The organism is Achromobacter sp. CSND-B12 (assembly GCF_052906545.1).
The window spans coordinates 4,617,762-4,675,432 of the sequence record NZ_JBREGJ010000001.1; the positions used below are offsets into that span (position 1 = coordinate 4,617,762).

Genomic DNA, 57,671 nt, shown 5'->3' on the forward strand with positions numbered 1-57,671 from the left:
GCGGCAAGACGCTGGACCAGGACTGGAACTACGCCACCCCGCGCCTGGGCATCGTCTGGCAACCGGCGCAGACGCAGCGCTGGTATGCCAACGTCAGCCGCAGCAACGAGGCGCCGACCTTCTGGGAAATCGTCAACGGCGAAGTGCCCGCGCCCATGAACCCGGCCACCGCCGTCACTTCCATGAGCAAGCTCGACCTGCAACGCGCGCTGACGGTCGAACTCGGCGGCGATGGCACCTTCGCCGTGGCCGGCCGTGACCTGCGCTGGACCGTGTCGCTCTATCGCAGCCGGGTGGAGGATGAACTCATGTCCGTCACCAACGCCAACGGCACGCCGGCCGGCACCTACAACTACCGCGGCCGTACCCGCCACCAGGGCATCGAAGCGGGCCTGTCCGGCAGCCTGCCGGCGCCGGGCGACGGCCTGCTGGACTACCGCGTCGCCTACACCTTCAGCGACTTCCGTTTCCGCGAGGGGGAATTCCAGGGCAACCGCATCGCCGGGGTGCCGCGCCACCTGCTGAGCGCCGAGTTGATGTACCGCAAAGGCGGTTGGCGCGCGGGGCCCAACCTGCGCTGGCTGATGAGCGACACTGAGACCAACCACGCCAACGCGCCGGGCACGCAGCAGAATGCCTATGCGCTGCTGGGTTTCAAGATCGCTTACGAGCATGATGCGCATTGGAGCGCCTACGTGCAGGCCGACAACCTCACCGACAAGACCTACGCCAGCAGCTACGCCATCCGCAACAGCGCGACGGCGGCCATGCCGATCTTCCTGCCAGGCAACGGCAGGGCGTTCAGCGCGGGCGTGGCCTACCGGTTCTGATGACCTATCCAGGCACCGCCATGAACACCTATCCCTTGCTGTTGACCCTGCACCTGCTGGCCGCCTTCGTCTTCGTCGGCACGGTGACCTTCGAGGTGCTGTTCCTGGAACCGGTGCACCGGCGCCTGCCGCCCGAGGTGCGCAAGGCGCTCGGCGCCCAGCTCGGCCCGCGCGTGCGCGGCACGGTGCCGTGGGCGGTGCTGGTGCTGTACCTGGCGGGCCTGGGCCTGGCATCGCAATACGGCAACGCGCTGGCGCATCCCGCCGGCTCGCCGCTGGGCATCCTGCTGTCGATCAAGATCGCGCTGGCCGCGAGCGTGGCGGTGCACGTCGTCACGGCCCTGGCGCTGGCCCGCAAGCGGCGGCTGACGCCGGCCGTGCAGCGGCGCATTCACATCAGCGTTTTCTGTCACATGGTCGGCATCGTGGTGCTGGCCAAGGCGATGTTCTATGTGACGTGGTGAGACACCGGGCGGCGTCGGCCGTAATGGGAAGGGCATTTGAACGCCTTCATCAATAATGATTACAATTCCCATTCCCGAAATTCACAAGGCGCTGACGCGACGGCCATGTCGTCCACGGAATCCCTGGAACACCGCGAGCTTGGCAGGCTGTACCGCGACCATCACGGCTGGCTGCGCGGCTGGCTGCTGCGGCGCCTGAACGTGCCGGCCGAGGCCGCCGACCTGGCCCAGGACACCTTCCTGCGCCTGCTGGCGTCGCCGGCATCGATGGCGCAATTGCAGGGCGTGCGGCAGCCGCGCAGCTTCCTGGCCACGGTGGCGCAGCGCACGCTGGTCGACCACATCCGCCGCCAGGTGCTGGAACGCGCCTGGCTCGAAACCCTGGCGCAGCAGCCCGAGGCCAGCGCCATATCGCCCGAGACGCAGGCCATCCTGCTCGAGACCATCCGCGAGATCGACGCCATGCTGCACGGCCTGGGCGACAAGGTGCGGCGCGCCTTCCTGATGTCCCAGCTGGAAGGGGCCAGCTACGCCGAGATCGCCGCCCGCCTGGGCGTGACGGTCAGTTCCATCAAGAAGTACATGGCGCGCGCCACCGAGCATTGCCTGGTGTACGCGCTGGCCCGGCAGTAGGCGGCCATGGCGGACAAGACCATCGCCGCGGCGGCGCAATGGTACGCGCGGCTCTGCGCGGACGACGTCAGCGCGGCCGACCTGGCGGCGCATGGGCGCTGGCTGGCGGCCGATCCCGAACATGCGCGCATCTGGGGGCAGGTGGAACGGTTGCGCGGCACGCTGGGAGCCGCGCCGGCGCGCCTGGCTGCCGACACGCTCAATCGTGCCGACCAGCATTTCTCACGCCGCCGCGCGGCGCTGCGCAACGGACTGGGCGCGGTGGCGCTGCTGGGCGCCGGTGGCCTGGCGGCCTGGCGCAACCTGCCGATGGAGCGGATGCTGGCCGACTACCGCACCGGAGCAGGCGAGCGCCGCGAACTGCGGCTGGCGGATGGCACCTTGCTCTGGCTGGACAGCGCCAGCGCGGTCGACGTGACCGTCGACGCCGGCCAGCGGCGCATCTTCGTGCATGCCGGCGAGATCCTGGTCGACACCGAAAACGTCCGTCCCGGCCTGCCGCCCTTGCGCGTGCTCACCGCGCACGGCGCGGTGCGTCCCCTGGGCACGCGTTTCATCGTCACGCGGCAGGACGACCTGACGCGGGTGGCGGTGCTGCGCCATGCGGTGGCGCTGGAACCCGCGACGGGCGGCGCGCCAGTGATCCTGAAGGCGGGCGAGCAGGGCACGCTGGCGCCTGCGGGGGCGCAGGCGGCCGGCGCCATCACCGGCGAGCCCGACGCCTGGACGCGGGGCCTGCTGGTGGTCGACAACTGGCGGTTGGACGACTTCATTGCCCGGCTCGACCGTTATCGGCCCGGGCTGCTGCGATGCGACGATGGCGTGGCGGCGCTGCGCCTGTCGGGGGCGTTTCCTGTTGACGACACCGACCAGGCGCTGGCCGCCGTGACGCGCGCGCTGCCCGTGAACATCGCGCGCTTTACCCGTTATTACGTCCGCATCGTCGCCCGCCGCTGATTTTTTTCGCTCGGCATTGTCCTTTTTCCGCGCTCGTCCGACTTAGCAGGGATTACGTCGGATCTGCCATACGGAAACCTGAGTCCATGCCTTCTGTACCCTTGCTTCGTCACTCCGCCAAACTCGCGCCCCTGGCGCGCGCCGTTGCCATCGCCTTGACCGCCCTGGGCGCCCTGGGCGCCACGCCGTCGGCGCAGGCACAGGCCGTTTCCAGCGCGCAGGCGTCGCGCCACTATGATGTGCCGCCCGGCCCGCTGGGCCTGGCCCTGAGCCGGTTCGCCGCCCAGGCCGGGGTGGTGCTGTCGTTCGATGCCACGCTCACCCAGGGCCGCCAGAGCGCCGGCCTGCAGGGCGACTATGGCGTGGCCGCGGGCCTGGCGGCGATGCTGTCGGGCACCGGGCTGGAGGCCGTCAATCAGGGCGGCAACCGCTATGGCCTGCGCGCCGCCAATGCGCAGACGCTGGCGCCGGTCGAAGTGCTGGGCGCGCGCGAACCCACCCCGAGCGAAGGCACCGATTCGTATACGGTCGGCGTATCGAACACCGCCACCCGGCTGCCGATGACGTTGCGCGAGACGCCGCAGTCGGTCTCGGTGATGACGCGCCAGCGGCTCACCGACCAGGGCCTGAACACGCTGGAAGACGCCATCGTCAACACCCCGGGGCTGACCTTCAAGAAGAAGGGCTCGGCCGACGACAACGAGAAGGGCCTGTATGCGCGCGGCATGGAGATCACCAACATGCAGGTCGACGGCGTGCCGACCCACAAGGACTTCAATGCCCTGGGGCTGGACACGGCGCTGTATGACCGCATCGAAGTGGTGCGCGGCTCCACCGGCCTGCTGAGCGGGGCAGGCAACCCGGCCGCCTCCATCAACCTGGTGCGCAAGCGGCCGACCCGCGAATTCGAGGCCGGCGTCGGCGCCAGCGTCGGATCGTGGGACTACCGGCGTACCGAGTTCGACCTGGGCAGCCCGCTGGATGCGTCGGGCAAGCTGCGCGGGCGGCTGGTGGGCGCCTGGCAGGAGGGCGGCTCGTTCATCGACCGCGTCAAGCAGGATTCGCAACTGCTGTATGGAGTGGTCGAGGCGGACCTGACCGAGCGCACCTTGCTGACCCTGGGGGCGGAATACCAGCGCAAGAAGTGCACGGCGTGCTCGTACTTCGGCTTTCCCGCGTACTACGCCGATGGCTCCAAGACCGACTTTCGGCAACGGTTCAATTCCGCCACCAACTGGAGCCGCCAGGAACGCACGCGCTACAACGTCTTCGCCACGCTCGATCACGAGTTCTCGTCATCATGGAAAGGGTCGCTGACGCTGTCGCGCACCGGCGACGACAACGACCGCACCTATGGCTGGTTCAGCAGCAACGGCTGGGCCAACCCGCAGACCGGGCAGGGCGCCTCGGTCTGGGTCGCCAAATGGCCGATCCCCAAGACCCAGAATGCGCTGGACGCCAGCCTGAGCGGCGCGTTCGACGCGCTGGGCCGCCGCCACGACCTGGTGCTGGGCGTGAGCCTGTCGCGCACCCGGGGCGACTACGACACCTATCCGCTGTGGACCGCGCCCGGCTATGACCCGGTCATCCCGGACGTGCGCGCCTGGGATGGCGACATGCCGCAACCCCAATGGCAGGCGACCGGCAAGCGCTACTACACCGAGAAGCAGAACGCGGTCTATGGCGCATTGCGCCTGCGGCCGACCGACGCGCTGTCGGTGATCCTGGGCTCGCGCGTCACCTGGTGGGACCAGCAGGCCTCATACACCTACAACGACGGCTCGGCCTATCCGGACAACATGCGCGAGCAAGGTGTGTACACCCCATATGCTGGCCTGGTCTACGACCTGACGCCGACGCTGTCCGCCTATGCCAGCTACACCAGCATCTTCCTGCCGCAGCAGGCGCAGACCGTGTCGGGCAGCGGCATTGCGCCGATCAAGGGCAACACCTACGAAATCGGCCTGAAGAGTGCCTGGCTGGACGGCCGCCTGAACGGCGCGCTGGCGCTGTTCCGCACCCGCCAGGACAACTACGCCATGGTCGACGGCGACAAGCTGGCGCCCAATGGCGACAGCGCCTACGTCGCCGCCAACGGCGCCGTGCTGCGCGGCGTCGAAGCCGAGCTCAGCGGCGAACTCGCGCCCGGTTGGCAGATGCAGCTGTCGTACGCCTACGTCGATCGCCGCTTGCCGACGGGCTTCTCGACCCAGGTCGGGCTGCCGCGCCACATCGCCAAGCTGTACACCACCTACCGCCTGCCGGGCGACTGGAGCGCCCTGACCGTGGGCGGCGGGGTGCGCTGGGAAAGCCAGAGCGGCTTCACCAGCCGCGGCCCGGGCGGCCAGCAATTGGACTCGTCGCAGAGCGGCTACGCCCTGCTGGACCTGATGGCGCGCTACCAGTTCAACCGCCAGTGGTCCGCCACGCTGAACCTGAACAACGTGCTGGACAAGAAGTACTACGCCAGCACCAACATCTACAGCAACTACTACGGCGCGCCGTTCAGCGCGATGCTGGGGGTGAACTACCGGTATTGATCCGCGCCGGTCGGCGCGGCCGGCAACTGGCGGTTTTGGGTGGGGCCCGTTTGTGCCATAGTGGTGTCCCCCGATTCACTATTCCTGTCAGCCCATGCCGACCTCTTTTGCCTCGCTTGCCGCCGCGCTCCGTTCCCCGGTCACGTCAGCCGACGACGTGGAGACCCTCGACGCGTTCTTCCAGCGTCCCGAGGTCCGCGCGTTCTACGAGCAAGCCCAGGATCCGGCACACACCAGCGCCGGCCTGCGGTTCTGCGCCGAACTGCTGCCGTCGCTGTACCCCAGCCGGGCGGCGGCGCTGGCGCTGATGTGCGGTTCGCTGGTGGAGGATGGCGCCGATCCCGTGCTGCTGTTCCCCGCGTTGCAGGCGTTGCTGGGCCCGTGGTTGCAGACCCTGAGGCCGTATTGCGCGCTGGAGGTCGAGGATGACGACGCCGAGGTCGAGGAAGCCGACCGCCTGGCCTGGAAAGAGGCGGTGGCGCGGCTTGAAGCCATTCCCGAGGACCGGCGCTGGGAACTCGATGCGCAGGTCGCCGCCATCGACACGCTGGTGCTACCGATGATGGCCATGCTGATGCGCGACCAGCGCAATCACCAGGCCTTCGTCGCCGACGCCGAACTGATGGACCTGCTGTACGCCATGACCACGCTCAACGACAACCTGCCGTTCGAGCAGCTGCATTTCCTGTGGCTGGCCTCGCGCATCAGCTACGAGGAAGAACTCGTGGTGGTGTTGCCCACTTCCGGCACGGGCTTCGTGGCGCGGGCGCACGGCATCAACAACAATTTCCACGCCTTCACGCTGTTGCAGAATCTGATGCGGGACCGCGTCCAGGCCCTGGGCGTGCGCCGCGAGATCGCCGCGCGCGAACCCGACGCCGAACGCGACAGCGCCGATTTCCAGTGGCTGCAGGCCGATGCCTATGCGCAGGGAAAGCTGGTCAACGACATGCGTTTTGCCTGGGGCGAAGCGGCGCTGCGCGACAATCTGGCCCGGCATGGCAAGCGGGTGCTGATCGCGTTGGAGACGGAAGAGGGCATGCAACGCAACTGGTCGGGTTTCAACGGCGCGATCCATGATGCGCAGCAGCCGTCGATGACGTTCGTGCGCTATCTGACGCCGGATGAGGTGGCGGTTTACCTGGCCTGACCGCTTCAGTCCGCCTGGCGCGGCGGCTGCGCCGCCGCGCGCCATACTTCGAGGAAATGCCGTTTCTTGAGCGGATCCAGGTACACCAGCAACCCCACGCCCAACGCCACCGGCCGCACGCCGGCCGCCGGCACGACCGAGGCGCTGACCGGCCGCATGCCGGATTGGCGCGCGATCATGTCCTGGCCGCGCGGCGACAGCAGGTAGTCGAGGAAGCGCGCGCCCAGGTCGGGGCGCGGGGCCTGGCGCGGGATGATGGCCGAGCGCGACAGCATCAGGGTGTAGTCCTGCGGGTAGATGATGGCCAGCGGCGCGCCCTGGTCGATGCGGTGGCGGGTATAGGATTCCAGCAGGTTGTAGGCCAGCGTGATTTCGCCGCGTTCGAGCTTGTCGAGCGCGTGTTCGGTCGACTCGTGCACGCCGACGCCGTTGCGGCCGAAGGCGGCCAGCAGCGCGCCGGCCAGGCTGTCCAGGCGCGCGTCCTGGGTGGCGGCCAGGTAGCCGATGCCGCTGCCTTCGACGTCGTAGGTCGAAATCCGGCCGGCCAGCGGCTGGTCGGGCGCCTGCAACAGCGCCAGCAACTCACGGCGCGTGCGCGGCACGCGCGCAGCGTCCAGGCGGCGGGTGTCGTAGACCATGACGATGGGGTCGGTGCCGATGCTGAAGACCTCGTCGCGCCAGTTGGCCCAGGCGGGCAGGGCGCGGGTATCCGGCGAAACGTGCGGCTGGGCATGGCCGTCGTTGACCAGCTTGGTCTGCAGGTCCATGGCGCTGCTGATGACCAGGTCGGGGCCGGCCTTCTCGCGCGGCGCCTGCGCGGCGCGGGTGGCGACTTCGGCATACAGGGCCTGGGTCGACAGCTCCGTGTATTCCAGGCGCACGTCGGGGTTGAGCTGGCTGAAGTCCTCCAGCACGCCGCGAAACACCTGCACGCTGTTGGAGGCGTGCAGCACCAGCACGTGTTTGCTGTCGGCCGGGCCCAGCGTCAGGCCGTCGGTGCTGGTCTCGGCGGCAAGGCTGGCCGCGGTCAGCAGCAGGGCGGCGCCAGCCGCGGCCAGGCGCGCGAGCAGGGGAAATCTAGGCGTCATGGGCGTTGGCGGGCAGGAGGACGACGGCTTCGAGGCCGCCGCCGGGGCGATTGCTGAGACTGAGCCGACCGTGGTGGATGTCGACCACGCGCTTGATGATGGACAGCCCCAGGCCCGCGCCGGGCGTGCGCGGGTTGGGGCCGCGCGAGAAACGCTCGAAGGCGCTTTGCGCCAGCGCGGCCGGGATGCCGGGCCCCTGGTCGGCCACGGTGATGCGCCAGCCGGCGTCGTCGCGTTCGAGCCGCACGTCGATGTGGCCATCCGCCGAGGCGCCATGGCGCAGGGCGTTGTCGATCAGGTTCTTGAAGGCCTCGCGCAGCATCAGGCTGTCGCCCGCGATGCGGGGCGGCGCGCCCTCTTGCGCGGCGGGCAGTTGCAGCCGCACATCGGGCTGCGGGTCGGCCTGCGGCACGGTGTCGTAGACGGCCTGCGAAAGCAGCTCGGCCAGGTCCACGGGACCGAACTTGCGCACGTTGCTGCGGTGGATGACGCTGGCGTCGCTGAGCAGCTGGTTCACCAGCCGCGACAGCTTCTCGGCATTGCGCAGCACCGCCAGCAGGCTGCGGCGCTGTTCGGCCGGGTCTTCTTCGTCCAGCGCCACTTCCATCTGCGCGTGCAGCGCCGCCAGCGGCGTGCGCAGCTGGTGCGCGGCCTCGGCGATGAACAGGCGCAGGGTGTCGAGGTTCTCGGACAGCCGCGCCATGAAGCCGTCGAGCGAATGCACCAGCGTGTCCAGCTCCTCGGGCACGGGCGCGGCGATCGGATGCAGGTCGGCGGCGCTGCGCGCGGCCAGTTCGCGCTCGATGCGCTGGATCGGCGACAGCGAGCGCTGCAGGCCCCAGTAGGCCAGCGCCAGCGCCGCGGCGGTGAAACCGATCAGCGTCAGTGTGCCCTGCCACAGGATGCTTGCGGCCAGCGCGTTGCGCGCTTCGCGCGTCTGCGCCACCTGGATCAGCGCCGTCTCGGTGGCGCGCGGGCCGGCGATCTTGCGCTCCATCCACGCCACCCGCACCGGCTGGTCCTGGTAGGTGGCGGTGAACAGTTGCGTGTCGGCGTTGGCGTCGGCGCCGTGAGCAGGCGGGGCAGGCAGGTCGGCGTAGCCGGAAATCAGCGCGCCATCGGCCGCCGCCACGCGGTAGAAAATGCGGTCGCGCGGCGCCTGTTCCAACAGCGCGAGGGCGGCGTACGGCATGTCCATCTGCCACTCGCCCTGCACCAGCTGCAGGCTGTCCGCCATCGACAGCACCGAGGCCCGCAGCAGTTGGTCGTAGGTGGTGTCGGCCGTCTGCTGCGCATAGCCGCGCACCAGCAGGTACAGCGCGCCCAGCCCCGCCACGAACAGCGCCAGCAGCATCGCCAGCAGGCGCCGGCGCACGGAAATGCGGCGGGACGGCACCGGCTCAGTCCCGCGGCGCCGCGTCGGCGTCGGCATCCTCGACCGCCTTCAGCAGGTAGCCGGTGCCGCGCTGCGTCTCGATGCGCAGCGGCGAGCCTTCCAGCTTCCTGCGCAAGCGCGCGATGTAGACCTCGATGGCATTGGGCGCGGCATCATCATCGAACGCGAACAGCTTGTTGGCGATCTCGGCCTTGCTCACCGCGCGGTTCATGCCGGCCAGCAGGATCTCGAGCAAGCTGTACTCGCGCTTGGGCAGATCGATGCGCTGCCCCGCCAGGCTGACTTGTCGCGCCGCGCTGTCGATCACCAGCTCGCCAAACCGCAACACCCCCGCCGCCTGCACGCTGGGCCGCCGCAGCAACGCCCGGCAACGCGCCTCCAGCTCGCGAAAGTCGAACGGCTTGGCCAGGTAATCATCGGCCCCCGTATCCAGCGCATGCACCCGATCCTCGATATCGATGCGCGCCGTCAACGCCAGCACCGGCGTCTTGCTGCCCCGATCCCGCAACCGATGCAGGATCTCGAACCCCGACATGCGTGGCAAGCCGATGTCCAGGATCACCAGATCGAAGGTCTCGTACTGCAACACCCCATCCGCGCTCAACCCATCCTTCTGGCAATCGACGGCATGCCCAAGACGACGCAGCCGGCGTACGAGCGCGTCGGCCAGGTCCTCATCATCTTCGATCACCAGAATCCGCATGCGCGGGATTGTCGCATAGCGTCCCCAACCACCCATGGCCCCCGCCGCCACATCCGTCCCCCTGTAACGCCCTGTCATAGCGCCCCGCTCCCCACCAGCGCGCAGCGCACACCGCCACGCAATCCCTGGCCGCGTATGCCGTTTGGGCCGCCCGCGCGGCCCAAAAAGGCGGGCCACCACCACTCCCCCATGCCGCCGAGGTCCAGCAACGCATCAAACCAAGAAACCGGTAGTCCGGGGCGGGGTGGGTGTCGCGGAGCGCGCCGTCAGATGCGCCCGACGGAAACCGAAGGCAGCCGCCGAAGGGCGGCCACGAGGTTGAGGCAGGGGCAGTCCGGAGCGAAGGCTCCGGACCGCAATCGCAGGCGCGCTCCGCGACACCCACCCCGCCCCGGACGGCCTACATCCCTTCTTTGCTCAACACCCCCCCACCCCGACCCCGGCCCCCCAAAAAACGACAGGTTCCAGACAGCTTTTCTTCCTAGTCTTCCGCCCCAGCGCCCCGAGCGCAAATAACAACGAGCCCGGAGATACCCCCTCATGCTATTGACCCTGCTTGGCTTCGGCATGGTGATCACGTTCATGACGCTGATCATGACCAAGCGCCTCTCGCCCCTGGTGGCGCTCATCCTTGTTCCGATCATCTTCGCCCTGCTCGGCGGCTTCGGCGCCGGCATCGACAAGATGATGCTCGACGGCATCCGCAAGATCGCGCCCACCGGCGTCATGCTGATGTTCGCCATCCTCTACTTCGGCGTCATGATCGATGCCGGCCTGTTCGACCCCATCGTCGGCCGCATCCTGCGCGCGGTGAAGGGCGACCCGCTCAAGATCGTGGTCGGCACCACCGTGCTGGCGCTGGTCATCTCGCTGGACGGCGACGGTTCCACCACCTACATGATCGTGGTGGCCTCGATGCTGCCGCTGTATCGCCGCCTGAAGATGAACGCGCTGTCCATGACCTGTCTGGCGATGCTGGCCAGTGGCGTCATGAACCTGACGCCGTGGGGCGGACCGACCGCGCGCGCCGCCAGCGCGCTGCATGTGGACGCCGGCGACATCTTCGTGCCGCTGGTGCCGGTGATGGGCGTGGCCATTGTCGCGATCCTGTTGCTGGCCTTTTTTCTGGGCCTGCGCGAACGCCGCCGCCTGGGCGTGCTGTCGCTGCCCGACGGCGCCGCGCTGCATGCCGGCTACGACGAGGACGGCCCCAAGAACCTGCCCGAGATCGAAGTCGACCACGACCTGCGCCGCCCCAAGCTGCTGTGGGTCAACGCCGGCCTGACGCTGGCGCTGATGGTGAGCCTGGTGATGGGCGTGCTGCCGCTGCCGGTGCTGTTCATGATCGCCTTCGCGGTCGCGCTGATCATCAACTACCCGAACCTGGCCGAGCAGCGCCGCCGCGTGGCGCAGCATGCCGGCAACGTGCTGTCGGTGGTGTCGCTGATCTTCGCGGCGGGCATCTTCACCGGCATCCTGTCGGGCACGGGCATGGTCGAAGCCATGTCGCGCAGCCTGCTGGCGGTGATCCCCGACGCGCTCGGGCCGTATCTGGCCGGCATCACCGCGCTGGTCAGCCTGCCGTTCACCTTCTTCATGTCCAACGACGCCTTTTACTTCGGCGTGCTGCCGATCCTGAGCGAAGCCGCGCAGGGCTACGGCATCTCGCCGGTGGAAATGGCGCGCGCCTCGCTGATCGGCCAGCCGGTGCACCTGCTCAGTCCGCTGGTGCCCTCGACCTACCTGCTGGTGGGCCTGGCGGGCGTGGAGTTCGGCGACCACCAGCGCTACTCGCTCAAGTGGGCCACCATGGTGTGCCTGGTGATGCTGGCGGCCGCGCTGGCGTTCGGTCTGTTCCCCCTGGTTGGCGCCGTCGCCTGACGGCGGCGCCTTCCCACGTTTCTGAAAGGAGAACGTTCATGGCTTTGCGCATTGCCTACGTCACCAGCGGGATGGGCCACACCGGCACCGCGATCTGCCAGGCGCTGCACCACGCGGGCCACCGCGTCATCGCCGGCTGCGGGCCGCGCTCGTCGCGCAAGGACCACTGGCTGAAGGAACAGAAGTCGCTGGGCTACGACTTCATCGCTTCGGAAGGCGACGCCACCGACTGGGCCTCGACCGAGGCGGCCTTCGCCAAGGTGCGGCGCGAGGTCGGCGAGATCGACGTGCTGGTCAACAACGCCGGCGCCATGCTCGACATGCGCTTTCGCCAGATGAGCCACGCCGACTGGTCGGCGGTGCTGCGCAGCAACCTGGACACGCTGTTCAACAGCACCAAGCAGGTGGTCGAGGGCATGGCCGAGCGCGGCTGGGGCCGCATCATCAACATCGGCTCGGTGGCGGCCGAGAAGGGCCAGATCGGCCAGATCAACTACGCCACCGCCAAGGGCGCCGTCATCGGCTTCACCCGCTCGCTGGCGCAGGAAGTGGCGGCGCGCGGCGTCACCGTCAACCTGGTGTCGCCGGGCTTCATCGCCGACGACACCGTCAAGGCGTTCCCGCCGGTGCTGCTGGACCGCATCATCGAAAGCGTGCCGGTGGGGCGCCTGGGCACCGCCGAGGACCTGGCCGGCCTGTGCGCCTGGCTGGCGTCGGACCAGGCGGCGTTCGTGACGGGCGCCAACTACGCGATCAACGGTGGCGTCTACATGAGCTGAACGGGCGCCATCACCCCCGATTGATCGACACCCCGCCATCCACCAGCAATGCCGTGCCGGTGGTGAAGCTGGACGCGTCCGACGCCAGGTACAGGGCGGAGCGGGCGATCTCGGCGGGGCTGGCCAGGCGCTTGAGCGCGTGCAGGCTCTCAATGTAGCGGCGCGCCTCGGGCGAGTCCATCGAGGCGCGGCCCATCGGCGTGTCGGTGCCGCCTGGCAGCAGGGCGTTGGCGCGGATGCCCTGGGCGCCATATTCGGCGGCGATCGCCTGGGTCAGGCCGATCAGGCCGGCCTTGCTGGCGGCATAGGCGCCCATGCCGGGAAAGCCCGCCGTGTGGCCGACGAAGGTGGACGTGAAAACCAGCGAGCCGCCGCCCCGCCGCAGCATCGCCGGGATCTGGTGGCGCGCGCCGAGGAAGGCGCTGCTCAGGTTGGTGTCCAGGATCTGGCGCCATGCGTCGGGCGGAACCTGGTGCAGGGGCAGGGCGTCGCCGGTCATGCCGGCGTTGTTGAAGGCGATGTCCAGTCCGCCGAAGCGGCGCTCGGCGAGGGTGACGGCGGCCTCGGCGACGGCCTCGTCGCGCACATCGCCGGCCAGCGGCACGGCGTGGCCGCCATCGGCTTCGATGGCCGCGACCAGGTGTTCCAGTTCGGCCTGGCGCCGCGCCACCACCACGAGGCTGGCGCCCTCGCGGGCGAACAGCTTTGCCGCTTCGTAGCCGATGCCCGAGCTGGCGCCGGTGATGATGGCGACTTTGCCGGTCAGTTGATGCATGGTGAATCCTTGTAGGTAAATGACTTGGCGACGATAGGCAAGCCGCGGCGAGCCGGCTATCCGGATCTTGCGATGGGGCCGGGCGCGCCAATTGCTGACATCGTCCCGACGTCCGCGCACGCCTGCGCGTGGCGCTGTGCAGAAGGACTGAACGCCATGGAATCGATCTGGGTGATCGGCGATGTGCATGGTTGCCGCGACTCCCTGGATGCCTTGCTGGCGCGTCCCGAGATCGCCGATGACCCGCGCTGCCGGTTCTGGTTCGTGGGCGACCTGGTCAACCGCGGGCCGGCGTCGGCCGCGACGTTGCGGCGGGTCAGGGCGCTGGGCGAGCGCGCCACCGTCGTGCTCGGCAATCACGACCTGCGGGCGCTGGCAGTCGCGGCGGGCTGCCTGCGGCCGGGCCGCCGCGATACGCTGGACGAGCTGCTGCGCGCGCGCGACGCCACGTCGCTGCTGGACTGGCTGCGCCGGCAGCCGTTGCTGCACGCCGAAGCCGGCCATCTGCTGGTGCACGCCGGCGTCTATCCGCGCTGGGATTGCGCCACGGCGATGGCGCGCGCGCGGGAGGTCGAGACGTTGCTGCGCCATCCGCGATGGCGCCAGCACCTGCGGCGGATCCGGGGGCCGTCGCCGCTGTCCTGGCGCGACACGATGTCGGGCGCGGCCAGGCTGAGGTTCATTGTCCGGGCGTTCACCCAGATGCGGCTCTGCCGCCCCGACGGCACATTGGCGCCGCACGCCAGGGCCGCGCCGGGGCGCTGGCCGCCCGGCGTGCTGCCCTGGTTCGACGTGCCGGGGCGGCAGGCGGGGCCGGCTCCCGTCCTCTTCGGGCATTGGGCAACGCTGGGATTGCTGGTGCGGTCGGACGTGGTGTGCCTGGACACTGGGTGCGTATCCGGCGGCGTATTGACAGCCCTGCGCCTGGCTGACCGCAAGTTGCTTCAGGTGGGGCGCGAAGCGTTGTGGCCCGTGCCTGCATGAGCGTGGCCCCCGCAGCGATTCAGATAGTCCAGCAGTTCGCCCGGATCGGCAGGTTTGGTGAAATAGCGGTCGAAGCCGGCGATGCGCCCGCGCTCGAGGTCTTGCGGGCTGCCGTAGCCGCTGAGCGCGACGATCACCAGGCCCGCGGCCCAGGGTTCGCGCCGCAGCCGTTGGCAGAGGGTGTAGCCGTCCAGTTCCGGCATGCTGATGTCGAGCAGGACGATATCCGGCCGGTGCGCCTGCGCCAGGGCGAGGGCCGTGCGCCCTTCGAACGCGGTATGGACCTGGTGGTGGTCAAGCCTGAGGATTTCAGCCAGGGTTTCGACGGCGTCCTGGTTGTCGTCTGCGAGCAGGATGGTCAAAGGCCGCGGGGGTGTCGGCGGGCCATCTTGTCCGGTCGCGTGCTGCGGGTTGTGCGATAGGGTGCCGGCCGTATCCTGTCTGGGCGTGCGGATAGTCACGGATGGAGTCCTCCTCAACCTGTTGCTGGCAGCTTAGTTGCTGTGGTCGGACGGATGCTTCACCTTTGTTTCACTAAATTTCATCCTATGCCGTCATCCCGTGGCCGGTGAGATGCCCGCAAACCAGTGCGTATGTACCGGCCTGCGGCAGAACGTAGCGTCACTCCCGGGTGTGTGGGCGCGCCGACGCCGGCAGGGTAATGAACTCTTACATTTTCGGCGCCGCCGGGAGATCGGGTGCTTCCGCCGCGACGCCGCTCGCAATTGGGCACGGCATTTGCTAATCGCTGCCACGGCTCCCGCTCCGGCGAGCCGCCCGACTGAGGTTCATACCATGCTTCCCATACGCAAAGCGGTTTTCCCTGTTGCTGGCCTCGGCACGCGCTTTCTGCCCGCGACCAAGGCCATGCCCAAAGAAATGCTGCCCATCGTCGACCGGCCGCTGATCCAATATGCCGTCGAGGAGGCGGTGGCCGCCGGCATTACGGAGCTGATCTTCGTGACCGGCCGCAACAAGCGCGCCATCGAAGACCATTTCGACCGCGTGCCGGAACTGGAGCGCGACCTTGAGCTGAAGAACAAGGCCGTGCTGCTCGACAGCGTGCGCAATGTCATTCCGGAAACCGTGAAGTGCGTCTATACCCGCCAGCCCGCCGCCCTGGGGCTGGGCCACGCCGTGCTGTGCGCCGCCTCGATCGTGGGCAATGAGCCGTTCGCCGTACTGCTGGCGGACGACATGATCGACGCCGAAACGCCCGTCATCGGCGAGATGATGAAGGTGGCGCGGGAGTTCGACGGCAGCGTGATCGCGGTGCAGAAGGTGCCGCCGGCCAACACCGATCAGTATGGGATCGTCTCCGGCACGCAGGCCTCGCACGGAGTGCTGCGCCTGACCGGCATCGTCGAGAAGCCGCGGCCAGAGGACGCGCCGACCGATCTGGGCGTGGTGGGACGCTACATCCTCGATCCCGCCATCTTCCCGGCGCTGCAGGCGACCCGGCCGGGTGTCGGCGGCGAGATCCAGCTGACCGACGCCATCGCGGCCCTGCTCGATGGGGGCCGCGTGTTTGGCTACCAGTACGACGGTCAACGCTACGACTGCGGCAGCAAGGAGGGCTTCTACCGCGCCACCATGGAGATGGGCCGGAAGTATCACGGCCTGGGATGAGCAGCCGGAGCGTGGGCTTGCGGCGGCGTCTGCCGCGCAAGGGGCATGTTTCTTGCTGGCGCGGCGGGATCGCATCAATTCGACTTTCGCGAGGCAGACATGGCCCCTCAAATTCCCTCCGACGAGCGCTACCGGCTGTTGGTGGACGCGGTGATGGACTATGCCATCTACCTCTTGGACGCCAACGGCCTGGTGAGCAGCTGGAATCCCGGGGCCGAGCGCTTCAAGGGCTACGCCGAGCACGAAATCCTGGGGCAGCACTTCTCCGTCTTCTACACCGAAGAGGATCGCGCCGCCGGCGCGCCCGAGCGCGCCCTGGAAACGGCATTGCGCGCTGGACGGTTCGAAACCGAAGGCTGGCGGGTGCGCAAGGATGGCAGCCGCTTCTGGTGCAGCGCGGTGATCGATCCGATCCACGACGGCCAGGGTCGGCTGGTGGGCTTTGCCAAGATCACCCGGGACATCACCGAACAAACGCTGCGCCGCGAGGAATCCCAGGCCGCGCGCGACGCCATGCACCAGGCCCAGCGAATGGAGGCCATCGGCCGCCTGACGGGCGGGGTGGCGCACGACTTCAATAATTTCCTGACCGCCATCCGGTTTTCCGCCGAGTTCATGAAGCGGTCCCCGGACCTGCCGGCCTCGGCCACGCGTTACCTGGGAATCATCATCGATACGACCGAGCGCGCCGCGCAGCTGACCCGCAAGCTGCTGGCGTATGCCAGGAAGCAGCCGCTGCAGCCGCATGTGTTCGATGTGCGCGAAACCCTGGCGTCGTTGCGCCAGTTGTTCGAAGCGTCGCTGGGGTCGAGCATCGCCCTGAGCTATGAACTCGACCCGGGCAGTTGCACGATTTCCGCGGACCCGGGCCAGCTGGAATCGGCCTTGCTCAATCTCGTGATCAATGCGCGCGATGCGATGCCCGCGGGCGGGCAGCTGACGATATCGGTGCGGCACGTCGATGGCAGGCCCGCCGCGAACGGCGCTCCCGGCCAACCCGGGCCGCAGGTGGCGCTATCGGTACAGGACACCGGGGTCGGCATTGCCGACGATGTGGTGGCGCATGTCTTCGAGCCGTTCTTTTCCACCAAGAGCAAGCACCAGAATTCGGGCTTGGGGCTGAGCCAGGTCCAGGGCTTCGTGCGGCAATCGGGCGGCGATGTCGCGGTCCGCAGTAAAGTCGGGCAGGGCACGACGTTCACGCTGTACCTGCCCGCCGCGACGCCGGCCAGCGCGGTGGCCGGCCCTGTCGATGCGGACGTCGCCGCTCGGGTCACGACGCGCAAGGCCGTCCTGCTGGTCGAGGACAACCGCATGGTCGGCGAGGTTGTGTCGACCTTGCTGACCGATCTGGGCCAGGACCTGACCTGGGCCACCGATGCCGAGAGCGCGTTGGGCATGTTGCAAGAGAGGCAGGGGCGTTTCGATATCGCCATCCTCGACATCGTGTTGCCTGGCATGGATGGGGTGCAGTTGGCTGAAATGATCAAGGCGCAATGGCCGGCGATACGGGTGGTGCTGGCAACCGGTTACAGTGAAGCGTTGGCGGGGCGCGATGCCGGGGCGCTGGAGGTCATGCAGAAGCCTTATTCGATCGAAGCCCTGACGCGGCTGTTGGTCGCGCACTAGTGCGTCCGGCGCGCACGCTTCATCCATGGAGACCGATATGGACCTGGCGGATTTCATCGAAGCCAATCTGGAAGCCCTGATCGACGACTGGGCGGAATATGCCATGGTGCTGAACCAGGGCAAGCACCGGCTTACGGCCGTCGAGCTGCGCAATTCAGGCGCCGAGCTGTTGACCAGGGTGGCCGCCAACATGCGCCAGGCGCAGACTCCCCTGCAGCAGCGGCAAAAATCGCATGGCGCCAAGCGCGAGCAGGACAGCGCCTTTGACACCGTTTCCATGTTGCACGCCGACGACCGCCTGTCACAGGGGTTCGGCATCAATGAAGTGCTGGCGGAATACCGGGCGCTGCGCGCCAGCGTGTTGCGCCGGTGGGAACACAGCGCGCCCGCCGGCCCGCAGGCCTTTCAGGAAATGATCCGCTTCAATGAGGCGATCGACCAGGGCTTGACCGAGTCGGTCCGCCAGTTTTCCGACCGCACCGAGCGCATCCGCGACCTGTTCGCCGGCGTGCTGGCGCATGACCTGCGATCGCCGCTGGGCGTGTTGCTCAATTCCGCGGAGATCCTGTCGCGCGACCGCAATCTCTCGCCGGCCAGTATCCGTGCCACTTCGTACGTGCAGCGCAGCGCGGTGCGCATGAAGTGGATGATCGATGACCTGCTGGTGTTCGCGCGGACGCGGCTGGGCAGCGGGCTGCCGGTGGCGCTTTCCGAGCAGGACCTGGCGCGGATATGCCGCCAGGCGGCTGAGGAGATCGGCGCGCTCTACCCGGAGGCCGTGATCCGCGTCGAGTGCCCGGAGAACCTGATTGTCCGCTGCGATCCCGGACGTATCGGCCAACTGTTGTTCAATCTGCTGTCCAATGCCGCTCGCTATGGCGCGGGCGAGATCGAGTTGATGGCAATGGCCGAGCCGGCCGGTTGGGTGTGGCTGGAAGTGGCGAACGACGGCCCGCCGATTCCGCGACGCGCCCTGCCCACGCTGTTCGACCCGCTGACGCGGGCCAGCAGCGCGACGGGCAGGACTGGCATGGCGGCGGGAATCGGCCTGGGCCTGTATATATGCCGATGCATCGCCACGGCCCATCAAGGCGTCATCGACGTCAGGTCGGGCGAGGATCGCACTGTCTTCACGCTGCGGATGCCTGTCGCGCCCCAGGCCTCCTGACGCGCCGGCCCGGCCCGGCCCGCGCATGCGGCCATGCCGCGCCGTGCCAAAATCGGCGTTTCCCATTCCCTCCCGATCCGAGGAATACCATGCCGATCCGCTCCTGCCGCGCCCTGGGCGCCGGTGCCATGGCCTTGGCCCTGCTGGCCGGCTGCAACAAAAAGACGGAGTATCCGCCCGAGGTGCAACGCACCACCTACAACTCCTGCATGCAGGGTTTCAAGGCCAAGGCGCCGGCCGCCGCGCGCGACGTCGACGCCAAGGCCAAGGACTATTGCCAATGCGTGCTGGACGGACTGCAGGCGAAAGTGCCATTGGAGGATTTCCTGCGTTATGACCAGTTGCTGGCTTCGGGGGCGGCCCATGCCGAGGCCGAGTTGCGCGGCGGACCGGTGATGACGGTGGTGAACGCCTGCCTGGAGCGCATGCCGCGCTCTTAGCTGGCGCCGGGCGGGGCGGCGCCATGGCCTGATGCAGGCTCAGTCCTTCAGGCCGAGACGGCGCGCCAGCTTGTGCAGGTTGCTGGAATCGATGTCGAGCGCCCGCGCGGCGCCGGCCCAACTGCCCTGGTGCGCTTGCAGCGCGCGCCGGATCGCCTGGCGCTGACAGGCGTCGACCGCGACTCGCAGGGGCTGGGCGGCACCGGCCGGCAAGGCGGGTGCTTCGGGCGGGGGCACGGGCATGGCGACATCGTCCAGGTCCAGCAGGCCGGGGCCCAGCGTGACGATTTCGTTGCGATGGGCGCCGTGGCTCACGGCCTTGATGGCGGCGCGGCTGATGACATGTTCCAGTTCGCGCACGTTGCCGGGCCAGCGATAGCGGCTGAGCATATCTTCGGCCTCGGGCGACAGGCGCAGGCTGCGCAGCCCCAGCCGCGCGCGGTTCAGTTCCAGGTAGCGGCCGGCCAGCAGCAGCACGTCGCGGCCGCGCTTGCGCAGCGGCGGAATGGGCACCGGATAGACCGAGAGCCGGTGATACAGGTCGGCGCGGAAATCGCCCTGGCGCACGCGATCGCGCAGGTCGCGGTTGGTGGCCGCGACGATGCGCACGTCGACCGTGCGCGGGCGGTCGTCGCCCAGCCGCTGGATTTCGCCGTTCTGCAGGGTGCGCAGCAGCTTGGCCTGCACCGCCAGCGGCAATTCGCCGACCTCGTCCAGGAACAGCGTGCCGCCGTTGGCGGCTTCGAAACGGCCCGGCCGCTCGGTCAGCGCTCCCGAGAATGCGCCCTTGGCATGGCCGAACAGTTCGCTTTCGGCCAGCGATTCGGGCAGGGCGGCACAGTTCACGTGCACCAGCGGCTTGCCGCGGCGGCGCGATTGGCGATGCACGCGATGCGCGAACAACTCCTTGCCGACGCCGGTTTCGCCCAGCAGCAGGATGGGCAGTTCGGAGTCCGCCACCACCTCGATCTCGTGCAGCAGGCGGGCGATGGCCTCGCTCTGCCCGAGGATCTCGCTGTCATCGGCCAGCGCGCTGTCGGCCGGCAGCGCGCCGCGGGCCACGCGCAGCGCGCGGGTTTCGGCCTCCAGGCGCGTCACGCGCAGGGCGGCCTCGACCAGCACGATCATGTCGCGCAGATCCGATTGCGCCTCGGCGTCGAAGGTGCCGACCTCCAGCGCGTCCAGCGTCAGTACGCCCCAGGGCTGGCCTTCGATATGCAGGCTGGTGCCCATGCAGTCGTGCACCGGCAGCGGTTCGCCGGCCATGCCGTTGATCAGCCCGTCGTAGGGATCGGGCAGGGTGCTGTCGTGATGGAAACAGGTGACGCCGCGGCGCGCCAGGATGGCGGCCAGCCGCGGGTGCTGCTGGACCGCGAAGCGGCGGCCCAGCGCATCCTGGGTCAGGCCATCGACGGCGACCGGCCGCAGGTGGTCGGCCTCCAGTTGCAACAGGGCGACCGCGCCACAGCGGAAATGGGCGCGCAGGCCGGCCGCCAGCCGTTGCAGGCGGACGGCGGCGGGCAGGTCCACGACCAGGTCGGTAAGCAACAGGTTCTGCATGGGTCAATCGTACCCTTGGGGGTGATAAATACCGCAAGCGCGCCGGGTGGTTTTTACCCTTTAATTTTCAAATCATTGATTTGGCGCAAGTTTTTCCTGGCACGGATCTCGCTACTGATCAGGCACCCTCATGAAGCATGGAGAAACGCGATGAGCATGGTTGAACAGTCCCTGGGCCAGCTGGCCCGCAGCATTCCCGGCGCCACCCAGGTGTTTCACGAATATCAATTGGATTTTTGCTGTGGCGGCAAGAAAAGCCTGGCCGAGGCCGCGGCGCAACGGTCACTGGATGCGAGCCAGATCGAGGCGCGGCTGTTGGCGCTGGCCGGCGCGGCCTCGGACGAGCGCGACTGGAGCCAGGCAAGCCCGGCCGACCTGATCGATCACATCCTGGCGCGCTATCACGAGGTGCACCGGCAGCAGCTGCCCGAATTGATCCGGCTGGCGATGAAGGTGGAACAGGTGCATGCGGACAGTCCCGACTGCCCCACCGGACTGGCCGATCACCTGCGCGATATGCACCAGGAACTGGAAAGCCACATGCAGAAGGAGGAACAGGTGCTGTTCCCGATGCTGGCGCGCGGCCATGGCGCCATGGCGGTCATGCCCATCACCATGATGCGCATGGAGCATGATGACCACGGCGTGGCGCTGGAGCGCCTGATGGCCCTGACGCATGACCTGACGCTGCCACGCGCCGCCTGCAACACCTGGCGCGCGCTGTACCTGGGCATCGGCACGTTCAAGCAGGACCTGATGGCCCACATCCACCTGGAAAACAACATCCTGTTCGAGAACGCCGAGGCCGAGGCGGTCCGCCCGCGCGGCTAGTCGGCGCCGCCAGCACGGCCGGCGCGCGGACACATGCGCGCCGGCTCCCTGGCCCGCCGTGGCGGCGACGGATGCGCGGCGCGTGGGCCCGGCGGTTTCAGCGGTCCTGTGGCGGGATGCCGCGCAGCGCCTGCCGCAGCGCGGCGTGGGCGGCCAGGTCGGCCGGCCGGTGCTTGCGCTCGGCCGCCGCCGGATACCTGCCCAGGAAATTGCCATTGCGCCGGTCGGTGGCGGGGCGCACAGGCCGCGGCGCAAAGCCGCCGCCGCAATTCGGGCAGACGTTGCCGAGCACCTCGTCGGCGCAGCGCGCGCAGAAGGTGCATTCAAAGCTGCAGATGCGGGCCTCGGTCGAGGCCGGCGGCAGGTCGGCGTCACAATGTTCACAGCTGGGGCGCAATTCGAGCATGGCGGTCCTTTCCGAACGGTCGGTCCGCCAGCATACCCGCGCCCCGGCGGCGAGCCCATCGCGCGCACGGACAGGTAACGGGCGGAAACGGCCACGTCCGGCAGACCGCTCCCGGCGCGCGGACGCCTGTACACTCGGGCATCTCCACTTTGCGGAATCCGCCATGGCAGGCAGCAGCTTCTTCGCATTGTTCGACGACATCGCCACCATCCTGGACGACGTCTCCGTCATGACCAAGGTGGCGGCCAAGAAAACCGCCGGGGTGCTGGGCGACGACCTGGCGCTGAATGCGCAGCAGGTCTCGGGCGTGCCGGTCAATCGCGAACTGCCGGTGGTGTGGGCGGTGGCGAAGGGCTCGCTCATCAACAAGCTCATCCTGGTGCCGTCGGCGCTGGTGATCAGCGCCTTCGCGTCCTGGGCGGTGACGCCGCTGCTGATGGCCGGCGGCCTGTTCCTGTGCTTCGAAGGCGTCGAGAAGCTGGCCCACAAGTTCCTGCCGCACGGCGAGACCGCCGAGGGCAATCACGCCGCCCGCGCCGAGGCCCTGCAGAACGCCGCGGTGGACATGGTGGCGTTCGAGCGCGACAAGATCAAGGGCGCGGTGCGCACCGACTTCATCCTGTCGGCGGAGATCATCGCCATCACCCTGGGGGCGGTGGCCGGCGCCGATCTGCTGCGCCAGACGGTGGTGCTGGCCGGCATCGCCCTGGTCATGACGGTGGGGGTCTACGGCCTGGTGGCGGGCATCGTCAAGCTCGACGACCTGGGCCTGTACCTGAGCGCCCGCCGCGCCGCGCTGGCCGCCTGGTTCGGCAAGCGCATCGTGGCGGCCGCGCCCTACCTGATGAAGACCTTGTCGGTGGTGGGCACCGCCGCCATGTTCATGGTCGGCGGCGGCATCCTGACGCACGGCATCGCGCCGCTGGGCGCGGCCATCGAACACGTCGCGGCGGCCAGCGGCGGCGGCTTGCTGCCGCCCTTGGTGTCGACCTTGCTCAGCGCCCTGTTCGGCATCGTCGCGGGGGCGGTGACGCTGGGCGTGGTCGCTGGCGTCAAGCGCCTGTTGGGCAAATAGCGGCGCCGAGATCCCGCGATGAACGCGCGGGTTCAGCCCGCCGTGCCCGCTTGCGGCCAGGCGGCCACCGCATCCTGCATCCAGGCGCTGAACGCTTGCATCGCGGCCGTCGGACGGCGGCTGGCGATGCGGGTCAGCCAGTACTGGCCAGTTTCCACTTCCAGCGCGAACGGACGCACCAGCCGGCCCGAAAGGAACTCACGCTCGAACAGGCGCGTGGGCAGCAGGGCGACCCCCGCGCCCTGCGCGGCCGCGTCGGCCAATACCAGCGATGAGTCGAACATTGAACCCTGCACCAAGGGCGGCTCCAGGCCGGCGGTGGCAAACCAGGCGGGCCATTCGTCCGGCCGATAGGATCGCAGCAGGGACTCGTGCAGCACATCGCGGGGGGCGCGCAACCGGGGGGCCACGGCGGGCGCGCAGACCGGTGACAGGGGCGCCGACAACAGCGGCCACGCCTCAATGCCATGCCAGTTGCCATCCCCGAATCGTATCGCCAGGTCCAGGCCTTCGGCGGCCAGGTCGACGCGGTTGTTGTTCGAGAACACGCGCAAGTCCACATGCGGATGGCGCGTCTGAAAGTCGCGCATGCGGGGCAGCAGCCAGCCCACCGCAAACGTACCGACGACTCCCACCGACAGCACCTGGCGCCGCACCTTGCCGCCATAGCCCTGCAGCACGGCGGCGATGCGGTCGAAGGATTCGGACAACACCGGCATCAGCGCCAGGCCTTCGTCCGTAAGCACCAGGCCGCGAGGCACGCGGCGAAACAACGCCACGCCGAGCCGCGCCTCCAGGTTCTTGACGTGCTGGCTGACGGCCGCCTGCGTCAGGTTCAGTTCCTGCGCGGCGCGCGTGAAGCTCAGATGTCGCGCCGACACTTGAAAGGCTCTCAGGGCGTTGAGCGGCAGGTCCATGGCGACGCATTAGTTTTTCTATGGGACGGCCACAATTATTCCCGTTTGTTGGCCGCCCCGTCCAGCCTCTAGCATGCAAGCGTTTTTTCAAGGAGAACGCGTTGCTGACCCGAAGAACCTTCATTGCCTCGGCCGTGCTGGCCGGTTGGATTCCTGCCCTTGCACACGCCCGCACGGATAAGAAAACTCGATGGACGCGCGAAAGTCTCGCGGCGTTCCAACAAGGCCTTGCCCAAGTGGAGGCCGCCAGCCGCGGACGGCTGGGAGTGGCCCTGCTGGACGTGGGCAGTGGGCAAGCCGCCGGCTATCGCGCCGACGAACGCTTCCTGATGCTCAGCTCCTTCAAGACGCTGTCCGCGGCCTACGTGCTGGCGCGGGCCGACCGTGGCGAGGACCAGCTGTCGCGCCGCATCCCGATCACCGACGCCGATGTCCGGGAGTATTCGCCGGTCACGCGGCTGCATGTCGGGCCGCGGGGAATGACGCTGGCCGAACTCTGTGAAGCGACGATCACCACCAGCGACAACGCGGCGGTCAACCTCATGCACAAGAGCTATGGCGGCCCGCAAGCCCTGACCCGCTACCTGCGCAGCCTGGGCGATACCGTCACGCGCCACGATCGCTACGAACCCGAATTGAACCGCCCGCACCCGAGCGAACCGCAGGACACCACCACCCCGCAGGCCATGGCGCGCACGCTGGATACGCTACTGTTCGGCGACGCGCTCAAGCCGCAATCGCGGCAGCAACTGCAATCCTGGCTGCTGGCCAACACGACGGGCGGCAAGCGCCTGCGCGCCGGCATGCCGGCGGATTGGAAGATCGGCGAGAAGACAGGCACCTATTCGAAGGTGGGCTGCAACGACGCCGGCTTCGCGCAACCGCCCGGCGCGGCGCCGATCATCATCGCGGCCTATCTGGAAACCACCGCGGTGCCGATGGAGGAGCGCGACCGCTGCATCGCCGAGGTCGGCAGGCTGGTGGCGGCATTGGGCTAGCCGTCAGGTCGGGCGCCACGCCGTCGGCGTGGCGCCCGACCCGGGGGCGATGCCTCAGTACGCCAGCGAGGCTTGCAGGTACACCGTGCGCGGCATGCCCACGTACTTGCCCGCGTTGTTGTCGGTGGAGCGCGTGAAGTAGCGCTTGTCGAACAGGTTCTTCACGCCCAGCGCGATGTTCAGGTTGTGCATCTGCTTGCCGAAGTCGTAGGCGGCGCGCACGTGCACCGTGCCGTAGCCCGGGATGTCGCCGTAGGCGCCGTTGGCGCTTTCCTCGGTCTGGTAGCGGGCGCCAGGGTCGGGCGCGCCGGGCGACCGCTGCTTGGACTGCAGGAAGGTGTCGACATTGAAGGTCCACTGGTTGCGCGTGTAGCGCGCGCCCAGCGAGGCCACGTTGCGCGAATAGAAGGGCAGGTCGCGGCCCTCGAACACGCCGGCTTTGTAGGTGGCCTGGGTGTAGGTATAGGTGCCGTACAGCGACAGGCCCGACAGCGCCGCCGACAGTTCGCCCAGGTCGTACGACAGCCCGGTTTCCAGGCCACGGTGGCGGGTGGCGCCCAGGTTGGTCCAGGCGTCCGAACCGCCGTTGGTACCGCCGCGCAACTGCAGTTCGTCGTCGAAGTCGATGTTGAACAGCGTCAGCTCGCCCTTCCAGCCGCCGCCATTGAAGTGCGTGCCGACTTCATAGGTGGTGGCCTTTTCCGGATGCAGGCCGTTGGTGGTCGAGGCGATCTGAAAGTACTGCAGCGGGCCGAATGACTGGCCGGCGTTGGCGAACACGCTCCATTGTTCGCTGACGTGGTAGACCACCGACAGCGAGGGCAGGGGTTCTTCGGACTTGATGCTGGTATGGGTCCTGGCCGCGGGATTGGTCTTGTCGTTCAGGAACGAGTCGATGAATTCATAGCGCAGACCCGGCGTGATGGTCCAGTTGCCGACATTGATGGTGTCGTCGATGTAGACCGCATGCGCCGTGGTGCCGCCGGTGCGGTACTGGTACTGCGGATTCGGGGCATCGAGCGGATCGAAGCCGCCGTCCGGCACGTAGAACGCGGTGCGCGAGGCGCGCTCGTCGCTGGCTTCCTTCAGGTAGCGGTAGCCCACGCTGATCTCCTGCGTCACGTCGGCGCCGCGAAACAGGCGCGAATAGCGCGGCTCGATCGCGAAGGTGTGATAGTTGCGCGGGTTGAAGGTCAGGCGGCGCTTGCCGGCGTTGGCGCCGGTGCCCTCCGTTTCGATGCTGCTGCCGCGGAAGCTGTCGGTGTAGTACGTCAGCAGCTCGAACTTATTGATGCCGTCGTCGTGGTTGTAGCGGAACGAGGCGTCGGTGCGGCGGCCGGTGAAACTGTCATACGGCCGCGTCGACTGGAAGGGGTCCTCGGAATACTGCCTGGTGGTCAACCCGCCGGGCATGCCGGCGCGGCCTTCGTAGTGATGCAGCGCGGCCGACACGCTGTCGTCGGCGCCGATGCGATAGGTGCCCTTGAGCATCACGTCATCGATGTCCACGCGGTCGTTGCTTTCACGAAAGCCGTTGCCGTGCGTGCCTGAATACAGCAGGGCGCCGCCCAGGCCCCGCTCATTGGTGCCGCCGATGAACGCGCTGGGCGAGGTCTTCACACCGCCGTGGCTGTACATGTCGGTCTCGACCGTGGCGTCGGCGGTGAAGTCCCGCGGAATCGCGCGCGTCACGAAGTTGATGATGCCGCCCACGTTCTGCGGGCCATAGCGCACCGAGCCGGCGCCGCGCACCACGTCCACCGCCGACAGGTTGCCCAGCGACACGGGCGCCATCGACAACTGCGGCTGGCCATAGGGCGCCACCGCCAGCGGAATGCCGTCCATCAGAATGGTCGAGCGCGGCGACAGGCGCGAGGTCAGCCCGCGCACGCCCACGTTCAGCGACACATCGCTGCCGCCCGTGCCATTGCTTTCCTGCACCTGCACGCCCGGCACGCGGCGCAAGACGTCGCGCACATTGGTCGCGCCGGTATCCTGGAACGACGAACGCTCGATGATCGTGCGCGCGCCGCCGTGTTCAAGCACCTTTTCTTCATTGGGGTTGTCCAGCCAGTCGCCCACGACGCTGATCGCGCCCAGGGTGTTGTCGGCGGGCGCGGCGTCTGCCGCGGTCTGCGCCCGGCTGTGGGCGGCCAGCGTCAGCATGGCCAGCGCGAGCGCCAGGCGTCGCGGGGGAAAAGGAATCGGCATCGGAAGTCCAGGAAGCGGGGAAGGGCGCTCGTCATTAATACGAGCGTCAATCACATTGAGAATCTTTACGAGTCCGGCACGGACGTCAGCCAAGGTGGATGCATGAGCCGAGTAGGGCGCTGTCGGACCGGCCCGAAATATATCAAAAATTGGCGCCAATCCAAACGGGGTAAATTGGGGCCGTGGCAAAAACACGCCATGGCCCGCCAGGCCCGCGTGCCGGACAGCGCGCGCCAGCGCCGCATCGAATCCGTATAAGATGTGAAATTGGCGCCAATTTTCAGGCTGGAACAATCATGGACACACTCGATCAGCAATTGCTGGGTCTGTTGCGCGCCGACGCTCGCGCAACCGTCGCGACCCTGGCCAAGAAGCTCGACGTATCAAGGGGCACCGTCAACAACCGCATCGCCCGCATGGAAGACGAGGGCATCATCGTCGGCTACACCGTCCGGCTGCGCCCCGAATCCCAACCCGACCAGATCGGCGCCTGGATGAACATCGCCGTCGACGGCAACGAAACCCGCCGCGTCGTCAGCATCCTCCTGGGCGATCCCGCCGTCGTCGCCCTGCACGACACCAACGGCCGCTGGGACCTGCTGGCCGAACTGCGCGTCGCCAACATCGAGGAAATGTCCCGCGTCCTGGACCGCGTCCGCCTCATCAAGGCCATCTCCGCCACGGAAACCAGCATCCACCTGAAAAGCTACAAGCTCGATTGAGCCCTGCCGCCCATCCTTGCGACCGTCCCTCCCAGAGCGCAAAATCGCCGCTCTTGTCTGTGCCCCTCCTGTTGAAGACGCCTACGTCATCTCCGCAAACCCGGACGTCGACGCCGCACCACTGAACGCCCAAAAAGGCCGCCCGCGCGGCCGCCTTGGGCGACCCCGCAAGATCTTCCATCGAACAAACCAGCGTCGCCGCGAAGCCCAAGCACGCAAGACTCCCCAGCGGCGCTTCGCTTGACACTGACGCAGCGTGGTGGCCGGGCCGGGCGGAGGGCGGGGCGTGTAGATGCGCCCGAGGGAATCTGAAGGAGCAGCCGAAGGCTGCGACGAAGATGACGAAGGGGCAGTCCGGAGCGAAGGCTCCGGACCGCAATCGTAGCCCCGCCCTGCGCCCGGCCCGGCCACCACGCGTCAAAAGAACCACAGCCCGAGCCGCCCGACCCATCCCCCCGGGGCAACGTCACGAACCACCCGTTAGGGATTCCCCCCGCTTGCCCCCACCCACACCTGGTTCCTAAAATTGGCGCCAATTTAGTCAACCATCCCCGCCCGCAACACCCCCCCGGCACACCCCCGCCCGGGAATCGAGGAAACCATGCAGTCCACCGCAGCACCCGCCCTGGCCCCCGACGCCGCCCGCGCCCGCGCCATCTACGACCTCGGCCACAGCACCGTCTTCGCCTCGCGCACCGACCCGCGCTTCTCGTACTGCATGTACGTCCCCCCGCATATCGACCAGGCCAAGCACCCCATGGAGCTGGTCGTGATCATGCACGGCACCGGCCGCGCCTTCGTCGAATACCGCGACGCCTTCGCCGAATTCGCCCGCTGGAACGACTGCATCGTGCTGTGCCCGCTGTTTCCCGTCAGCCCGCTCGGCGACGGCAACCGCGACGGCTTCAAGCAACTGCGCGAAGGCGACATCCGCTACGACCACATCCTGCAAGGCATGGTCGCCGAAGTCGGCGAGAAATTCGGCCGCGACTTCACCCGCTTCGCCCTGTTCGGCTATTCGGGCGGCGGCCAGTTCGTCAACCGCTACGCCCTGCTGCATCCCGAAACCCTGTGGGCCGTGTCGATCGGCGCGCCCGGCTCGGTCACGCTGCTCGATCCCGCCCAGGACTGGTGGGTCGGCGTGCGCGACGCCGAGGCCCGCTTCGGCAAGGGCGTCGACATCGACGCCCTGCGCCAGGTCGCGGTGCACATGATCGTCGGCAAGGCCGACCTGGAGACCTGGGAGATCACCCACCGCGAAGGCGGCAAGTTCTTCATGCCCGGCGCCAACTCCGCTGGCGCCACCCGTCCCGAGCGCCTCGAATCGCTGCGCCGCTCGTTCGAGGCCGCCGGTGTGAAGGCCGTGCTGGACGTGGTCGACAACGTGCCGCACGACGGCCTGAAGTGCGTCGGCCAGGTGCAGGACTTCCTGGCCGCCGAACTGCGCAAGCTGCGCAATGAATAACGTCGACAACCAGACCGGCCGCCGGCGCGTCAGCGCCTGTCGGCCGCGATAGGAGAGGGCCATGCTGCGTTTCGCGCTATCCCGTATCGTCATGGCCATTCCGACACTGCTGATCGTGGCGGTGGCGGTGTTCGTCATGATCCGCCTGATTCCCGGCGACCCCGCGCAGCTGCTGCTGGGCGACCTGGCCACGCCGGCGGCCCTGGCCGACCTGCGCGCGCGGCTGGGCCTGGACCAGACCTGGCCGACCCAGTTCGGCATCTGGTTCGGCAACATGTTGCATGGCGACCTGGGTTCGTCCATCAACACCGGCCAACCCGTGCTGCCGCTGGTGTGGGACCGTTTCCTGATCAGCGGCCGCGTGGTGCTGGTTGCCGTGCTGTTCGCCGCCCTGGTGGCCGTGCCCGCCGGCATGATCGCCGCCTGGAAGCAGAACAAGGCGCCCGACCTGATTCTGGTCAGCGCCGCCACGCTGCTGGTGTCCATTCCCACCTTCTGGCTCGGCCTGCTGCTGCTGATCTTCTTCGGCTTGAAACTGCAATGGCTGCCGGTGGTGGGCTACGTGTCGATCGGCGAAGACTGGAAGGCCGGCCTGCTGTACCTGGCCATGCCGATCCTGACGCTGTTCCTGCACGAGATCGGCGTGCTGATGCGCATGGCGCGCGCCAGCACCCTGGAAGTGCTGCGGCTGGACTACATCACCCACGCCCGCGCCAAGGGCCTGTCGGAATCCGCGGTGCTGATGCGCCACGCCTTCCGCAACGCCTTCGGTCCCACCTGGACCCTGATCGGCCTGGTGCTGGGCAACCTGCTCGGCGGTATCGCCGTGGTCGAAACCGTATTCACCATTCCCGGCCTGGGCCGGCTGCTGGTGGATTCGATCTTCGCTCGCGACTATCCCGTGATCCAGGGCTGCCTGCTGTTCGTCGGCGTGATCTACGTGATCGTCAACCTGCTGATCGACCTCTGCTATCCCATCTTCGACCCGAGAGTGACCGCCGAATGAAAAAGCGAATTGCAGCTAACGCGCTGATAGGCGGCGTGATCGTGGCGGCGATGCTCGTCGCGGCCATCATGGGCGCCTTCTGGACGCCGCACGACCCGCTCAAGATCAACTTCGTGGCGCGGCTCAAGCCGCCCGGCGGCGACTTCCTGCTGGGCACCGACGAGTTCGGCCGCGATGAACTGTCGCGCCTGCTGGCCGGCGCCTCCAGCAGCGTCTGGATCAGCCTGCTGACGGTGGGCTTCGCCATCATCGCCGGCACCATTGTCGGCACCTTGACCGGCTTCGTGCGCGGCTGGACCGACCGCATCATCATGGCCTTCAACAACGCCCTGCTGGCCTTTCCCGGCCTGCTGCTGGCGCTGGGCCTGCTGGCCGTGGTCGGCGCCAACAAGTACGGCATCATCCTGGCGCTGGGCCTGGCCTATACGCCGTCGGTGACGCGCATCGTGCGCGGCACGGTGCTGTCGCTGCGCGAGAAGGAGTTCATCGAATCCTCGCGCGTGCTGGGCAACTCCGAGATCTACACCATGGTGCGCCACGTGCTGCCCAACTGCGTCGCGCCGTTGACGGTGCTGGCGACCTCGATGTTCGGCTGGGTGATCCTGGCGGAAAGCGCGCTGTCGTTCCTGGGCCTGGGCGTGCCGCCTCCGGCGCCCACCTGGGGCAACATGCTGGCCGCCGCCCGGCCGTTCATGGCGCAGGCGTCGTACCTTTCCATTCTTCCCGGCCTGGCCATCGCGCTCGCGCTGCTCGGGATCAACCTGCTGGGCGATGCGGTGCGTGACCGTCTCGATCCCCGCATGAGGGGCGTGCAATGAGCGCACTGGTAACCGTATCGAACCTGTCCCTGACCGTCGGCCGCGGCGGCCGCGAAATCGTCAGCGGCGTGTCCTTCGAGGTGGCGCCGGGCGAAATGGTCGGCATCGTCGGCGAGTCCGGCAGCGGCAAGACCCAGGCGGCGCGCGCCATCATGGGCCTGACGCCGCCGCCGCTGGTGGTGGCCGGCGGCTCGATCCGCTTCGAAGGCGTGGAAGTCACCCAGGCCCGCCCGGCCGCGCTGCGCAAGCTGCGCGGCGCGCGCATCGGCATGGTGTTCCAGGAACCCATGACCTCGCTCAACCCGTCCATGCCCATCGGGCGCCAGCTGGACGAGGGCCTCAAGCTGCATCGCCGCGACCTGTCGACCGTGCAGCGCCGTGAACGCATCCTGGAGATGCTGCGCCGCGTCGGCATCCGCGACCCGAAGGCCGCCGTCGAGGCCTGGCCGCACGAGTTCTCGGGCGGCATGCGCCAGCGCATGATGCTGGCCTCGGTGATGCTGCTGGAGCCGGCGCTGCTGATCGCCGACGAGCCCACCACCGCGCTCGACGCGGTGGTGCAGCGCGACGTGCTGGAACTGATGGTCGACCTGACGCGCGAGCACAACACAGCCGTGCTGATGATCAGCCACGACCTGCCGATGGTGGCGCGCTACACCGAGCGCATGGTGGTGATGCAGCACGGCAAGGTGCTGGAAACCGGCACCACCGCCGGCATCCTCGAACGGCCGCAACATCCCTACACCCGCAAGCTGCTGGACGCCATGCCGCGCCGCCTGCCGGCGCGCGCGCCGATCCAGGAAGCGCCCATTGTCGAGGTCCGGAACCTGGTGGTGGACTACGCCGGCCACCAGCGCCTGTTCTCGCGCACCGGCGCCAAGCGCGCGCTCAACGGCATCGACCTGCACGTCAAGCCGCGCGAAGTGGTGGCGGTGGTGGGCGGCTCGGGTTCCGGCAAGACCACGCTGGGCCGCGCCATCGCCGGCCTGCTGGCGCCGACATCAGGCCAGATCCTGTTCCGCGACCAGCCGGTCAGCCGCCGCTCGCCGGCCTGGCGCGACTACCGCCTGAACTGCCAGATGGTGTTCCAGGACCCATACTCGTCGCTCGACCCGCGCATGACCATCGGCCAACTGGTGGGCGAAGGCCTGCGTATGCTGGTCGACATGCCGGCGGCCGACAAGCGCCGTCGCGTCGACGAGGTGCTGGCCGAAGTCGGCCTGGGTTCGGAATACGCCAAGCGCTTTCCGCACGAACTGTCCGGCGGCCAGCGCCAGCGCGTGGCCATCGCCCGGGCGGTGGTGCGGCGGCCGTCCTTCGTGATTGCCGACGAGCCGGTGTCGGCGCTGGACGTGACGGTGCGGGCGCAGGTGCTGGACCTGTTCGCCGACCTGCAGGAACGCCACGGCTTTTCGTGCCTGTTCATCAGCCACGACCTGGGCGTGGTGGAGCAGGTGGCCGACCGGGTGGTGGTGATGCGCGACGGCGGCATCGTGGAACAAGGCTCGCGCGACACGGTGTTCGACCGGCCGCGCGAGGAATACACCCGCAGCCTGCTGTCGGCGATTCCGGCCCTGGAATCGACCGAAACCGGCGGCGTGCGCCTGCGCTGGCGCCTGGACCAGCCGGAGCCCTCGCGGGCCATGGCCTGACGGGACGGGGCCGCGCCGCGCGGGCTTACCGTTGCGGCGCGGACTTACGCATAAAATACGCGGTTTGGATTAGATTCACGGGAGTGGTCCATGCCGAAAGCGGCGGCGACACAGCCGGGCCTGGTTGACCGTATTGCCCTGGATATTCAATCGGGGGTATACGGCCCTGGCGCATGGCTGAAACAGATCGACCTGCAGGAACGCTACGGCGCCAAGCGCCTGGACGTGCGGCGGGCGCTCGACCAATTGACGGCCAAGCGGCTGATCGCGCACATCCCCAACCGGGGCTATCACGTCTATACGATGGACCCGGACCAGCACCTGCAGATCCGCGATATCCGGGTGCTGCTGGAAACCGGCGCGGCGGCGGACCTGATGCCGAATGTCACCGCCGCCAAGGTGCGCGCCCTGCGCGCGCTGGCCGAGCGCTTCGCCAAGCTGTTGCAGGACGGCACGCTGCTGGAACAGTACGAGGTCAACCTGGCCTTCCATGCCGGCATGTACGACATGTGTTCCAACCGTGAGCTGGCCGCCCTGATCCAGGAAACCCGGGCGCGCGGCCCGGCGGCGCCGGCCAAGGAATGGGTGACGCGGTCGCGCATCGAGATCTCGGCGCGCGAGCATTTCGACATGGTCGAGGCGCTGGAAGCGCGCGACGTCAAACGTCTGCAGAAAATCATCGCCCAGCACGTCGGCCAGGACATTTCCTGACCCGACAACGCCCGGCGCGCGCGGCGGCCTTCCTGCAAAGGAGGCCGCCGCGCTCGTTTCCGGGCCGCTTTCAGGGATACCCCGGATACCGCGACCGGCGCAAGCCTTCATAATGGGCAGCTATTTTTGGCGCCAATATAGTTATGAATCCGGCGTCGCATGCCCCCGGGGGAGTTCCTGCAATGCACCACCATCCTGTTTCCCGCGCGCTCGCGCTCAGCCTGGCCCTGGCCGCCGCGGGCGCGGCCCAGGCCGCTACCCTGACCATTGCCCAGCCGGCCGACATCCGCTCGACCAATCCGGGCGTGAACCGCGACAACACCACCGACGGCGTGGTGCTGAACATGGTGGAGGGCCTGGTTGGCTACCGGGAGAATGGCACGGTGGCGCCGCTGCTGGCCAAGTCGGTCGACCTGTCCGAAGACGGCCTGACCTACACCTTCAAGTTGCGCGACGGCGTCAAGTTCCACAACGGCGCGCCGCTGACGTCGGCCGACGTGCTGTGGAGCTGGCAGCGCTACATGGATCCGAAGACGGACTGGCGCTGCCGCAGCGACTTCGACGGCCGCAACGGCCTGAAGGTCACGGACGTGACTGCGCCGGACCCGCAAACGGTCGTCATCAAGATCGACCGCAAGTCGGCGGTGTTTCTCGATTCGCTGGCGCGCACCGACTGTGGCATGACGGCGATCCTGAGCAAGGATTCGGTCAACGCCGATGGCTCCTGGAAGCAGCCGGTCGGCACCGGCCCGTACCAGTTCAAGGAATGGAAGCGCGGCGAATACGTGCTGCTGACCGCGTTCAAGGACTACGTGTCGCCCGGCGCCGGCGACAAGCCGGACGGTTACGTCGGCGCCAAGCGTCCGCTGGCCGACGAGGTGCGCTTCCTGGTGGTGCCGGACCCATCGACGGCCAAGGCCGGCCTGGTGTCGGGCGCGATCGACGCCAGCCAGATCACCATTACCGACGTGGCCGAGCTGAAGAACAACGCGGCGGTGTCGGTGATGAGCCCGCACGACGCGACCAAGCACACGCTGCTGTTCCAGACGCAGGATCCGGTGCTCAAGAACGTCAAGCTGCGCCAGGCGATCGCGGCGGCGCTGGACATTCCGCAGGTGGTGGCGGCGGCTTCCGAGGGCCTGGGGCAGCTGAACAATTCGGCGGTGTATGCCGGCTCGGCCTATTACCAGGAAGCCGAGAAGCGCACCTACAAATACGATCCGGCGCGCGCGCAGCAATTGCTCAAGGAGGCGGGATACAAGGGCGAGCCGATCGTGATCTACGCCAACAAGCGCGCGCACGTGCCGAGCTACCAGGTGGCGGTGATCGCGCAGGCGATGATGCAGGCGGTGGGCATCAATGCCAAGATCGAGGTGCTGGAATGGGCCACGCAGCTGGACCGCTACAACACGGGCAAGTACCAGATCAGTTCGTTCACGTTCTCGTCGCGCATCGATCCGGCGCTGAGCTTCGAGCAGTTCGCGGGCGACAAGAGCAAGCAGCCGCGCAAGGTCTGGGATGATCCAGCGGCGCAGAAGCTGATCGACGAGAGCTTCCTGGAGTCGGATCCGGCGAAGCGGCAGAAGTTGTTTGACCAGCTGCATGCGTTGATGCTGGAGCAGACGCCTCTGTTGGTGCTTTATAACGGGGCGGATGCTTGGGCGACCAATAAGCGGGTGCAGGGGTTTTCGGTTTGGGAGGGGAAGCCGCGGGCCTGGGAGACTAAGATCGTTGGCAAGTAAGTCGCTTTTTTCGGGGGGCTTTTTTCTGGGGCCGTCCGGGGCGGCGTTGGCCTGGCGTGCGCGGGGCTACGATTGCGGTCCGGAGCGTTCGCTCCGGACTGCCCCGTTGTCATCTTCGTCATAGCCTTCGGCTGTTCCTTCAGATTCCCTCGGGCGCATCTACACGCCCCGCTCACGCCAGGCCAACGCCGCCCCGGACTCCACCGTTGAAGCTTGACGGTTGCCGGGGCGGTTTTTTTCTATCATGTGCTGCAATGCAAAGAGGCCGCTTTTCGCGGCCTCTTTGCTTGGCGTTGCGCGGGCTACTTCGCCACGCGTTCCACTTCCCAGGCGCGCGGCTTCTTGACGGCCCAGGGGGTGTAGCCCTTGATATCGCTGCGGAAGGCGCCGATGTCCAGGCCGTTGTAGAGCGGGATGCTGGGGACGTCGGCCAGGAACAGCTTGTGCAGCTGGTCGAAGGCGGCCTGGCGCTTGGCGTGGTCGGTGTCGACCGAGGCGGCGTCCAGGAGTTTCTGGGCGTCGGGGTTGTCCCAGACCTTGCGCGGCTGCCTGGCCTTGTCGCCGGTGACCATTTCGTAGTTCAGCGCCGCGTCCAGGCGGGCGGAGTACGGGAAGGTCATCATCTGGTAGGTGCCGGCGTTGTAGCGGTCGAGCTGGGTGGCCCATTCGGACACGGACAGCTTGGCGTTGATGCCGACGGCCTGCAGCATGGCCTGGATGATGACGGCGGAGTTGTACGACTGGGGATAGCGCTTGGTGGTGATGAGCTCGATCTCCTGGCCCTTGTAGCCGGCTTCCTTGAGCAGCTTCTGGGCCAGCGCCGGGTCGTATTTCCAGCCTTCCTTCTGCGTCGCATCGCTGTACGGCGAGACCAGCGGGACGATGGAGTTGTTGGGTTTGGCCAGGCCTTCGGTGACGGCGGCGGCCAACTGGTCGTAGTCGATGGCGTGGGCCAGGGCCTGGCGCAGCTTGGGATTGGACAGCAGCGGGTCCCGGGTCTGCAGCAGCAGCGCGGTCATGCTCATGACGGGCGCGTAGGCGACCTTGACGTTGGGGGTACCTTGCAGCACCGGCACGTCGTTGTTGGAGACGTCCTCGATGATGTCGATGTTGCCGCGTTGCAGGGCGGCCTTGGCGGTGGAGTCGTCGGGCACGATGACGAAGCGCACTTCATCGACCAGGGGGCGCTTGGAACCGGTGTAGCCGTCGCGCTTGCCGTCGCGGTTGGCGTAGTCGGCGAACCGGGTCAGGCGCACGTATTCGCCGCGCTTCCATTCGGCGAAGGCGAAGGGGCCGGTGCCGATGGGCTTGTCCCAGGAGCCGTCGGCCTTGACCGAGGCTTGCTGCAGGATGCCGGTGCCGCCGCAGTCGGCGCGCGCCAGCGAGGCCAGGAACAGGCTGCTGGGTTTTTCCAGGTGGTAGACCACGGTCTGGGCGTCGGGCGCCTCGACGCCGGTGACCTTGACGGTGCCGCGGCCATCGAATTCGCTGGCGCAGCGCCAGCCGGAGTTGGCGGCGGTGTAGTGCCGCCAGGTCCAGAGCACGTCGGCGGAGGTCAGCGGCGCGCCGTTGTGGAACTTGACGCCCTGGCGCAGCTTGAAGGTGTAGGTCTTGCCGTCGGGGCTGATGTCGATGGATTCGGCCAGCAGCGGGCGCACTTCGGCATCCTCGCCGTAGGCCACAAGGCCCTCGACGATGTGCAGCACCACCGCGTCGCTGTTGCTGTCGCGGTTCACGCCCGGCTCGGTCGAGCGGATGTCGGCGGTGAACGAGATGCGCAGCGGCGCCGGCGCCTGGGCGCAGGCGGTCCCGGCCAGCGCGCCCAGCGCCAGGGCAACCGCGGTATTCAGGAGTTTGGTTTTCATCGATGCGTTTCCACGGGTTGCATGGGCGGCCGGGCAGGCCGGCCGCCGCCAACGGTTCAAGGGGCCGGGAGCGTTCAGGCCGCGGCCAGCAGTTCCGGCTCGGCGTCCAGGCTGTAGCGGGTGAAGGTGCGATTCAGCGCCGGCAGCGGCGCCACTTCCATCAGGCCGGCGGCCGGCTCCATGACGACCATGGCCACCGTGGCCGACAGGTTGTCGTGGCTGCCGGGGCGCGGCGGGCGGCAGACCGAGTAGGGCGTGCCGAAGTCGTCGAACAGCGCGCGCTTGAGGTCCGCGCGCGTCAGCTTGTCCTTTTCGTTCAGCAGGCGGCGTACGCGCCAGTCGCGGTAGGCGCTTTCCGGAGTGCTGGCGCGGCCGGTGTCGCGCAGCTTGCCCAGGGCGACTTCGCTGACCCAATGGTTGGCGTGCACGATCAGGTCATCGGCGCCCGGGTAGATCGGGAAGGCTTCATCGGTGGTGCATTCGTAGTCCACGCCGAAGCCCGCGGCCATGCCGATCATGATGTTGTTGGAGCACGACTTCGGGGTGGTGCTGACGGCCTTGATGGCCAGCGCGAAGTGCTCCTGTTCCAGCACCTTGCGGCGGATCAGCGACAGCGGCACGCCCAACTGGCGGAAGTCGCGGTCGGATTCCAGGTAATTGGCGGTGATCGACACGCCGGCGCTGTTCAGGCCGCTGCGGGCCAGGCCGCCGGCTTCGACGAAGGTCAGGATGTCGGGACCGTTGTCGTTGCGCACGCGCAGCACGATGGCGGTTTCGGCGCATTCGGCGCGCCAGTCCCAGTTCTGGCCGTGGATCAGGCGGCCGTTGGCCGAGCGGGTCGGCAGGATCAGGGCGCCGGTGCAGCCGTCACCGGGTTCGAGTTCGGCGGCCTTCTTCTTTTCGGCGCGGGCCTTGGCGATGACTTCGGTGCGGGCGTTGACCATCACGATGTCTTCGAACGGCACGTCGGCGCCGGCGGCGATGCCGCGCATTTCCTCGAGGTAGTGCGGCGCGAAGTTCTCGATCTCGCGCGCGAAGCTCTCGATGAGGCGGGTGCGCGCCATGGCGTCGTAACCCAGGTCGACCAGCGTCTGGCCGTACATGGCGGCGCTCTTGCGCACGCGGTCGGCGGCCTGCTGGCCATAGGCGCGGCCGCGGGCCTCGGGAGTACCGGAGACCGATACGAACGGGAATTGGGTGATCTGGGTCATGGACGGATAGCGGCGCGAGGCGCCGTGAGGTCGGGGAAGGGGAGAATGTTGCAAAAATATTAGCTTATTTTGGCGCCAATATTACCGAGGGTTTGCCCGGAGATAGCGGTCTGGCAAAGGCTGGGCGCGACTCGTCGCGGCGCGGCGCATCGAATCCCTGGCGCTGGCGGCCAGCATCAAGGAACAGGCCCCCGCGCCGTCGGCGTCGGGGGCCTGTGGAGTCGCCTGGATTGGGTGGCGAGGGCTACTGATGTTGTTGCTGCAGTGTCTGCCGATTGGCCGCCGCATCTTCGGTGGCCCGTTGCGCCGACGCCTGTGGCGCGCGCACCGGCGAACCCATCGCCTGGAACAGCGCCGCCGTCTCGGTCAGGCGGGCATTGGCGTATTCCACTTCCCGCACCCGCGCCGCGACGTAATGCTGTTCGCTGGCGTACGCGGTGTAGGGCGCCAGGGCGCCCAGACGCACGCGGTTGGCGGTGTTGCGGTGCGACTGCTCCGCGGCCCGGCGCGAGGCCTCGGCCGAGGCCAGCGCCTGACCGTCCGCCTCCAGTTGCGCCAGCGTGTCGGCAACGTCGCGGAACGCGGTCAGCACGGTCTGCTTGTATTGCAGCACCGCCGCCTCATAGCGCTCCTTGGCGGCGCTGCGTTCGGCCAGCAGCGCGCCGCCGTGGAAGATCGGCTGCGTCAGCGACGCGCCCACCGCCCAGATCGAACCCGCGCCCGACAGCGCCGTCGGCCAGCTAAAGCCGCCCTTGCCCATCGATGCCGACAGCGACAGGCTGGGGAACAACTGCGCCGTGGCCACGCCAACGTCGGCCGCCGCCGCGCGCAGCACGGCCTCGGCGACGTGGATGTCGGGCCGCGCCGCCAGCAGTTCGGACGGCACCAGCACCGGCACCTCCTCGGGCACGGCGATCATGGCGAAGGCCAGGTCCGGCGGGGCCTGATCGGGGCTGCGGCCCATCAGCACCGCCAGCGCGTGGCGCGTGGCCTGCCATTGCGCGCGCAGGCCCGGCAGCGAGGCTTCCAACGTGGCGGCGTCCTGGTCGGCCTGCAGCGCGTCGTTCTGCGAGGCCGAGCCCAGTTCGTAGCGGCGCTGGGTGTCGCGCGCCACCTGGCGCGCCAGCACCACCTGCTTTTCGGTCAACGCCACCCGCTCGGCCAGCGAGGCCGAGGTGATGGCGCCGGTGACGATGTTGCCGGCCAGGGAACGGCGCGCCGATTCGAGCTGATAGGCCTGCTGTTCCACCTGGGCCGCGCGCGACACGTTCTCGAAGCGCGCCGCGCCGAACAGGTCGAGGTCGTACTTGGCCTGGACCTGGCCGGTGAAGACGTTGTAGAGCGCCGTGGGTTGCGGCAGGTTCGGCATGGTCAGCGCGCGCTTGCGCGAAACGTCGGCGCCGGCATCCACCGAGGGCAGCAGCGACGAATTGACCTGTCCGCGCAACTGTTCGCGCGCGCCGGCCAGATTGCGCTCGGCCGCGGCCAGGTCCGGGCTGTTGGCCAGGCCTTCCTCCACCATGGCATTGAGCGCGTCCGAGCCAAAGCGCTTCCACCATTCGGGCACCGGACGGGCGTCGCGCGCATAGCGTTGCGCCACGCCCTGGGCGGCGGCGGCGCTGGCTGGCAGCGGTTCGACGCCGTATTGCGCGGGTTGCGCCACGGCCGGCGGCCTGCTGTCGGGGGCGAAGGCGCAGGCGCCCAGCGCCAGCAGCAGCGGCAGGGCGGCCAGGCGCCAGGCCGGGGTCGGGAGACGGAGGGACATCGTCAGGCTCCTCGTTCTACGTTGTCGCCGGCGTGGGCGCCGGGCGGCACGCCTTCGGGCTCTTCGCGCTCGTCGTGGCGCACGCGGAACCAGGCCGCGTACAGCGCGGGCAGGAAGAACAGCGTCAGCACCGTGGCGCTGGTGATGCCGCCCATCAGCGCGGTGGCCATGGGGCCGAAGAAGTTGCTGCGCAGCAGCGGGATCAGCGCCAGCACCGCGGCCGCCGCCGTCAGGGTGATGGGGCGGAAGCGCCGCACCGTGGCGCCGACGATGGCGTCCACGCGCTTGTGCCCGGCGCTGATGTCCTGCTCGATCTGGTCGACCAGGATTACCGAGTTGCGCATGATGATGCCGAACATCGCGATCACGCCCAGCATGGCGACAAAGCCGAACGGCTTGCCGAACAGCAGCAGCGCGGCCACCACGCCGATCAGGCCGAGCGGCGCAGTCAACACCACCATCAGCACGCGGGCGAAGCTCTGCAACTGCACCATCAGCAGCGTCAGCACCGCCACGACCATGATGGGCATCTGCGCGTTGATGGACGACTGGCCCTTGGCGCTTTCCTCGACCGGGCCGCCGACCTCGATGCGATAGCCCACCGGCAGTTCGGCGCGCAGCGCGTCCAGCTTGCGGTCGATGGCATGGGTGACGTCGATGCCCTGGGCGCCGGCCGTGACGTCGGCCTGCACGGTGATGGTGGGCTGGCGGTCGCGCTCCCAGATCACGCCGTATTCCAGGCCGTAGCGCACCTGGCCCAGGCTGCCCAGCGGCACCGGGCCGTTGGGCGTGGGCATGGCGAGCGTGGCCAGGCGGCCCGGGTCGATGCGCTCGCTGTCGGGCGCGCGCAGGCTGACGTTGATCAGCTTGTCGCGCTCGCGGTATTGCGTCACGGTGTAGCCCGACAGTGTCATCGCCAGGAAGCTGGAGATGTCGTTGGAGCTTACGCCGACTTCGCGCGCCTTCTGCTGGTCGATGTCAAAGCGCACCGAGCGTTCGGACGGCTCGTCCCAGTCGAACTGCACGTTGACCGAGCGGCTGTCGGCGCGCACTTCGGCGGCCACCTTTTCGGCCACCTGGCGCACCTCGGGGATCTTGTCGCCGCTGACGCGGAACTGCACCTGGAAGCCCACCGGCGGGCCGTTCTCCAGCCGCGACAGGCGGCTGCGGATCGCCGGGAACTGCTCGCGCAGCACCGGCTCCAGCCAGTGCGCCAGCTTCTCGCGGTCTTCCACCGAATTGGCGGTGATGACGATCTGGGCGAAGTTGGGCGTGGCCAACTGCTGGTCCAGCGGCAGGTAGAAGCGCGGCGCGCCGGTGCCGACGAAGCTCACCGAATGGGCGATCTCGGGCCGGCCGTCCAGCACTTTTTCAAGCCGCTCGACCTGGCGCAGCGTGGCCGCGAACGAGGCGCCTTCCTGCAGCCGCACGTCGACCAGCAGCTCGGTGCGGTCCGAGCTGGGGAAGAACTGCTGCGGCACCAGGCCGAAGCCAGCCATCGACAGGATGAACACCAGCACCGTTGCCAGCAGCACGCGCCAGCGGCGGTCCACGCACCACGCCACCCAGCCGCGCAGGCGCTGGTAGAAGCGGGTGTTGTAGATGTCGTGCTCGTGGTCGTCGGGCAGGTGCGCCTCGCGCTTGCGCTCGGGCAGCATGCGGTAGCCCAGCAGCGGGATCAGCACCACCGCGGCGAACCAGGAGGTGATCAGGGCGATCGCCGACACCTGGAAGATCGAGCGGGTGTATTCGCCGGTGCTGGACTTGGCCAGCGCGATCGGCAGGAAGCCGGCCACCGTCACCAGCGTGCCGGTCAGCATCGGGAAGGCGGTGCTGGTGTAGGCGAAGGCGGCGGCGCGCGCGCGACTCCAGCCCTGTTCCAGCTTCACCGCCATCATCTCGACCGCGATGATGGCATCGTCCACCAGCAGGCCCAGCGCCAGCACCAGCGTGCCCAGCGAGACCTTGTGCAGGCCGATGCCGAACATGTCCATGAACAGCGCGGTCACCGCCAGCACCACCGGGATAGAGATCACCACCACCATGCCGGTGCGCAGCCCCAGCGACACCAGGCTCACGATCAGCACGATGGCCACGGCCTCGGCCACCGAGCGCAGGAATTCGTCCACCGAGAACGACACCGCCTTGGGCATGCTCGACACTTCGGTCAGCGTCAGGCCGGCGGGCAGGCGCGCCTTGAGCTTGCCGAACTTGGCCTCCAGGGCCTTGCCCAGGTGCACCACGTCCTGGCCCGGCTGCATGGTGATGCCGATGCCCAGCACCGGCTCGCCGCGCGTGCGCATCTGCTCGGCCGGGGGATCGTCGTAGCCGCGGTGGATGGTGGCGATGTCGCCCAGCCGGATCGACTTGCCGTTGACGCGGATCAGCGTCTCGGCCAGTGCCCGGGTGTCCTGGAACTGGCCGCTGGGACGCACGAACACGCGATCGTCGGCCGTGGTCAGGGTGCCGGCGCTGGCCACCGCGTTCTGGCTGTTGATGGCCTCGGCGATCTGCTGCGGCGACACGCCCAGCCGAGTCAGCTGCGTGTTGCTGATCTCGATATAGACGTGCTCGGGCTGTTCGCCGAAGTAGTCGACCTTGGCCACGCCCGGCACGCGCAGCAGCACCGTGCGCAGATTGTCGGCGTAGTCGCGCAGCTGTGCCGGCGAGAAGCCGTCGCCGGCCAGGGTGTAGATGTTGGTGTAGACGTCGCCGAACTCGTCATTGAAGAATGGCCCCTGCACGCCTTGCGGCAGGGTGGCGCCGATGTCGCCCACCTTCTTGCGCACCTGGTACCACTCGTTGGCCACCTCGCTGGCCGGGGCCGAGTCCTTCATGGTGAAGAAGATCAGCGATTCGCCGGGGCGCGAGTAGCTGCGCAGGAAGTCGGTGGACGGCGTTTCCTGCAGCTTCTTGGCGATGCGGTCGGTGACCTGTTCCTGTACCTGTTGCGAGGTGGCGCCGGGCCACAGGGTCTTGATGACCATCACGCGGAAGGTGAAGGGCGGGTCTTCCGACTGCGCCAGGCGCGAATACGACAGCACGCCGAACAGCGTCACCAGCGTGATCAGGAAGATCACCAGCGGCTGGTGGCGCAGGGCCCAGGCCGACAGGTTGAACTTGCCTTCCTCGTGGCGGTGCGCGGCGTTCTGATTCTCGGGAACCGGCGCGCTCATGATGCGAAGTCCTCGGGGTGCAGCGGCGGCACCGCGCGGACCTTTTCGCCGGCCGACACGGCGTGCACGCCTTGCCACACCACGCGCTCGCCGGCCTGCACGCCCTGCGACAGGGTGACGCTGCGCGCGTCGTAGCGCAGCACCTGCACGCGGCGCAGCTCCAGCGTGTCTTCCTGCGGCTTGACGATCCAGACGGCGGGCTCGGTGCCGTCATGGAACAGCGCGGTCGCCGGCACCGTGTAGGTGGTGGCGCCGTTGGCCTGGCGGTTGTCGAAGCTGATGTTGGCGGTCATGCCCAGCCGCACTTCGGGCGAGGGCGACTCCAGCGTCAGCTTGGCGCGGTAGGTGCGGCTCTGCGGATCGGCCGCCGGCGCGATCTCGCGCAGCACGGCGCTGAAGGTCTTGCCGGGCAGCGGCGCCAGGGTGACGGTGGCGCGCTGGCCGATGGCCAGGCCAGCCAACACGCTTTCGGGCACGTCGCAGAGCGCGTCGACGTCGCCCGACCAGGCCAGGTTATAGACCGCCTGGCCGGCCGCCACGTTCTGGCCGGTGTCGGCCTGTTCGGCGGTGATGACGCCGGCATGGTCGGCCACGAGGGTGGTGTAGTTGAGCTGGTCGGCCGACAGCGCGGCCTGTTGCGCCGCCTGGTCGCGTTGCGCCAGCGCCGAGGCGTAGGCGTTGCGGGTCTGTTCGAGCTGGTTGGCGGCGATCAGGTTTTCGCGGGCCTGGGCGCGGTCGCGGCCCAGTTGCTGCTTGGCATAGTCCAACTGGTGCTGGGCGGCCGACAACTGGGCGCGGGCGGCGGCGGCATTCTTGGTGGCGTCGGCGGGATCGAGCCGGGCGACCACCTGGCCGGGCTTGACCGTGTCGCCCAGGCGCACCTTGCGTTCAATGATCTTGCCGCCCACGCGGAACGACAGCGGCGTGCTGTAGCGCGCCTGCACCTCACCCGGCAGGGTCCAGGCCGGCAGCGCGGCGTCGGCCTTGGCCGGCATGGCCACCACCGGGCGCGGCGGCGGCGCCTCGGCTTCCTTGCTGCCGCAGCCGGCCAGCGCCAGCGTCAGCGTCAGCGCCAGGGCGAGCGCGGGCCAGGGGCGGCGGCGCAGGGGAGAGCGGGAACGCGCCGCGACACGGGCGGCGGGATTGCGCGCGACGACGGGCGCGCAAGAACCTGGAGAATTCACGAAACACCTCGCGACGCGGGCAGGAGGGGGAAACAGGACGCGGGGCGGCCGGCCGTTACAGGCCGGCGCGGCGCCTTGGCAATCCGATACGGGATGGATTCTAATGCGGCTATGTATTCAAATACAAGTGTGAATCTGAAATCGTTCCAGATGATAGAATCTGCGCATGTCAAAAGTCCGCCTTACCCGAGAGCAAAGCCGTGACCAGACGCGCCAGCGCCTGCTCGATGCCGCGCAATCGATCTTCCTGACCAAGGGTTTCGTCGCCGCCAGCGTCGAGGACATCGCCGAACTGGCCGGCTATACCCGCGGCGCTTTCTATTCCAATTTCGCCAGCAAGTCCGAACTGTTCCTGCAGCTGCTCAAGCGCGACCACGAAAACGTCATGAGCGACATGCGCGCCATCTTCGAGGCCGGGGAAACCCGCCAGCAGATGGAGGACAGCGTGCTGCACTACTACAGCAACCATTTCCGCGACAACGAGTGCTTCCTGTTGTGGATGGAAGCCAAGCTGCAGGCGGCGCGCGACCCGGAGTTCCGCATCGGCTTCATCGCCTGCATGGGCGAACTGCGCGACGCCACCACCGAGTACATCCGCCAGTTTTCCGAGCGCGTCGGCACGCCGCTGCCGCTGCCCGCGCGCGAACTGGCCATCGGCCTCTTGGCGCTGTCCGACGGCATGCAGTTCAGCTTCGCCTTCGATCCGCAGAACGTCAGCGCCGAGACGACCGAATCGGTGCTGGCGGGATTCTTCCGCCGCGTGGTGTTCGGCGAGCGCGACTGCGGCTAGCATTGTCGCCCGCGGCCATGGCCCCATTGCCGGGCAATCGGGCCGTGGCCGCGGCGATCGCCGCATCGCGGGCATTGTCAGGGTGCTCGTTCGCGTGATAGTAATTACAACGGCGCGCCGGCTGGACTGAGGGGGCCAGCGCCGCAGCCTCAGGCATCCCTCGGGCGAAAGGAGCGGCAGCATGTCTTCAGAAACCCGACCATCCACCATCAATCGTCCAGTGTTTTTCACGGCGGCGGTATTCACGCTGCTGCTGGTGGGCTTCGCGATTTCCGCGCCCAAGGCCGCGCAGGGCCTGTTCGAGGCGGTCCAGGCCTGGATCCTGGGCAACGCCAGCTGGTTCTACATCCTGGTCGTCGCCATCATCCTGTTGTCGGTGGTGTTCCTGGCCGTCAGCCGCTACGGCGATATCAAGCTGGGCCCCGATCACAGCGAACCGGACTACCGCAATTTCACCTGGTTCGCCATGCTGTTCTCGGCGGGCATGGGCATCGGCCTGATGTTCTTCGGCGTGGCCGAACCGGTCATGCATTTCATGGCGCCCCCGGTCGGCGAGGGCGGCAACGCCATCGCGGCGCGCGAAGCCATGAAGATCACCTTTTTCCACTGGGGCCTGCATGCCTGGGCGATCTACGCCATCGTGGCGCTGATACTGGCCTTCTTCAGTTATCGCCACGGCCTGCCGCTGACCCTGCGGTCCGCGCTGTATCCACTGATCGGCAACCGTATCTACGGGCCGGTGGGGCATGCGGTCGACATCTTCGCGATCCTCGGGACGGTGCTGGGCGTGGCCACGTCGCTGGGCCTGGGCGTGGCGCAGATCAACAGCGGCCTTAACCACCTGTTCGGCGTGCCGGTGGGGGTGCCGACGCAGATCATCCTGATCATCGTCACATGCGGCCTGGCGACGCTGTCCGTGGCCAGCGGGCTGGACAAGGGCATCCGCATCCTGTCCGAAACCAATCTGATCCTGGCCGCGGTGCTGCTGGTGTTCGTGCTGGTGGCGGGCCCCACGGTGTTCCTGCTGCAGACCTTCGTGCAGAACACCGGCGCCTATCTCTCGGACATCGTCAACAAGACCTTCAATCTCTATGCCTACGAGCCGACCGACTGGATCGGCGGCTGGACCTTGTTCTACTGGGGCTGGTGGATCGCGTGGTCGCCGTTCGTGGGGTTGTTCATCGCCCGCATTTCGCGCGGACGCACCATCCGCGAATTCGTCAGCGGCGTGCTGCTGGTGCCGGCGGGCTTCACGCTGTTCTGGATGACCGTGTTCGGCGACACCGCCATCCACCTGATCCTGGTCGATGGCGTCAAGGATTTTGCCCAGACGGTGCAGGCGGACAGTTCGCTGGCCCTGTTTGCCTTCTTTGAGCAATTGCCCTGGAGTGGGGTGGTCTCGCTGGTGGCGATCGCCATGGTGGCCGTGTTCTTCGTGACCTCGGCCGACTCCGGCGCATTGGTGGTTGACCTGCTGGCCTCGGGCGGCTCCGACCGCACGCCGGTGTGGCAACGCATCTTCTGGTCGTTGCTGATGGGCGCGGTGGCCATTGCATTGCTGCTGGCGGACGGCCTGACCGCCCTGCAGACGGCGACCATCGCCAGCGCCTTGCCGTTCTCGGTGATTCTGCTGCTTTCGCTGTGGGGGCTGTTCAAGGCGCTCAAGCTGGATGCGACCAAGCGCGGCATCCGCTTCCAGTCGTTGACCTTGTCGCGTCCGGCGCGCGGCGGCCAGTCGTGGGAACGGCGGCTGCGCAACATGGTCATGATGCCGCGTCGCGCCCACGTGCTCCGCTTCATCGCGGACGTGGTGACGCCGGCGCTGGAGGACGTGGCCGACGAACTGCGCAAGCAGGGCTACGCGGTCGCGGTCAAGGAAGGCGACGTCGAGGGCGGCGCGGTGCTGGAAGTGAACCACGGCGAGCACCTGGACTTCTTCTATTCGGTGCAGCCGCAGGCCTTCGTGCGGCCCAGCCTGACGCCCGAGGAGGCCGCCGACGAGGAGGAACGCAAGTACTTCCGCGCCGAGGTCCACCTGCGCGAGGGCGGGCAGGACTACGACATCATGGGCTGGAGCCGCGACGCCGTCATCGGCGACATCCTCGACCAGTACGAGCGCCATCGCCATTACCTGCACATGGTCCGTACCTAGAGGCTATCCGCGCCGGCCCGCGCCGGCGCCCGTCCTTTTCCCGCAGACCGCCGGCCGTTGCCGGCGGTTTTTTTTGCGCATTTTTCGCCGATAGGATTCTTCAATCCTCAACATTACTTTAGGTTTTTTGACTTCGTCTGATTTTTCAGGGATTATCCAAGCCATTCCTTTGATAAATAGCGAGAGAATCATGAAGGCGAAATCTGGCGCATGGGCGGCAGGGGTGCTGGTCCTGGCGGTGGCCGCGGGCGGCGGGCTGTATTGGAAATTCGGCGGGGCGCAGCACAAGGGCGGGTGGGCCATGGCGCCGGCCAAGGTCGCGGTGGCTCCCGTGCTGCAGGCGGATTTCCCGGTGGCGCTGTCGGGCATCGCCTCGCTCGAAGCGACGCGCCAGGTGCTGGTGCCGGCCGAAGTCGACGGCCGGGTGGCGCAGATCCTGTTCACCCCCGGTGAGCGGGTGCGCGCCGGCCAACTGCTGGTGCAATTGAACGACGCGCCCGAGCAGGGCGAACTGGCGCGCCTGCAGGCCCAGGCCAGGAATGCCCGGGCGTTGCTGGAGCGCACACGCCGCCTGGTGCCGCAGCAGGCCGCCACCCGCGAACAGCTGGACCAGGCCCAGGCCGACTACGACCAGGCCGCCGGCGAGATCAAGCGGATCCAGGCCCTGATCGAACAAAAGCGCGTCAAGGCCCCGTTCGACGGCGTGCTCGGCGTGCGCCGGGTCCACCTGGGCCAGTTCGCGCGCGCCGGCGATCCGCTGGTGTCGCTGACCGACGCGGCCAGCGTCTACGCCAACATCACCTTGCCGGAACAGGCGCTGGGCGCGCTGCGCATGGGCCAACCGGTCAGCATCACCGTGGATGCCCATGCCGGACGGGTATTCGAAGGCACCGTCACCACGATCGAGCCTCAGGTGGATCCCGCCTCGCGCACGGTCCGGGTGCAGGCCACGCTGGCCAATGCCGACGGCGCGCTGGCGGCCGGCATGTTCGCCCACGGGCAGGTGATGCTGCCGGCGCGGCCCGGCGTGCTCACCGTGCCGGAAACCGCCATCAGCTACAGCGCCTATGGCGACTCGGTCTATGTGGTGACGCCGCCCAAGGCGGGCGACACGTCGGCTCCGCCGACAGTGACCCAGGCCTACGTGCAGACCGCCGAGCGCGTGCGCGGGCGGGTGGTGGTGACCAAGGGCGTGAAACCCGGGGACCGGGTGGTGACCTCGGGCCAGTTGCGCCTGCACAACGGCGCGCCCGTCGAGATCAGCGCCCAGGACACCGTGGCGCTGGACGCCGCGCCGCAATCCGTGGCGCAAGCCCGTTGAGCCCGCGGAGCCGATCATGAAGTTCACCGATCTGTTCGTGCGCCGGCCGGTGCTGGCGCTGGTGGTCAGCACGCTGTTGCTGCTGATGGGGCTGCGCGCCCTGAGCGGCCTGCCGATCCGCCAGTACCCGCTGACCGAAAGCACCACCATCACCATCACCACGCAGTACCCGGGCGCCTCGCCCGACCTGATGCAGGGCTTCGTCACCCAGCCCATCGCGCAATCGGTCGCCACCGTCGAAGGCATCGACTACCTGTCGTCGTCCTCGACCCAGGGCCGCAGCGTGATCACGGTGCGCATGAAGCTCAACGCCGATTCCAACAAGGCCATGACCGAGGTCATGGCCAAGGTCAACGAAGTCAAATACCGCCTGCCGCAGGACGCCTACGACCCGGTGCTGGTCAAGTCCGCCGGCGAGGCGACGGCCGTGGCCTACGTGGGGTTTTCCAGCTCGACCATGTCGCTGCCGGCGCTGACCGACTACCTGTCGCGCGTGGTGCAGCCGCAACTGTCGTCGATCGACGGCGTGGCCAGCGTGGAACTGTACGGCGGCCAGAAGCTGGCGATGCGGGTCTGGCTCGATCCCGACCGGCTGGCCGCGCGCGGCATCTCGGCCGGCGAACTGGCCGAGGCCCTGCGCCAGAACAACGTGCAGGCAGCGCCCGGCCAGGCCAAGGGCCTGTACGTGGTGTCCAACATCAAGGTCAACACCGACCTGGTCAACGTGGCCGAATTCCGCGACATGGTGGTCAAGCGCGAGGGCGACGCCATCGTGCGCCTGGGCGACGTGGCGACCGTGGAGCTGGGCGCGGCCTCGACCGATTCCAGCGGCCTGATGGACGGCGAGCCGGCCGTGTACTTCGGCCTGAACGCCACGCCGGTCGGCAACCCGCTGGTGATCGTCAAGCGCCTGAACGAACTGCTGCCCAACATCAAGCAGAACCTGCCGCCGGGCACCAGCGTGCAGGTGCCGTTCGAGCTGGCGCGCTTCATCAGCGCCTCGATCGACGGCGTGGTGCACACGCTGATGGAAGCCATCGTCATCGTGGTGGCGGTGATCTTCCTGTGCCTGGGCTCGCTGCGCGCGGTGCTGATCCCGGTGGTCACCATCCCGCTGTCGATGCTGGGGGGCGCGGCCATCATGGCGCTGTTCGGCTTCAGCGTGAACCTGCTGACGCTGCTGGCCATGGTGCTGGCCATCGGCCTGGTGGTGGACGACGCCATCGTGGTGGTCGAGAACGTGCACCGCCATATCGAAGAAGGCAAGTCGCCAGTGCGCGCGGCGCTGATCGGCGCGCGCGAGGTGGCCGGCCCGGTCATCGCCATGACCATCACGCTGGCGGCGGTGTACGCGCCGATCGGCCTGATGGGCGGCCTGACCGGTTCGCTGTTCAAGGAATTCGCCTTCACGCTGGCGGGGGCTGTGGTGGTGTCGGGCGTGATCGCGCTGACGCTGTCGCCGGTGATGAGCTCGTTCCTGCTCAATAGCCACGTATCCGAGGGCTGGATGGCGCGCCGCGCCGAACACTTCTTCAATCGCCTGGGCCAGGCCTACGGCCGGCTGCTGGACGTGTCGCTGCACCACCGCTGGGTCACCGGCCTGGTGGCGGTGGCGGTGATGGCCAGCCTGCCGTTCCTGTACAACGCCGCCCAGCGCGAATTGGCGCCGGTCGAGGACCAGTCCACCGTGCTCACCGCGATCAAGTCGCCGCAGCACGCCAACATCGACTACGTCGAGAAGTTCGGCAAGAAGTGGGACGACGTGATGGCGACGCTGCCCGAGCAGAAGGGCCGCTGGCTCATCAATGGCTCGGACGGCGTGTCCAACAGCATCGGCGGCGTCGACTTCGTCGACTGGCAGCAGCGCAAGCGCTCGGCCGACCAGATCCAGGCCGACATGCAGTCGATGGTCAACCAGATCGAGGGCAGCAATATCTTCGCCTTCCAGTTGCCGCCGCTGCCGGGTTCGACCGGCGGCCTGCCGGTGCAGATGGTCATCATGAGCGCGGCCGACTATCCGGTGGTGTACGAGGCCATGGAAAACCTGAAGCAGGCGGCCCGCGCCAGCGGCCTGTTCATGGTGGTCGACAGCGACCTGGACTACAACAACCCGGTGGTGCAATTGAAGGTGGATCGCGCCAAGGCCAACAGCCTGGGCGTCACCATGAAGGCGGTGGGCGACACGCTGGCGGTGCTGGTGGGCGAGAACTACGTCAACCGTTTCGGCATGGACGGCCGCTCGTACGACGTGATCCCGCAAAGCCTGCGCGAGCAGCGCATCTCGCCCGAATCGCTGGCGCGGTACTACGTCAAGAGCTCCAGCGGCGCGCAGGTGCCGCTGTCGAACATCGTGTCGGTGTCGATGGGCGTGGAGCCCAACAAGCTGACCCAGTTCAACCAGCTCAACGCCGCCACCTTCCAGGCCATCCCGATGCCGGGCGTGACCATGGGCGACGCGGTGCAGTTCCTGACGCGCCAGGCGCAGGAACTGCCGGCCGGCTTCAGCTACGACTGGCAGTCGGATGCGCGCCAGTTCAGCCAGGAGGGCTCGGCGCTGATGATCACCTTCATCTTCGCCATCATCGTCATCTACCTGGTGCTGGCGGCGCAGTACGAAAGCCTGCGCGACCCGTTCATCATCCTGGTGAGCGTGCCGCTGTCGATCTGCGGCGCGCTGATCCCGCTCGCGCTGGGCATGGCGACCATCAACATCTACACGCAGATCGGGCTGGTGACATTGATCGGTCTCATCAGCAAGCACGGCATCCTGATGGTGGAATTCGCCAACGAGATGCAGGTCAGCCACGGCCTGGACCGGCGCAGCGCCATGGAGCACGCCGCCCGCATCCGCCTGCGCCCGATCCTGATGACCACGGCCGCCATGGTGGTGGGCCTGATCCCGCTGCTGTTCGCCAGCGGCGCCGGCGCCCACAGTCGCTACAGCCTGGGGCTGGTGATCGTGGTCGGCATGCTGGTCGGCACGCTCTTCACGCTGTTCGTGCTGCCCACCGTCTACACCGTGCTGGCGCGCGACCACCGCGCCGCCAACGACACGCCCCGCGCCCGTGAATTGGCCCGGGCGCAGGCCGAGGACGGACTGCCGGCGGCAACGTCGCGCCCGGCCGAATCGCATTGAGGAACCGATCATGAAACATCCCGACCTGTCCAAACGCCTGCGTCGCGGCACCCTGGCGCTGCTGGCCGCGCTGGCCACCGCCGGCTGCGCCGTCGGTCCCGACTACCAGAAACCCCAGGCCGCGCCGGTGGCGCTGGTCAGTCCCGAGCAGGCGCTGTTCTCCACCGACCGGGTGCAGCAGGATTGGTGGAAGCAGTTGCAGGACCCGCAACTGGACCGCCTGATCACCCTGGCGCTGCAACGCAATCACGACATCCGCATTGCCCAGGCCCGCCTGGCCGAATCGCGCGCGGTGCTGGACGAAAAGGAACTCGACCAGTTCCCCACCGTGACGCTCGGCGGCCGCTTCGAGCGCAGCCTGTCGCAAGCCAACCCCGGCGTGACGGGCGAGCGCAATCTCGCCAAGAGCTACCGCGCTGGCTTTGACGCCACTTGGGAGATCGACCTGTTCGGCCGCCTGCGCCGCGCGGCCGAGGGCGCCGCGGCGCGCAGCGAGGCCCAGTCCGCCGACCTGGCGCAGGCCCGCATCGTGGTGGCTGCCGAAGTGGCGCGCAACTACTTCGAATTGCGCGGCGCGGAGCAACGCCTGGCGGTGGCGCGCGCCAATCTTGAGAGCCAGCGCGACAGCCTGCGCGTGATCCAGGCCATGGTGTCGGCCGGACGCGGCGACGAGGGCGACCTGGCCAGCGCCCGCGCCGAACTGGAGACGGTGCAGGCCAGCGTGCCGTTGCAGGAAACCGCCCGGCGCCTGGCGCTGTACCGGCTGGCGGTGCTGGCCGGCCTGCGTCCGGCGGAACTGGGCGAGCTGGATGCGGCCACGCCGCAAGCGCCGCTGGCGGCGCGCCTGCCCATCGGCGACGTCGGCGCCCTGCTGGCGCGCCGCCCCGACGTGCAGGCGGCCGAGCGCAACATGGCGGCCGCCAACGCCGACGTGGGCGTGGCCACCGCCGAGCTGTACCCACGCATCGACCTGGGCGGTTTCCTTGGCTTCGTGGCCCTGCGCGGCGCCGATTTCGGCAGCGCGTCCAGCCGCGCCTTCAGCGTGGCGCCCGGCGTGAACTGGCCGGCCTTCCACCTGCCGACGGCGCTGGCCCGCAAGCGCGCCGCCCAGGCCCGTTCGCAGGGCGAAGTGGCGCGTTACGAACAGACCGTGCTGCAGGCGGTCGAGGAATTGGAGGGGGCGCTGACGCAGTACGGCCAGACCCAGCAGCGGCTTGGCAATCTGGCGCAGGCGGCCGCCCATAGCGGCCGCGCCGCGGAACTGGCGCGCCTGCGTTATCGCGAAGGCAGCGCGCCGTACCTGACGGTGCTGGACGCGCAGCGCACGCAGCTGCGGGCGCAGGACGCGGTGGCGGTGGCCGAAACGGCTTCCTATACCAGCCTGGTCGCCCTCTACAAGGCGCTGGGTGGCGGCTGGGAGGCGCAATCCGTGGCACCATAGGGGCTTGGCGCCTTTCCGATCTTCCATGTCCGACGACAACCTGTCCCATCCCCTCTCCTGGCAGCCGCACCAGCCTGCGGACCGCGTGCTCATGACGCTCAAGACACGCGGCCCGCAGTCTGTCGCGGTCATCGCGAAGGCGCTCGACGTCACGGCGGAAGCGGTGCGCCAGCAGATGGCGCGCCTGCACGCGGACGGCCTGGTGGATTCGGAAAGCCGCAGCGCCGGGCGCGGCCGGCCAACGCAGATCTGGTTCCTGACCGACGCCGGCCACCGCCGTTTTCCCGATACGCACGCCGACATGACGGTGCAGATGATCAACGCCGTGCGCCAGGTGTTCGGCGACGAGGGCGTCGACAAGCTGATCTCGGTGCGCGAGGCCGCCATGCTGGCCAATTACCGCCAGGCGCTGCAAGGCGCGCGCGACCTGGCGCAGCGCGTCGACAGCCTGATGCGGGTGCGCTCGGCGGAAGGCTACATGGCCGAAACCCGCCGTGATGGCGATGATTTCCTGTTCATCGAAAACCACTGTCCCATCTGCGCCGCCGCCCAGGCCTGTATGGGCTTTTGCCGCAGCGAACTGGAATTGTTCCGCCAGGTGCTGGGCGAGGACGTGCGCGTCGAGCGCGAAGAGCACATCCTGCTGGGCGCGCGCCGCTGCGCCTACCGCATCAGCCCGCGCCCCTGACGGCAGGCATCACGAGGCCGGCGCCTTGCCGTCGTCCCAGCCGCCCAGCGCCTTGTAAAGGTCCACCGCATTGACCAGCCGGCGCTGCTGCAGCCGGATGTATTCCTGTTCCGATTCGAACAGGCTGCGCTGGGCCTCCAGCATCTCCAGGTAGTTCGCCACGCCGCGCGTGTAGCGTCTCTCGGCCAGCCGCTGGCGTTCGCGGTCGGCGTCGCGCACCTTGCGCTGGGCCTCGATCTGGTCGCGCAGTGCGTCGCGCGCCGACAGGGCGTCGGCCACGTCGCGGAACGCCGCCTGGATGCTGCCCTCGTACTGCGCCACGGCGATGTGCTTGCGGGTCTCGGCCAGCGACAGGTTGGCGCGGTTGCGGCCGGCGTTGAAAATCGGCAGCGTCAGGCGCGGCGCGAAGCTCCAGCCGCCGGTGCCGCCGCTGAACAGGTCCGAGAAGCGGTCGGCGGTGGTGCCGATGTCCGTGGTCAGCTGCACCGAGGGGAAGAACGCCGCGCGCGCCGCGCCGATATCGGCGTTGGCGGCCAGCAGCGCCTGTTCCGCCTGGCGCAGGTCGGGACGGCGCGTCAGCAGCTCGGACGGCAGGCCCGCCGCCAGCGGCGTCAGGCTCTGGCTTTCCAGCGGTGTCGGGTCGATGCCCACCGGTTGGCTGAAGTCGCCCGCCAGCAGGCCCAGCGCGTGCCGTGCCAGGCTGGCTTCGCGGGTCAGCTCGGCGCGCGTGGCGCGCGAGCTTTCCACCAGCATCTGCGCGGTGCGCAGGCCGATGGCGGTTTCCAGCCCGGCGTCGTAGCGGCGCTGGGTCAGCTTGAGCGAGGCCTCGCGCAGCGCCAGCGTGCTGTCGGTCAGGCGCAGTTGCTCGGCCAGCGAGCGCTGGTTGAAGTAGGCCGTGGCTGTTTCCGCCACCAGCGCCAGCGTCGCGGCGCGATGCGCTTCTTCACTCGCAAGGTAGCGCGCCAGCGCGGCCTCCGACAGGCTCCGCACCCGGCCGAAAAAATCCAGCTCGAAGGCGGTGATGCCGACGGCCGCGCGATAACGGCTGGACACCGCGGTGCCGGACTGGCCCGGCTCGGTAAAGCGGCCGCGGCTGAATTCGCCGCTGGCATCGATGGCCGGCAGGCGTTCGGACTGCTGCACGCCATACAACGCGCGCGCCTCTTCGATGCGCAGCGCCGCGACCCGCAGGTCGCGGTTGTTGACCAGCGCGGCCGCGATCCAGGCCTGCAGCGCGGGGTCATTGAAATAGGCGCGCCAGTCCTGCGGCGCGGCGGCCTGGCCGGCCTGCGCCGGCGTGTCGTACTGCGCCGGCACGGGCGCCGCGGGGCGCTCATAGGTCGGCGCCAGCGAGCAGCCGGACAGTGCCAGCGCCAGCAGGGTCATTGCCACGGGTTTCATGGCGTCGTCTCCAGCGGTTCGCGGCCCTCGGGGCGCGCGGGGCGGGCGCGCATGCCGACCATGCGCCCCACGATAAGAAAGAACAGCGGCACCAGGAACACCGCCAGCACGGTCGCGGTGATGATCCCGCCCAGCACGCCGGTACCGATGGCGGCCTGCGCGCCCGAGGCGGCGCCGCTGGCCAGCGCCAGCGGCAGCACGCCCACGCCGAAGGCCAGCGAGGTCATCACGATCGGCCGCAGCCGCAGCCGCGCCGCTTCCAGCGTGGCGGACAGGATGCCCTGGCCATCGCGCACCAGGTCCTTGGCCACTTCCACGATCAGGATCGCATTCTTGGCCGACAGGCCGATGGTGGCGATCAGGCCGACCTTGAAGTAGATGTCGTTGGGCATGCCGCGCATGGTCACCCCCAGCAGCGCGCCGATCACGCCAAGCGGCACCACCAGGATCACCGCCAGCGGAATCGACCAGCTTTCGTACAGGGCCGCCAGCGCCAGGAACACGATCAGCACCGACAGCGCGAACAGCACCGGCGCCTGGTTGCCGGACAGCCGCTCTTCGTACGACTGGCCCGACCAATCAAAGCCGATGCCGCGCGGCAGCTCGGCCGCCAGCGTTTCCATGGCGCGCATGGCCTCGCCGCTGCTGTGGCCCGGCGCCGCCGAGCCGTTGATCGTGAACGACGGGAAGCCGTTGTAGCGGTTCAACTGCGGCGGCCCCATCGACCACTTCAGCGTGGCGAACGCCGATAGCGGCACCATCTGGCCCTGCAGGTTACGCACGTGCAGGCGCGAGATGTCGTCCACGTCCACGCGGCGCTTGCCGTCGGCCTGCACGGTCACGCGCCGCACCTGGCCATTGAGCATGAAGTCGCCGATGTAGTCCGAGCCATACATCACCGCCAGCGCGGTGTTGATCTCGTCGATCGGCACGCCCATGGCCTGCGCCTTGTCGCGGTCGATGCGCAACTGCAGCTGCGGCGCCTCTTCCTGGCCGGCGAACACCACGTCCGTCAGCGCCGGATGCTCGGCCGCCGCCGCCAGCAGTTTCTGCCGTGCCTGCGTCAAGGCCTCGTAGCCCAGGCCGCCGCGGTCCTGCAGCCGGAAGTCGAAACCCGAGGTCGAGCCCAGGTCCGGCAGCGGCGGCGAGTTGAGCGCGAACACCATCAGGTTCTTGCGGTCGGCAAAGGCCTCGTTGATGCGTTTGACCACCGCATCGACGTGCAGCGAGGCATCGCGCCGCTCCTTCCAGTCCTTGAGCGTGACGAAGAACATGGCCGAGTTCGGGCCGCTGCCGTACTGGCTGAAGCCGTTGACCGAATACACGTACTGAACCGGCTCATGCTCCATCATGTAGCGCTCGACGTCCTTGACCACGGCCATGGTCTCGGCCTGCGGCGAACCCTGAGGCAGAATCACCATGGCCATGAAGCTGCCCTGGTCCTCGTCGGGCAGGAACGACGACGGCAGCCGCGCGAACAGCAGCGCCGCCACGCCGATCACCAGCGCGTAGGCCAGCCCGAAGCGCACCGGCCGCGCCAGCACGCCGGCCACGCGCGCCGTATAGCGCGTGGTCAGGCGCGCGAAGGCGCGATTGAACCAGCCGAAGAAGCCGCGCTTCTCGTGGTGGCCGGCCGGGATCGGTTTCAACAGGCTGGCGCACAGCGCCGGCGTCAGCGACAGCGCCAGGAAGGCCGAGAAGGCGATCGACACCGCCAGCGTCACGGCGAACTGGCGATAGATGTTGCCGACCGCGCCGTCGAAGAACGCCATCGGCACGAACACCGACACCAGCACCACCGTGATGCCGACGATGGCGCCGCTGATCTGGCCCATGGCCTTGACCGTGGCGTCATGCGGCGACAGGCCTTCCTCGGCCATGATGCGCTCGACGTTCTCGACCACCACGATGGCGTCGTCCACCAGGATGCCGATGGCCAGCACCATGCCGAACATCGTCAGCACGTTGATCGAATAGCCCAGCCCCAGCATCACCCCCAGGGTGCCCAGCAGCGCCACCGGCACCACCAGCGTCGGGATCAGCGTGGCGCGCAGGTTCTGCATGAACAGGTACATCACGCAGAACACCAGGGCCACCGCCTCCAGCAGCGTCATCAGCACCTTCTGGATCGAGATCTCGACGAAGGTGGAGGTCTCGTACGGGATGTCCCAGCTCACGCCCGGCGGGAAATACTGCGCCAGTTCGCGCATGGTTTCGCGGATGCGGCGGGTGGTTTCGACCGCGTTCGAGCCCGGCGCCAGCTTGATGCCCAGGCCGGTGCCCGTCATGCCGTTGACGCGCGACAGGTACATGTAGTCGGTGCCGCCCAGCTCCACCCGCGCCACGTCCTTCAGGCGCAGCGTGGCGCCGTCCGGCTGCGC

At 68.2% G+C, this 57,671-nt stretch carries 45 protein-coding genes (2 of these 45 cut by a window edge); 29 read left to right on the forward strand and 16 right to left on the reverse strand.

All coding sequences use genetic code 11. From position 1 onward, the window contains the following. The 6 genes from ACUTAG_RS21875 to ACUTAG_RS21900 form a co-directional block, all read left to right on the forward strand. On the forward strand, positions 1–830 hold the 3' end of the coding sequence (locus ACUTAG_RS21875; RefSeq protein WP_024068038.1) for a TonB-dependent receptor family protein. It extends 1,297 nt beyond the left edge of the window; the window shows 830 of its 2,127 coding nt (coding positions 1,298–2,127); its start codon lies off the left edge, out of view; its stop codon occupies positions 828–830. A gap of 20 nt (positions 831–850) precedes the next feature. Beyond that, positions 851–1,294, forward strand: coding sequence for a CopD family copper resistance protein (locus ACUTAG_RS21880; protein ID WP_049055488.1), 444 nt, complete (start codon positions 851–853; stop codon positions 1,292–1,294). Between the two features lie 105 nt (positions 1,295–1,399). Next, positions 1,400–1,927 (forward strand): sigma-70 family RNA polymerase sigma factor, encoded by a 528-nt coding sequence (locus ACUTAG_RS21885; protein ID WP_020924792.1) that lies wholly within the window; start codon positions 1,400–1,402, stop codon positions 1,925–1,927. A 6-nt stretch (positions 1,928–1,933) separates the two neighbouring features. After that, positions 1,934–2,884: a FecR domain-containing protein gene (locus ACUTAG_RS21890; RefSeq protein WP_020924791.1), complete on the forward strand. Its 951-nt coding sequence runs from the start codon at positions 1,934–1,936 to the stop codon at positions 2,882–2,884. 86 nt (positions 2,885–2,970) lie between these two features. Further along, positions 2,971–5,424 (forward strand): TonB-dependent siderophore receptor, encoded by a 2,454-nt coding sequence (locus tag ACUTAG_RS21895; protein WP_148316371.1) that lies wholly within the window; start codon positions 2,971–2,973, stop codon positions 5,422–5,424. A gap of 94 nt (positions 5,425–5,518) precedes the next feature. Then, positions 5,519–6,574, forward strand: coding sequence for a hypothetical protein (locus ACUTAG_RS21900; RefSeq protein ID WP_148316373.1), 1,056 nt, complete (start codon positions 5,519–5,521; stop codon positions 6,572–6,574). A gap of 5 nt (positions 6,575–6,579) precedes the next feature. On the opposite strand, the gene ACUTAG_RS21905 is transcribed toward ACUTAG_RS21900, so the two are convergent. The 3 genes from ACUTAG_RS21905 to ACUTAG_RS21915 are packed head-to-tail and all read right to left on the reverse strand — an operon-like array spanning position 6,580 to position 9,761. Next, positions 6,580–7,662: an ABC transporter substrate-binding protein gene (locus tag ACUTAG_RS21905; RefSeq protein WP_054449304.1), complete on the reverse strand. Its 1,083-nt coding sequence runs from the start codon at positions 7,660–7,662 to the stop codon at positions 6,580–6,582. After that, on the reverse strand, positions 7,652–9,094 hold the full coding sequence (locus ACUTAG_RS21910; RefSeq protein WP_148316375.1) for a sensor histidine kinase N-terminal domain-containing protein: 1,443 nt from the start codon (positions 9,092–9,094) through the stop codon (positions 7,652–7,654). The genes ACUTAG_RS21905 and ACUTAG_RS21910 overlap by 11 nt, the downstream gene beginning before the upstream one ends. Continuing rightward, positions 9,063–9,761 (reverse strand): response regulator transcription factor, encoded by a 699-nt coding sequence (locus ACUTAG_RS21915; RefSeq protein ID WP_020924786.1) that lies wholly within the window; start codon positions 9,759–9,761, stop codon positions 9,063–9,065. Before ACUTAG_RS21915 ends, ACUTAG_RS21910 begins: the two co-directional genes overlap by 32 nt. A gap of 540 nt (positions 9,762–10,301) precedes the next feature. Between ACUTAG_RS21915 and ACUTAG_RS21920 the strand changes: the two genes are divergently transcribed. Both ACUTAG_RS21920 and phbB read left to right on the forward strand, forming a co-directional pair. Beyond that, positions 10,302–11,642 (forward strand): CitMHS family transporter, encoded by a 1,341-nt coding sequence (locus tag ACUTAG_RS21920; protein WP_148316377.1) that lies wholly within the window; start codon positions 10,302–10,304, stop codon positions 11,640–11,642. Positions 11,643–11,680: 38 nt separating this feature from the next. Further along, a complete protein-coding gene (gene phbB / locus ACUTAG_RS21925) occupies positions 11,681–12,421 on the forward strand; it encodes an acetoacetyl-CoA reductase (protein WP_148316379.1) in 741 nt (246 codons plus the stop codon). Between the two features lie 10 nt (positions 12,422–12,431). Here phbB and ACUTAG_RS21930 read toward each other — a convergent pair whose 3' ends face one another. After that, complete coding sequence (locus tag ACUTAG_RS21930) at positions 12,432–13,196, reverse strand: SDR family oxidoreductase (RefSeq protein WP_006389165.1); 765 nt, start codon at positions 13,194–13,196, stop codon at positions 12,432–12,434. Positions 13,197–13,352: 156 nt separating this feature from the next. Here ACUTAG_RS21930 and ACUTAG_RS21935 point away from each other — a divergent pair, with 156 nt between their 5' ends. Further along, on the forward strand, positions 13,353–14,180 hold the full coding sequence (locus ACUTAG_RS21935) for a symmetrical bis(5'-nucleosyl)-tetraphosphatase (protein ID WP_148316381.1): 828 nt from the start codon (positions 13,353–13,355) through the stop codon (positions 14,178–14,180). Here the strand turns inward: ACUTAG_RS21935 and ACUTAG_RS21940 are convergent. Beyond that, positions 14,141–14,641, reverse strand: a complete 501-nt coding sequence (locus tag ACUTAG_RS21940) for a response regulator (protein ID WP_165596285.1) — start codon at positions 14,639–14,641, stop codon at positions 14,141–14,143. The genes ACUTAG_RS21935 and ACUTAG_RS21940 overlap by 40 nt on opposite strands. 334 nt (positions 14,642–14,975) lie before the next feature. Between ACUTAG_RS21940 and galU the strand changes: the two genes are divergently transcribed. From galU to ACUTAG_RS21960, 4 genes are all read left to right on the forward strand, one after another. After that, positions 14,976–15,809 (forward strand): UTP--glucose-1-phosphate uridylyltransferase GalU, encoded by an 834-nt coding sequence (gene galU / locus ACUTAG_RS21945; protein WP_047992155.1) that lies wholly within the window; start codon positions 14,976–14,978, stop codon positions 15,807–15,809. Positions 15,810–15,908: 99 nt separating this feature from the next. After that, the gene (locus ACUTAG_RS21950) at positions 15,909–17,438 is read left to right on the forward strand and encodes a PAS domain-containing sensor histidine kinase (protein ID WP_162838327.1); all 1,530 of its coding nucleotides are present in this window, start codon (positions 15,909–15,911) and stop codon (positions 17,436–17,438) included. A 37-nt stretch (positions 17,439–17,475) separates the two neighbouring features. After that, positions 17,476–18,606, forward strand: coding sequence for a sensor histidine kinase (locus tag ACUTAG_RS21955; RefSeq protein ID WP_148316383.1), 1,131 nt, complete (start codon positions 17,476–17,478; stop codon positions 18,604–18,606). A gap of 89 nt (positions 18,607–18,695) precedes the next feature. Continuing rightward, entirely contained in the window at positions 18,696–19,046 is a 351-nt protein-coding gene (locus ACUTAG_RS21960) for a hypothetical protein (RefSeq protein ID WP_006389171.1), read from the forward strand. Positions 19,047–19,085: 39 nt separating this feature from the next. On the opposite strand, the gene norR is transcribed toward ACUTAG_RS21960, so the two are convergent. Next, entirely contained in the window at positions 19,086–20,606 is a 1,521-nt protein-coding gene (gene norR, locus ACUTAG_RS21965; protein WP_148316385.1) for a nitric oxide reductase transcriptional regulator NorR, read from the reverse strand. 150 nt (positions 20,607–20,756) lie between these two features. On the opposite strand from norR, the gene ytfE reads away from it, so the two are divergent. Then, positions 20,757–21,437 (forward strand): iron-sulfur cluster repair protein YtfE, encoded by a 681-nt coding sequence (gene ytfE, locus ACUTAG_RS21970; protein WP_006389173.1) that lies wholly within the window; start codon positions 20,757–20,759, stop codon positions 21,435–21,437. A 97-nt stretch (positions 21,438–21,534) separates the two neighbouring features. On the opposite strand, the gene ACUTAG_RS21975 is transcribed toward ytfE, so the two are convergent. Further along, on the reverse strand, positions 21,535–21,843 hold the full coding sequence (locus ACUTAG_RS21975) for a DUF1272 domain-containing protein (RefSeq protein ID WP_006389174.1): 309 nt from the start codon (positions 21,841–21,843) through the stop codon (positions 21,535–21,537). A gap of 163 nt (positions 21,844–22,006) precedes the next feature. Here ACUTAG_RS21975 and ACUTAG_RS21980 point away from each other — a divergent pair, with 163 nt between their 5' ends. Further along, complete coding sequence (locus ACUTAG_RS21980) at positions 22,007–22,918, forward strand: DUF808 domain-containing protein (RefSeq protein WP_026384228.1); 912 nt, start codon at positions 22,007–22,009, stop codon at positions 22,916–22,918. 32 nt (positions 22,919–22,950) lie between these two features. Here ACUTAG_RS21980 and axcR read toward each other — a convergent pair whose 3' ends face one another. Continuing rightward, entirely contained in the window at positions 22,951–23,835 is an 885-nt protein-coding gene (gene axcR / locus ACUTAG_RS21985; RefSeq protein ID WP_020924774.1) for a putative beta-lactamase transcriptional repressor AxcR, read from the reverse strand. A gap of 101 nt (positions 23,836–23,936) precedes the next feature. Here axcR and ACUTAG_RS21990 point away from each other — a divergent pair, with 101 nt between their 5' ends. Beyond that, positions 23,937–24,833, forward strand: a complete 897-nt coding sequence (locus ACUTAG_RS21990) for a carbapenem-hydrolyzing class A beta-lactamase AXC-1 (RefSeq protein ID WP_020924773.1) — start codon at positions 23,937–23,939, stop codon at positions 24,831–24,833. A gap of 54 nt (positions 24,834–24,887) precedes the next feature. Here the strand turns inward: ACUTAG_RS21990 and ACUTAG_RS21995 are convergent, their stop codons facing one another. Next, complete coding sequence (locus tag ACUTAG_RS21995) at positions 24,888–27,044, reverse strand: TonB-dependent receptor family protein (protein ID WP_148316387.1); 2,157 nt, start codon at positions 27,042–27,044, stop codon at positions 24,888–24,890. 296 nt (positions 27,045–27,340) lie between these two features. Between ACUTAG_RS21995 and ACUTAG_RS22000 the strand changes: the two genes are divergently transcribed. The 7 genes from ACUTAG_RS22000 to ACUTAG_RS22030 all read left to right on the forward strand — a co-directional run bounded on the left by ACUTAG_RS22000 (position 27,341) and on the right by ACUTAG_RS22030 (position 35,160). After that, a complete protein-coding gene (locus tag ACUTAG_RS22000; protein WP_006389177.1) occupies positions 27,341–27,766 on the forward strand; it encodes an Lrp/AsnC family transcriptional regulator in 426 nt (141 codons plus the stop codon). 601 nt (positions 27,767–28,367) lie between these two features. Further along, entirely contained in the window at positions 28,368–29,231 is an 864-nt protein-coding gene (locus ACUTAG_RS22005) for a hydrolase (RefSeq protein ID WP_026382620.1), read from the forward strand. Between the two features lie 61 nt (positions 29,232–29,292). Continuing rightward, a complete protein-coding gene (locus tag ACUTAG_RS22010) occupies positions 29,293–30,237 on the forward strand; it encodes an ABC transporter permease (RefSeq protein ID WP_148316389.1) in 945 nt (314 codons plus the stop codon). Then, the gene (locus tag ACUTAG_RS22015; protein WP_006389180.1) at positions 30,234–31,055 is read left to right on the forward strand and encodes an ABC transporter permease; all 822 of its coding nucleotides are present in this window, start codon (positions 30,234–30,236) and stop codon (positions 31,053–31,055) included. The genes ACUTAG_RS22010 and ACUTAG_RS22015 overlap by 4 nt, the downstream gene beginning before the upstream one ends. Further along, on the forward strand, positions 31,052–32,707 hold the full coding sequence (locus ACUTAG_RS22020; protein ID WP_148316391.1) for an ABC transporter ATP-binding protein: 1,656 nt from the start codon (positions 31,052–31,054) through the stop codon (positions 32,705–32,707). The genes ACUTAG_RS22015 and ACUTAG_RS22020 overlap by 4 nt, the downstream gene beginning before the upstream one ends. A gap of 90 nt (positions 32,708–32,797) precedes the next feature. Continuing rightward, positions 32,798–33,418: a GntR family transcriptional regulator gene (locus tag ACUTAG_RS22025; RefSeq protein WP_006389182.1), complete on the forward strand. Its 621-nt coding sequence runs from the start codon at positions 32,798–32,800 to the stop codon at positions 33,416–33,418. A 182-nt stretch (positions 33,419–33,600) separates the two neighbouring features. Next, positions 33,601–35,160 carry an ABC transporter substrate-binding protein gene (locus ACUTAG_RS22030; RefSeq protein ID WP_054445369.1) on the forward strand — a complete coding sequence of 520 codons (1,560 nt, stop codon included), beginning with the start codon at positions 33,601–33,603 and terminating at the stop codon, positions 35,158–35,160. Positions 35,161–35,462: 302 nt separating this feature from the next. Here ACUTAG_RS22030 and ACUTAG_RS22035 read toward each other — a convergent pair whose 3' ends face one another. From ACUTAG_RS22035 to ACUTAG_RS22055, 5 genes are all read right to left on the reverse strand, one after another. After that, complete coding sequence (locus ACUTAG_RS22035) at positions 35,463–37,025, reverse strand: ABC transporter substrate-binding protein (RefSeq protein ID WP_148316393.1); 1,563 nt, start codon at positions 37,023–37,025, stop codon at positions 35,463–35,465. 74 nt (positions 37,026–37,099) lie between these two features. Next, on the reverse strand, positions 37,100–38,236 hold the full coding sequence (locus tag ACUTAG_RS22040; RefSeq protein WP_020924766.1) for a C45 family autoproteolytic acyltransferase/hydolase: 1,137 nt from the start codon (positions 38,234–38,236) through the stop codon (positions 37,100–37,102). 244 nt (positions 38,237–38,480) lie between these two features. Then, on the reverse strand, positions 38,481–40,001 hold the full coding sequence (locus ACUTAG_RS22045) for an efflux transporter outer membrane subunit (protein WP_148316395.1): 1,521 nt from the start codon (positions 39,999–40,001) through the stop codon (positions 38,481–38,483). A 2-nt stretch (positions 40,002–40,003) separates the two neighbouring features. Further along, positions 40,004–43,177: an efflux RND transporter permease subunit gene (locus ACUTAG_RS22050; protein ID WP_148316397.1), complete on the reverse strand. Its 3,174-nt coding sequence runs from the start codon at positions 43,175–43,177 to the stop codon at positions 40,004–40,006. Next, positions 43,174–44,361 (reverse strand): efflux RND transporter periplasmic adaptor subunit, encoded by a 1,188-nt coding sequence (locus tag ACUTAG_RS22055; RefSeq protein WP_392388231.1) that lies wholly within the window; start codon positions 44,359–44,361, stop codon positions 43,174–43,176. The genes ACUTAG_RS22050 and ACUTAG_RS22055 overlap by 4 nt, the downstream gene beginning before the upstream one ends. 166 nt (positions 44,362–44,527) lie before the next feature. Between ACUTAG_RS22055 and ACUTAG_RS22060 the strand changes: the two genes are divergently transcribed. The 6 genes from ACUTAG_RS22060 to ACUTAG_RS22085 all read left to right on the forward strand — a co-directional run bounded on the left by ACUTAG_RS22060 (position 44,528) and on the right by ACUTAG_RS22085 (position 53,889). Beyond that, positions 44,528–45,151 (forward strand): TetR/AcrR family transcriptional regulator, encoded by a 624-nt coding sequence (locus tag ACUTAG_RS22060; RefSeq protein WP_148316399.1) that lies wholly within the window; start codon positions 44,528–44,530, stop codon positions 45,149–45,151. Positions 45,152–45,332: 181 nt separating this feature from the next. After that, positions 45,333–47,303 (forward strand): BCCT family transporter, encoded by a 1,971-nt coding sequence (locus ACUTAG_RS22065; RefSeq protein ID WP_020924761.1) that lies wholly within the window; start codon positions 45,333–45,335, stop codon positions 47,301–47,303. A 190-nt stretch (positions 47,304–47,493) separates the two neighbouring features. After that, positions 47,494–48,624: an efflux RND transporter periplasmic adaptor subunit gene (locus tag ACUTAG_RS22070; protein ID WP_148316401.1), complete on the forward strand. Its 1,131-nt coding sequence runs from the start codon at positions 47,494–47,496 to the stop codon at positions 48,622–48,624. Positions 48,625–48,640: 16 nt separating this feature from the next. Next, complete coding sequence (locus tag ACUTAG_RS22075; RefSeq protein WP_148316403.1) at positions 48,641–51,760, forward strand: MexW/MexI family multidrug efflux RND transporter permease subunit; 3,120 nt, start codon at positions 48,641–48,643, stop codon at positions 51,758–51,760. A 10-nt stretch (positions 51,761–51,770) separates the two neighbouring features. Further along, positions 51,771–53,201: an efflux transporter outer membrane subunit gene (locus ACUTAG_RS22080; protein WP_020924758.1), complete on the forward strand. Its 1,431-nt coding sequence runs from the start codon at positions 51,771–51,773 to the stop codon at positions 53,199–53,201. Between the two features lie 25 nt (positions 53,202–53,226). Next, entirely contained in the window at positions 53,227–53,889 is a 663-nt protein-coding gene (locus ACUTAG_RS22085; RefSeq protein WP_026382616.1) for a helix-turn-helix transcriptional regulator, read from the forward strand. 9 nt (positions 53,890–53,898) lie between these two features. Here ACUTAG_RS22085 and oprZ read toward each other — a convergent pair whose 3' ends face one another. Both oprZ and axyY read right to left on the reverse strand, forming a co-directional pair. Further along, entirely contained in the window at positions 53,899–55,290 is a 1,392-nt protein-coding gene (gene oprZ, locus ACUTAG_RS22090) for a multidrug efflux RND transporter outer membrane subunit OprZ (protein ID WP_148316405.1), read from the reverse strand. Further along, positions 55,287–57,671: the 3' portion of a multidrug efflux RND transporter permease subunit AxyY gene (axyY, locus tag ACUTAG_RS22095; RefSeq protein WP_446650345.1), read on the reverse strand. It continues 753 nt past the right edge of the window; 2,385 of the gene's 3,138 nt are visible here — the last part of the coding sequence; its start codon lies off the right edge, out of view; its stop codon occupies positions 55,287–55,289. Before axyY ends, oprZ begins: the two co-directional genes overlap by 4 nt.

What these genes read in the sequence shown, in the direction of transcription:
- ACUTAG_RS21880 (WP_049055488.1), top strand. Translation starts at nt 851, where the DNA reads ATGAACACCTATCCCTTGCTGTTGACCCTGCACCTGCTGGCCGCCTTC.
- ACUTAG_RS21885 (WP_020924792.1), top strand. Translation starts at nt 1,400, where the DNA reads ATGTCGTCCACGGAATCCCTGGAACACCGCGAGCTTGGCAGGCTGTAC.
- ACUTAG_RS21890 (WP_020924791.1), top strand. Translation starts at nt 1,934, where the DNA reads ATGGCGGACAAGACCATCGCCGCGGCGGCGCAATGGTACGCGCGGCTC.
- ACUTAG_RS21895 (WP_148316371.1), top strand. Translation starts at nt 2,971, where the DNA reads ATGCCTTCTGTACCCTTGCTTCGTCACTCCGCCAAACTCGCGCCCCTG.
- ACUTAG_RS21900 (WP_148316373.1), top strand. Translation starts at nt 5,519, where the DNA reads ATGCCGACCTCTTTTGCCTCGCTTGCCGCCGCGCTCCGTTCCCCGGTC.
- ACUTAG_RS21905 (WP_054449304.1), bottom strand. Translation starts at nt 7,662, where the DNA reads ATGACGCCTAGATTTCCCCTGCTCGCGCGCCTGGCCGCGGCTGGCGCC.
- ACUTAG_RS21910 (WP_148316375.1), bottom strand. Translation starts at nt 9,094, where the DNA reads ATGCCGACGCCGACGCGGCGCCGCGGGACTGAGCCGGTGCCGTCCCGC.
- ACUTAG_RS21915 (WP_020924786.1), bottom strand. Translation starts at nt 9,761, where the DNA reads ATGCGGATTCTGGTGATCGAAGATGATGAGGACCTGGCCGACGCGCTC.
- ACUTAG_RS21920 (WP_148316377.1), top strand. Translation starts at nt 10,302, where the DNA reads ATGCTATTGACCCTGCTTGGCTTCGGCATGGTGATCACGTTCATGACG.
- phbB (WP_148316379.1), top strand. Translation starts at nt 11,681, where the DNA reads ATGGCTTTGCGCATTGCCTACGTCACCAGCGGGATGGGCCACACCGGC.
- ACUTAG_RS21930 (WP_006389165.1), bottom strand. Translation starts at nt 13,196, where the DNA reads ATGCATCAACTGACCGGCAAAGTCGCCATCATCACCGGCGCCAGCTCG.
- ACUTAG_RS21935 (WP_148316381.1), top strand. Translation starts at nt 13,353, where the DNA reads ATGGAATCGATCTGGGTGATCGGCGATGTGCATGGTTGCCGCGACTCC.
- galU (WP_047992155.1), top strand. Translation starts at nt 14,976, where the DNA reads ATGCTTCCCATACGCAAAGCGGTTTTCCCTGTTGCTGGCCTCGGCACG.
- ACUTAG_RS21950 (WP_162838327.1), top strand. Translation starts at nt 15,909, where the DNA reads ATGGCCCCTCAAATTCCCTCCGACGAGCGCTACCGGCTGTTGGTGGAC.
- ACUTAG_RS21955 (WP_148316383.1), top strand. Translation starts at nt 17,476, where the DNA reads ATGGACCTGGCGGATTTCATCGAAGCCAATCTGGAAGCCCTGATCGAC.
- ACUTAG_RS21960 (WP_006389171.1), top strand. Translation starts at nt 18,696, where the DNA reads ATGCCGATCCGCTCCTGCCGCGCCCTGGGCGCCGGTGCCATGGCCTTG.
- norR (WP_148316385.1), bottom strand. Translation starts at nt 20,606, where the DNA reads ATGCAGAACCTGTTGCTTACCGACCTGGTCGTGGACCTGCCCGCCGCC.
- ytfE (WP_006389173.1), top strand. Translation starts at nt 20,757, where the DNA reads ATGAGCATGGTTGAACAGTCCCTGGGCCAGCTGGCCCGCAGCATTCCC.
- ACUTAG_RS21975 (WP_006389174.1), bottom strand. Translation starts at nt 21,843, where the DNA reads ATGCTCGAATTGCGCCCCAGCTGTGAACATTGTGACGCCGACCTGCCG.
- ACUTAG_RS21980 (WP_026384228.1), top strand. Translation starts at nt 22,007, where the DNA reads ATGGCAGGCAGCAGCTTCTTCGCATTGTTCGACGACATCGCCACCATC.
- axcR (WP_020924774.1), bottom strand. Translation starts at nt 23,835, where the DNA reads ATGGACCTGCCGCTCAACGCCCTGAGAGCCTTTCAAGTGTCGGCGCGA.
- ACUTAG_RS21995 (WP_148316387.1), bottom strand. Translation starts at nt 27,044, where the DNA reads ATGCCGATTCCTTTTCCCCCGCGACGCCTGGCGCTCGCGCTGGCCATG.
- ACUTAG_RS22000 (WP_006389177.1), top strand. Translation starts at nt 27,341, where the DNA reads ATGGACACACTCGATCAGCAATTGCTGGGTCTGTTGCGCGCCGACGCT.
- ACUTAG_RS22005 (WP_026382620.1), top strand. Translation starts at nt 28,368, where the DNA reads ATGCAGTCCACCGCAGCACCCGCCCTGGCCCCCGACGCCGCCCGCGCC.
- ACUTAG_RS22010 (WP_148316389.1), top strand. Translation starts at nt 29,293, where the DNA reads ATGCTGCGTTTCGCGCTATCCCGTATCGTCATGGCCATTCCGACACTG.
- ACUTAG_RS22015 (WP_006389180.1), top strand. Translation starts at nt 30,234, where the DNA reads ATGAAAAAGCGAATTGCAGCTAACGCGCTGATAGGCGGCGTGATCGTG.
- ACUTAG_RS22020 (WP_148316391.1), top strand. Translation starts at nt 31,052, where the DNA reads ATGAGCGCACTGGTAACCGTATCGAACCTGTCCCTGACCGTCGGCCGC.
- ACUTAG_RS22025 (WP_006389182.1), top strand. Translation starts at nt 32,798, where the DNA reads ATGCCGAAAGCGGCGGCGACACAGCCGGGCCTGGTTGACCGTATTGCC.
- ACUTAG_RS22030 (WP_054445369.1), top strand. Translation starts at nt 33,601, where the DNA reads ATGCACCACCATCCTGTTTCCCGCGCGCTCGCGCTCAGCCTGGCCCTG.
- ACUTAG_RS22035 (WP_148316393.1), bottom strand. Translation starts at nt 37,025, where the DNA reads ATGAAAACCAAACTCCTGAATACCGCGGTTGCCCTGGCGCTGGGCGCG.
- ACUTAG_RS22040 (WP_020924766.1), bottom strand. Translation starts at nt 38,236, where the DNA reads ATGACCCAGATCACCCAATTCCCGTTCGTATCGGTCTCCGGTACTCCC.
- ACUTAG_RS22045 (WP_148316395.1), bottom strand. Translation starts at nt 40,001, where the DNA reads ATGTCCCTCCGTCTCCCGACCCCGGCCTGGCGCCTGGCCGCCCTGCCG.
- ACUTAG_RS22050 (WP_148316397.1), bottom strand. Translation starts at nt 43,177, where the DNA reads ATGAGCGCGCCGGTTCCCGAGAATCAGAACGCCGCGCACCGCCACGAG.
- ACUTAG_RS22060 (WP_148316399.1), top strand. Translation starts at nt 44,528, where the DNA reads ATGTCAAAAGTCCGCCTTACCCGAGAGCAAAGCCGTGACCAGACGCGC.
- ACUTAG_RS22065 (WP_020924761.1), top strand. Translation starts at nt 45,333, where the DNA reads ATGTCTTCAGAAACCCGACCATCCACCATCAATCGTCCAGTGTTTTTC.
- ACUTAG_RS22070 (WP_148316401.1), top strand. Translation starts at nt 47,494, where the DNA reads ATGAAGGCGAAATCTGGCGCATGGGCGGCAGGGGTGCTGGTCCTGGCG.
- ACUTAG_RS22075 (WP_148316403.1), top strand. Translation starts at nt 48,641, where the DNA reads ATGAAGTTCACCGATCTGTTCGTGCGCCGGCCGGTGCTGGCGCTGGTG.
- ACUTAG_RS22080 (WP_020924758.1), top strand. Translation starts at nt 51,771, where the DNA reads ATGAAACATCCCGACCTGTCCAAACGCCTGCGTCGCGGCACCCTGGCG.
- ACUTAG_RS22085 (WP_026382616.1), top strand. Translation starts at nt 53,227, where the DNA reads ATGTCCGACGACAACCTGTCCCATCCCCTCTCCTGGCAGCCGCACCAG.
- oprZ (WP_148316405.1), bottom strand. Translation starts at nt 55,290, where the DNA reads ATGAAACCCGTGGCAATGACCCTGCTGGCGCTGGCACTGTCCGGCTGC.